The organism is Phyllobacterium sp. 1468 (assembly GCF_031455525.1).
Taxonomy (GTDB): Bacteria; Pseudomonadota; Alphaproteobacteria; order Rhizobiales; family Rhizobiaceae; genus Phyllobacterium.
This window is the reverse complement of record NZ_JAVDSX010000011.1, coordinates 115,344-162,621: the sequence shown is the minus strand read 5'-3', so window position 1 is coordinate 162,621 and position 47,278 is coordinate 115,344. Positions and strand designations below refer to the sequence as shown.

General features: G+C 54.6%; 47 protein-coding genes and 5 pseudogenes. 32 read left to right on the top strand and 20 right to left on the bottom strand.

The features are described from left to right. The 5 genes and pseudogenes from J2X72_RS22925 to J2X72_RS22905 all read left to right on the top strand — a co-directional run. Positions 1 to 187, top strand: a pseudogene (locus J2X72_RS22925) (hypothetical protein); the annotation flags it as partial. A 41-nt stretch (positions 188 to 228) separates the two neighbouring features. After that, positions 229 to 417, top strand: a complete 189-nt coding sequence (locus tag J2X72_RS22920; RefSeq protein WP_210004777.1) for a hypothetical protein — start codon at positions 229 to 231, stop codon at positions 415 to 417. Between the two features lie 588 nt (positions 418 to 1,005). Then, complete coding sequence (locus tag J2X72_RS22915; RefSeq protein ID WP_210004779.1) at positions 1,006 to 1,239, top strand: hypothetical protein; 234 nt, start codon at positions 1,006 to 1,008, stop codon at positions 1,237 to 1,239. Between the two features lie 233 nt (positions 1,240 to 1,472). Then, the gene (locus J2X72_RS22910; protein ID WP_210004780.1) at positions 1,473 to 1,631 is read left to right on the top strand and encodes a hypothetical protein; all 159 of its coding nucleotides are present in this window, start codon (positions 1,473 to 1,475) and stop codon (positions 1,629 to 1,631) included. Between the two features lie 123 nt (positions 1,632 to 1,754). Then, entirely contained in the window at positions 1,755 to 1,961 is a 207-nt protein-coding gene (locus J2X72_RS22905; protein WP_210004782.1) for a CsbD family protein, read from the top strand. Positions 1,962 to 2,297: 336 nt separating this feature from the next. Here the strand turns inward: J2X72_RS22905 and J2X72_RS22900 are convergent, their stop codons facing one another. The 3 genes from J2X72_RS22900 to J2X72_RS22890 are packed head-to-tail and all read right to left on the bottom strand — an operon-like array spanning position 2,298 to position 3,906. Continuing rightward, a complete protein-coding gene (locus J2X72_RS22900) occupies positions 2,298 to 3,251 on the bottom strand; it encodes an adenylate/guanylate cyclase domain-containing protein (RefSeq protein ID WP_310075711.1) in 954 nt (317 codons plus the stop codon). Continuing rightward, the gene (locus J2X72_RS22895) at positions 3,248 to 3,598 is read right to left on the bottom strand and encodes a hypothetical protein (protein WP_210004786.1); all 351 of its coding nucleotides are present in this window, start codon (positions 3,596 to 3,598) and stop codon (positions 3,248 to 3,250) included. Before J2X72_RS22895 ends, J2X72_RS22900 begins: the two co-directional genes overlap by 4 nt. Before the next feature lie 44 nt (positions 3,599 to 3,642). After that, on the bottom strand, positions 3,643 to 3,906 hold the full coding sequence (locus J2X72_RS22890; protein WP_210004788.1) for a GlsB/YeaQ/YmgE family stress response membrane protein: 264 nt from the start codon (positions 3,904 to 3,906) through the stop codon (positions 3,643 to 3,645). Positions 3,907 to 4,563: 657 nt separating this feature from the next. On the opposite strand from J2X72_RS22890, the gene J2X72_RS22885 reads away from it, so the two are divergent. The 3 genes and pseudogenes from J2X72_RS22885 to J2X72_RS22875 form a co-directional block, all read left to right on the top strand. Then, a complete protein-coding gene (locus J2X72_RS22885) occupies positions 4,564 to 5,166 on the top strand; it encodes a flavodoxin family protein (protein ID WP_310075709.1) in 603 nt (200 codons plus the stop codon). Positions 5,167 to 5,202: 36 nt separating this feature from the next. Next, complete coding sequence (locus tag J2X72_RS22880; RefSeq protein WP_310075707.1) at positions 5,203 to 6,246, top strand: ATP-dependent DNA ligase; 1,044 nt, start codon at positions 5,203 to 5,205, stop codon at positions 6,244 to 6,246. Positions 6,247 to 6,340: 94 nt separating this feature from the next. Further along, positions 6,341 to 6,591: pseudogene (locus J2X72_RS22875) on the top strand (periplasmic nitrate reductase subunit alpha); the annotation flags it as partial. Positions 6,592 to 6,718: 127 nt separating this feature from the next. On the opposite strand, the gene J2X72_RS22870 reads toward J2X72_RS22875, so the two are convergent. Beyond that, positions 6,719 to 7,441, bottom strand: a complete 723-nt coding sequence (locus J2X72_RS22870) for a DUF2270 domain-containing protein (protein WP_310075706.1) — start codon at positions 7,439 to 7,441, stop codon at positions 6,719 to 6,721. 696 nt (positions 7,442 to 8,137) lie between these two features. On the opposite strand from J2X72_RS22870, the gene J2X72_RS22860 reads away from it, so the two are divergent. The 3 genes from J2X72_RS22860 (at position 8,138) to J2X72_RS22850 (ending at position 13,644) form a co-directional block, all read left to right on the top strand. Then, complete coding sequence (locus J2X72_RS22860) at positions 8,138 to 9,298, top strand: efflux RND transporter periplasmic adaptor subunit (protein ID WP_310075704.1); 1,161 nt, start codon at positions 8,138 to 8,140, stop codon at positions 9,296 to 9,298. Further along, a complete protein-coding gene (locus tag J2X72_RS22855) occupies positions 9,295 to 12,432 on the top strand; it encodes an efflux RND transporter permease subunit (protein ID WP_210004796.1) in 3,138 nt (1,045 codons plus the stop codon). Before J2X72_RS22860 ends, J2X72_RS22855 begins: the two co-directional genes overlap by 4 nt. Positions 12,433 to 12,558: 126 nt before the next feature. Beyond that, a complete protein-coding gene (locus J2X72_RS22850) occupies positions 12,559 to 13,644 on the top strand; it encodes a diguanylate cyclase (RefSeq protein WP_310075700.1) in 1,086 nt (361 codons plus the stop codon). A 269-nt stretch (positions 13,645 to 13,913) separates the two neighbouring features. Here J2X72_RS22850 and J2X72_RS22845 read toward each other — a convergent pair whose 3' ends face one another. Then, positions 13,914 to 14,813, bottom strand: a complete 900-nt coding sequence (locus tag J2X72_RS22845) for a hypothetical protein (RefSeq protein ID WP_210004798.1) — start codon at positions 14,811 to 14,813, stop codon at positions 13,914 to 13,916. Positions 14,814 to 15,030: 217 nt separating this feature from the next. Between J2X72_RS22845 and J2X72_RS22840 the strand changes: the two genes are divergently transcribed. Together J2X72_RS22840 and J2X72_RS22835 are read left to right on the top strand one after the other, a co-directional pair. Then, entirely contained in the window at positions 15,031 to 15,582 is a 552-nt protein-coding gene (locus tag J2X72_RS22840; protein ID WP_210004799.1) for a DNA-3-methyladenine glycosylase, read from the top strand. 115 nt (positions 15,583 to 15,697) lie between these two features. After that, entirely contained in the window at positions 15,698 to 16,150 is a 453-nt protein-coding gene (locus J2X72_RS22835) for a hypothetical protein (RefSeq protein ID WP_310075697.1), read from the top strand. Between the two features lie 384 nt (positions 16,151 to 16,534). On the opposite strand, the gene J2X72_RS25135 is transcribed toward J2X72_RS22835, so the two are convergent. After that, positions 16,535 to 16,807 (bottom strand): general stress protein, encoded by a 273-nt coding sequence (locus J2X72_RS25135; protein WP_405044767.1) that lies wholly within the window; start codon positions 16,805 to 16,807, stop codon positions 16,535 to 16,537. A 306-nt stretch (positions 16,808 to 17,113) separates the two neighbouring features. Here J2X72_RS25135 and J2X72_RS22825 point away from each other — a divergent pair, with 306 nt between their 5' ends. From J2X72_RS22825 to J2X72_RS22800, 6 genes are all read left to right on the top strand, one after another. After that, positions 17,114 to 17,416: a hypothetical protein gene (locus tag J2X72_RS22825; RefSeq protein WP_310075696.1), complete on the top strand. Its 303-nt coding sequence runs from the start codon at positions 17,114 to 17,116 to the stop codon at positions 17,414 to 17,416. 561 nt (positions 17,417 to 17,977) lie between these two features. After that, positions 17,978 to 18,703 (top strand): Crp/Fnr family transcriptional regulator, encoded by a 726-nt coding sequence (locus J2X72_RS22820; RefSeq protein ID WP_210004804.1) that lies wholly within the window; start codon positions 17,978 to 17,980, stop codon positions 18,701 to 18,703. Between the two features lie 289 nt (positions 18,704 to 18,992). Next, positions 18,993 to 19,490, top strand: a complete 498-nt coding sequence (locus J2X72_RS22815; protein WP_210004805.1) for a ferritin-like domain-containing protein — start codon at positions 18,993 to 18,995, stop codon at positions 19,488 to 19,490. Between the two features lie 59 nt (positions 19,491 to 19,549). Next, positions 19,550 to 19,804 (top strand): DUF6894 family protein, encoded by a 255-nt coding sequence (locus J2X72_RS22810; protein WP_210004807.1) that lies wholly within the window; start codon positions 19,550 to 19,552, stop codon positions 19,802 to 19,804. Between the two features lie 531 nt (positions 19,805 to 20,335). Continuing rightward, the gene (locus J2X72_RS22805; protein WP_210004808.1) at positions 20,336 to 20,923 is read left to right on the top strand and encodes a sigma-70 family RNA polymerase sigma factor; all 588 of its coding nucleotides are present in this window, start codon (positions 20,336 to 20,338) and stop codon (positions 20,921 to 20,923) included. Between the two features lie 101 nt (positions 20,924 to 21,024). Beyond that, positions 21,025 to 21,987, top strand: a complete 963-nt coding sequence (locus J2X72_RS22800; RefSeq protein ID WP_210004809.1) for a YihY/virulence factor BrkB family protein — start codon at positions 21,025 to 21,027, stop codon at positions 21,985 to 21,987. A gap of 144 nt (positions 21,988 to 22,131) precedes the next feature. Here the strand turns inward: J2X72_RS22800 and J2X72_RS22795 are convergent, their stop codons facing one another. The 4 genes from J2X72_RS22795 to J2X72_RS22780 form a co-directional block, all read right to left on the bottom strand. Then, positions 22,132 to 22,995, bottom strand: coding sequence for an alpha/beta hydrolase (locus tag J2X72_RS22795; protein WP_310075690.1), 864 nt, complete (start codon positions 22,993 to 22,995; stop codon positions 22,132 to 22,134). 255 nt (positions 22,996 to 23,250) lie between these two features. Next, entirely contained in the window at positions 23,251 to 23,898 is a 648-nt protein-coding gene (locus J2X72_RS22790) for a DUF6766 family protein (RefSeq protein ID WP_210004813.1), read from the bottom strand. A gap of 13 nt (positions 23,899 to 23,911) precedes the next feature. Continuing rightward, positions 23,912 to 24,406, bottom strand: coding sequence for a GTP pyrophosphokinase (locus J2X72_RS22785; protein ID WP_310075687.1), 495 nt, complete (start codon positions 24,404 to 24,406; stop codon positions 23,912 to 23,914). An 86-nt stretch (positions 24,407 to 24,492) separates the two neighbouring features. Next, a complete protein-coding gene (locus J2X72_RS22780; protein ID WP_210004816.1) occupies positions 24,493 to 26,604 on the bottom strand; it encodes a catalase in 2,112 nt (703 codons plus the stop codon). Between the two features lie 481 nt (positions 26,605 to 27,085). Here J2X72_RS22780 and J2X72_RS22775 point away from each other — a divergent pair. Both J2X72_RS22775 and J2X72_RS22770 read left to right on the top strand, forming a co-directional pair. Next, positions 27,086 to 27,414: pseudogene (locus tag J2X72_RS22775) on the top strand (DUF3604 domain-containing protein); the annotation flags it as partial. A gap of 2 nt (positions 27,415 to 27,416) precedes the next feature. Beyond that, positions 27,417 to 27,641 carry a DUF3604 domain-containing protein gene (locus J2X72_RS22770; RefSeq protein ID WP_310075721.1) on the top strand — a complete coding sequence of 75 codons (225 nt, stop codon included), beginning with the start codon at positions 27,417 to 27,419 and terminating at the stop codon, positions 27,639 to 27,641. On the opposite strand, the pseudogene J2X72_RS22765 reads toward J2X72_RS22770, so the two are convergent. Beyond that, positions 27,565 to 27,809 (bottom strand): annotated as a pseudogene (locus J2X72_RS22765) (polyphosphate kinase 2); the annotation flags it as partial. The gene J2X72_RS22770 and the pseudogene J2X72_RS22765 overlap by 77 nt on opposite strands. Before the next feature lie 288 nt (positions 27,810 to 28,097). On the opposite strand from J2X72_RS22765, the gene J2X72_RS22760 reads away from it, so the two are divergent. Continuing rightward, positions 28,098 to 28,628 (top strand): hypothetical protein, encoded by a 531-nt coding sequence (locus tag J2X72_RS22760; protein ID WP_310075685.1) that lies wholly within the window; start codon positions 28,098 to 28,100, stop codon positions 28,626 to 28,628. Between the two features lie 693 nt (positions 28,629 to 29,321). On the opposite strand, the gene J2X72_RS22755 is transcribed toward J2X72_RS22760, so the two are convergent. Then, positions 29,322 to 29,519 carry a hypothetical protein gene (locus J2X72_RS22755; protein ID WP_210004818.1) on the bottom strand — a complete coding sequence of 66 codons (198 nt, stop codon included), beginning with the start codon at positions 29,517 to 29,519 and terminating at the stop codon, positions 29,322 to 29,324. Between the two features lie 156 nt (positions 29,520 to 29,675). Here J2X72_RS22755 and J2X72_RS22750 point away from each other — a divergent pair, with 156 nt between their 5' ends. Then, positions 29,676 to 29,927, top strand: coding sequence for a hypothetical protein (locus tag J2X72_RS22750; RefSeq protein WP_210004827.1), 252 nt, complete (start codon positions 29,676 to 29,678; stop codon positions 29,925 to 29,927). 426 nt (positions 29,928 to 30,353) lie between these two features. Here J2X72_RS22750 and J2X72_RS25130 read toward each other — a convergent pair whose 3' ends face one another. The 3 genes and pseudogenes from J2X72_RS25130 to J2X72_RS22740 form a co-directional block, all read right to left on the bottom strand. Next, a complete protein-coding gene (locus tag J2X72_RS25130) occupies positions 30,354 to 30,839 on the bottom strand; it encodes a histidine kinase dimerization/phospho-acceptor domain-containing protein (RefSeq protein ID WP_405044766.1) in 486 nt (161 codons plus the stop codon). Further along, positions 30,832 to 31,263: a PAS domain-containing protein gene (locus J2X72_RS25125; RefSeq protein WP_405044765.1), complete on the bottom strand. Its 432-nt coding sequence runs from the start codon at positions 31,261 to 31,263 to the stop codon at positions 30,832 to 30,834. The genes J2X72_RS25130 and J2X72_RS25125 overlap by 8 nt, the downstream gene beginning before the upstream one ends. Further along, positions 31,206 to 31,406, bottom strand: a pseudogene (locus J2X72_RS22740) (alpha/beta fold hydrolase); the annotation flags it as partial. The pseudogene J2X72_RS22740 and the gene J2X72_RS25125, both read right to left, overlap by 58 nt. On the opposite strand from J2X72_RS22740, the gene J2X72_RS22735 reads away from it, so the two are divergent. From J2X72_RS22735 to J2X72_RS22710, 6 genes are all read left to right on the top strand, one after another. Then, a complete protein-coding gene (locus tag J2X72_RS22735; protein WP_310075683.1) occupies positions 31,342 to 31,692 on the top strand; it encodes a HupE/UreJ family protein in 351 nt (116 codons plus the stop codon). The pseudogene J2X72_RS22740 and the gene J2X72_RS22735 overlap by 65 nt on opposite strands. Next, on the top strand, positions 31,599 to 31,871 hold the full coding sequence (locus tag J2X72_RS22730) for a hypothetical protein (protein WP_310075724.1): 273 nt from the start codon (positions 31,599 to 31,601) through the stop codon (positions 31,869 to 31,871). Before J2X72_RS22735 ends, J2X72_RS22730 begins: the two co-directional genes overlap by 94 nt. 233 nt (positions 31,872 to 32,104) lie before the next feature. Beyond that, the gene (gene repA, locus J2X72_RS22725; RefSeq protein WP_210004829.1) at positions 32,105 to 33,325 is read left to right on the top strand and encodes a plasmid partitioning protein RepA; all 1,221 of its coding nucleotides are present in this window, start codon (positions 32,105 to 32,107) and stop codon (positions 33,323 to 33,325) included. Beyond that, the gene (gene repB, locus J2X72_RS22720; RefSeq protein ID WP_210004830.1) at positions 33,322 to 34,329 is read left to right on the top strand and encodes a plasmid partitioning protein RepB; all 1,008 of its coding nucleotides are present in this window, start codon (positions 33,322 to 33,324) and stop codon (positions 34,327 to 34,329) included. Before repA ends, repB begins: the two co-directional genes overlap by 4 nt. Before the next feature lie 157 nt (positions 34,330 to 34,486). After that, positions 34,487 to 35,767 carry a plasmid replication protein RepC gene (repC, locus tag J2X72_RS22715; protein ID WP_210004832.1) on the top strand — a complete coding sequence of 427 codons (1,281 nt, stop codon included), beginning with the start codon at positions 34,487 to 34,489 and terminating at the stop codon, positions 35,765 to 35,767. Positions 35,768 to 35,881: 114 nt separating this feature from the next. Next, the gene (locus J2X72_RS22710; RefSeq protein ID WP_210004834.1) at positions 35,882 to 36,364 is read left to right on the top strand and encodes a class I SAM-dependent methyltransferase; all 483 of its coding nucleotides are present in this window, start codon (positions 35,882 to 35,884) and stop codon (positions 36,362 to 36,364) included. On the opposite strand, the gene J2X72_RS22705 is transcribed toward J2X72_RS22710, so the two are convergent. Together J2X72_RS22705 and J2X72_RS22700 are read right to left on the bottom strand one after the other, a co-directional pair. Continuing rightward, positions 36,344 to 37,237 (bottom strand): FkbM family methyltransferase, encoded by an 894-nt coding sequence (locus J2X72_RS22705; RefSeq protein ID WP_210004836.1) that lies wholly within the window; start codon positions 37,235 to 37,237, stop codon positions 36,344 to 36,346. The two genes, J2X72_RS22710 and J2X72_RS22705, sit on opposite strands and share 21 nt — an antisense overlap. A gap of 60 nt (positions 37,238 to 37,297) precedes the next feature. Then, the gene (locus J2X72_RS22700) at positions 37,298 to 39,031 is read right to left on the bottom strand and encodes an adenylate/guanylate cyclase domain-containing protein (protein ID WP_310075679.1); all 1,734 of its coding nucleotides are present in this window, start codon (positions 39,029 to 39,031) and stop codon (positions 37,298 to 37,300) included. 163 nt (positions 39,032 to 39,194) lie between these two features. On the opposite strand from J2X72_RS22700, the gene J2X72_RS22695 reads away from it, so the two are divergent. Both J2X72_RS22695 and J2X72_RS22690 read left to right on the top strand, forming a co-directional pair. Then, a complete protein-coding gene (locus tag J2X72_RS22695; RefSeq protein ID WP_310075677.1) occupies positions 39,195 to 40,289 on the top strand; it encodes a glycosyltransferase family 4 protein in 1,095 nt (364 codons plus the stop codon). Continuing rightward, complete coding sequence (locus J2X72_RS22690) at positions 40,282 to 41,034, top strand: polysaccharide deacetylase family protein (protein ID WP_210004842.1); 753 nt, start codon at positions 40,282 to 40,284, stop codon at positions 41,032 to 41,034. The genes J2X72_RS22695 and J2X72_RS22690 overlap by 8 nt, the downstream gene beginning before the upstream one ends. Here J2X72_RS22690 and J2X72_RS22685 read toward each other — a convergent pair. Then, complete coding sequence (locus J2X72_RS22685) at positions 41,031 to 41,861, bottom strand: MBL fold metallo-hydrolase (RefSeq protein ID WP_210004844.1); 831 nt, start codon at positions 41,859 to 41,861, stop codon at positions 41,031 to 41,033. The two genes, J2X72_RS22690 and J2X72_RS22685, sit on opposite strands and share 4 nt — an antisense overlap. Before the next feature lie 215 nt (positions 41,862 to 42,076). Between J2X72_RS22685 and J2X72_RS22680 the strand changes: the two genes are divergently transcribed. Further along, positions 42,077 to 43,846 carry a metallophosphoesterase gene (locus J2X72_RS22680; protein ID WP_310075675.1) on the top strand — a complete coding sequence of 590 codons (1,770 nt, stop codon included), beginning with the start codon at positions 42,077 to 42,079 and terminating at the stop codon, positions 43,844 to 43,846. A 28-nt stretch (positions 43,847 to 43,874) separates the two neighbouring features. Here the strand turns inward: J2X72_RS22680 and J2X72_RS22675 are convergent, their stop codons facing one another. After that, the gene (locus tag J2X72_RS22675; RefSeq protein ID WP_112532356.1) at positions 43,875 to 44,339 is read right to left on the bottom strand and encodes a cyclic nucleotide-binding domain-containing protein; all 465 of its coding nucleotides are present in this window, start codon (positions 44,337 to 44,339) and stop codon (positions 43,875 to 43,877) included. A gap of 89 nt (positions 44,340 to 44,428) precedes the next feature. Beyond that, the gene (locus tag J2X72_RS22670; RefSeq protein ID WP_310075672.1) at positions 44,429 to 47,143 is read right to left on the bottom strand and encodes an ABC transporter ATP-binding protein; all 2,715 of its coding nucleotides are present in this window, start codon (positions 47,141 to 47,143) and stop codon (positions 44,429 to 44,431) included. Between the last annotated feature and the right edge of the window lie 135 nt (positions 47,144 to 47,278).

Genomic DNA, 47,278 nt, shown 5'->3' with positions numbered 1-47,278 from the left:
GGATTCTGTCGCGGGAGAAGCCGCGGAAAGTGTCAAAGACAGTATTTCCGATAAGGCAGAAGACATTCTCGACAAGGGCGCTGAGGCTGCGTCAGACATCTATGATCAGACTGCAGCCGTAGTCGACGACGCCTACGAAGCAGCAAGCGGACGCATAAAGGATGCGACGTCAGCCGACCATACTTGAAATGAGGTACTGCCTTCGTTCACTAACTAGGAGGAGATGCGATGGGTGTCGAGCAAGCTGCAACAGAAAAAGGCAAGCAAGCCGCGCGCGGATTGAGAAAGAGCGCCGCAGCGGACGAGAAGAAGGTCGAGTCGCAAAAAGGTTCCGACCTTGCCAAGGGTGCAGATCGCTTTGAGGAAAGGTCGAAAAGCTCCGACGGCAAGAGCGCAGAAGAGAAGCAACGCCTGTGAAGGCAATTGCGCTCTTACCAACGGATCATCGACAGACGGTTGATCATGAACGCCGAATTCGGACGTTTCGTAGGAGGTGATCGATGGTCAAGGTTCGTTGCGCAATTTGGTGATTGCTGGCTCAAACGTCGCTTCGGCTCGTTGGTACGCCTGTAGGTCGGCCCAAGCTGCTGGCTTGGAGCGCTTGCAACACATGGGCAATACCACTGCAAGCCCAGCGAGTCGACGGGTTTAGCTAGTGGCTATATAGATTCGAAAGGTGAGCCCGACGCGGGGGCAATGGCGGTGACGCCGAGCCTCTGCCGAAGACGTCCCCGCTCTCAACAGGCCTACGAACTCCGATAGCAAAACATTGTTCCGGTCGATCCAACTCGGGCGGCGCTGACAGCAATCGAGATGGCGTGTTCCAAGAGATCATGTGGGTTTCTCCAGCGTTTGGTGATAGCTCTCGCTAATCCTCCAGAGAACAAGGCGTTCCCATATAAAATCGAATTTCGCCGTGTCTCCATGGCGCTGACCCTTCGTCTGGAACACGCTATTGGCTGGCGCGTTTCAGTCGAAATGGGTTGCCGCTTATAAGGATAGAAGATGAAGCAGATTTATTTTGTAGCAGTTTTTGAGCAAGGTGAAGCTGGAGAGTTGTTCCGACCTGAAGAACCACAACGGTTCGACACGGAAGAACAGGCGCGGAAGGTGGCCGCTGATTTGGCGTCAACGCACGCAGGGGTCATTGCCTGGAGCCAGGACGCAAAGCCAGGTGAAAAGGAATATGGTCCTCCTATCATTTTCTATACGGCCGGAGAGGTTATCGACATGAAATGACCGTTTCGAGCTCACAAACTGGAGCCAGCCGGTTCATTCCAAAATTGCTTAGCCTAGGATTTTCGTTTTTGCGGAGCATTTCGCCGTTCTTAAGTAGCGTTTCCACCACTGGTCTGCAACGCTCGACAACGACTTGTCGGTTGGGATTCGAATGGCCACAGGGTCTTCGTAGGGAACTTTGCGTTTCCAAGGGTGTTTGAAACTGCACGAGAGAACAGCAAAGAGATAAGCCAATGACGCCTGTCACACCGCCCAAACCAGACAAGAACGATATTCTACCGGAAAAGCCCAAGCCAAAAGACACGCCATTTCCGGCATCAGGGCAGCCGCCAACTCCTGGCCAACGAGCCGATCTTGAGGGTGATGAGCGCGAGCACCCCCGGAAGCCCTAGCCAGATCATGTTGGGCATCTCGCCCGCATATCTTCCCGAGCGCCGGAGGTTCCCAGCATCGTTGTCGGCGGAACTTTTTCTTCGAGTCATGCGTTGGATAACATTGCAAAAAGGAGATGCGCCATGGATTGGAACCGGGTGGAAGGCAATTGGAAGCAAGCCAAAGGCAAGGTGAAAGAGCAGTGGGGAAAGCTTACCGACGATGACCTTGACGTAATTGCTGGTAAACGAGATCAACTTGAAGGCAAAATCCAGGAACGCTACGGCAAAGCCAAAGATGAGGCCAAGAAGGACGTAGACGATTGGTACAACAGCCAAATCTGGCAGTAGTCAATGGGTAGAATTTGGTGCCCCATTATCTTCGAATAGTGGGGCATTTGTTCGGGCTAACCCCTACATCGATATCACAGAAGGGCTTATGTGAACGGGACAACCTTGGTCAGGTCCTGGAAGAAATCGCAGAGCGCGCAACGATGTCAGTCTGTCGGCCATCGCACGCTGGCGGCAGGCGATGTTTTTTGCCGCTCAGAGAGCGGGCAGGGCCGAGATCGTGCTTTGGAGAAATGAACTGATCCTATCTGCATAGCGGAGGACGGTTGCTGGGTCGTTTGACATTCGTCATTGTTGGCCGGACCGTCGCATGTGCACGCCGAACCAGAAAGAAGGCTATTTATCGTCCTGCAAATTTTGGGATTCAGACAACTCGCCCAACCGGATTTTTGCGAGAGCCTTAAACTCTCCCTCAGGGTACTTCTCCAGATAGGCCTCAAAACTGGCTGCGACGTCGCCATCTTTGATTGAAGTCCAGAATTCGAGCTCAACCTCCCTGTCAGCCGTCACATCTGGTTTGGCTGAAGCCGGCTTTGCCAAACGCGCTTTCGCAAGTGCAGCGAAGTTGCCATCGGGATATTGTTTTAGATACGCCCGATATTCGTCATGGTTACCGCTCGTTTCCACCGATTTCCAAAATTCAAGTTCGATTGGATCGGCATTGCGGCCTTCTGAGGTGGCGTCGATATCCGTTAATTGAATAGTGGATCTTCCATCAGCAGGCTCCGATACAGGCAGCGGCGAAGTAGCGTTCCGGTCGAACTTAACACGGAATACCCGGACGGGCCGAGCAATATTCTTGACTGTGTGTTCTCCCAGATCCTCGAATTCGTAGTCCACCCTGTCACGCAGATGATCACGCACTCCTCTGGTCACACAAATGCTACCGGGCTCCGCCATTGCCTCGAGACGAGCGGCAACATTGACACCATCACCAAATATCCCGTTATCCTTCACCATCACGTCGCCAACGTTGATGCCGATACGCAACATCATTCTCCGATCCGGGGACAAGGTGGCGTTGGCTTTGGTCAGCGCCTGCTGGATTAGTACGGCGGAATGAACGGCATCGACGACGCTGGCGAACTCGGCCAGAACGCTGTCGCCCGCCGTACCGGAGATTTCTCCACGGCCTTGAACAATTATAGAGTCGATGATTGAACGGTGAGACGATAGTGTTGCCAGGGCGGCCTCTTCATCCTGATGCATCAATCGCGAATACCCTTCGACATCGGCTGCCAGAATCGCAACGAGTTTTCTTTCAAGCGGCGGGGCCTCCATGGTGATCATCTTTTCCCGGGAGATCTGCCAAAAAATGCTTGGGTAAGATGGAAGGTCAAAATGCCAATTACGAACAGCGAAATGACGGGGCGCTTGTAAAATTGTCGTTCTCCCTCGGATCGTAACCGCGCCGGCGCTTGGGCCAAGATCGCAGTTGCCTCTTCAGTGATAAGACTGGCCGACGCCGCCAGACGGCGAATCTCGGCCCGGAGTGCCACCAGTTGCTCCGACAAAGGGATATCTTGCGATGTTGCTTCGCCCGGGGCTTTTTTGCGTTGTTCAAGAACCTGGTCAACCAAGTAAGTGTCGCTTTCGATTTCGGCTTCATCTGAATTGGGCGTGGGTTCGATTTGCATGGATCAATCCTGTAGTTGTCTTGAAAACTCTTGTCGTACCAGGCCTATACGGCCTTGGTTCCTCGAAACATCCGGCCCACTGCGATGAGAATGCATGCTCCGATAAATCCGGCGACCAAATAGCCCAGCCATCCTGTAAGGATAACGCCAAAAATCGATAGCAACGCGTTGGCTATGACGGCCCCCACGATCCCCAAAATGACGTTCATGATGATGCCTGTATTGCTTTTCATAAACATCTCGGCAAACCAGCCTGCAAGACCACCTATTATGATCGCGGCGATCCATCCAATTCCGGCATTTTCCATTTCAACTTCTCCAGATAACACGATAAAAAAATGCAACCCTGAGAAGGAGAATTTGTTCCGGAAGAAAATGACACTTCATGAATTCCGTCGGGCGGACTGGCGGTCCTTCGTTCTTCGGCTTGATATAAGCAGCGCCTTCATCCTTCAATCTCTGACAGAACGCGACGTGCCGTTAGGAGTATCATATCCTTCGCCGGCTTTCTGTTGCGAAACATCGGCGCTGCTGTCTTTGATGCCGCGATATTGCATGGGGCGTTTGGGCAAGTAGAGACCTGGAGGGCTATGGTCTATCGAGGGGGTGGGGTCCGACACCGCGGTAACCCATAACGAGACCGGACCCCGTGCGGAAGAGCGCCACGCTCTCCAACAAGCGGCCAACCTTGCAAAGTTGAGAATGTTCCCAAAAAAGCTCGTTTAATATTTATTGAGCTGAAATTGTCGCTGGCCGGGTTCTCCGCTGCAGTTCCAGCCAACATGCCGGTGACATCCAACGAACCCGGCGCTGGCTTCAATGGCGGTGCGATGCACCGCTCGTGTCGGGGGACGTGGAAGTTTTCACCTCAACCAAACCTGCAATTGAGGCCAGGTGGAACTTTCCTGGTGCGCAACAGTTCCTTGGCCATAGTCAGACTAGCACTCAACGCCCGTAGGAATGACATGCCTCTCAATGTTCTAGCAATAAATTGTACCCTGAAGGCCAACGGCGAATCGTCTACCCAACGGATGCTTGATCTGGTCATTCAAGCTTTCAAAGCACTGGATATCACCACGTCAAGCGTCAGGTTGGCTCAACTGAACATCAAGCCTGGCGTGAGATCCGATGAGGGTGACGGGGATGATTGGCCCGATTTGAGAAAACAGATCATGGATGCGGATATTTTGATCCTTGGCACCCCCATCTGGTTGGGACAGCCGTCAAGTGTTTGCAAACGGGCACTTGAGCGCATGGATGCTTTCTTGGAAGAAACTGATGATAAGGGAAGAATGCCGTCTTATGGGAAGGTTGCGGCGATTGCAGTCGTCGGTAACGAAGATGGAGCACACCATGTCTCAGCAGAGTTGTATCAGGCGTTGAACGATGTCGGCTTTTCCATTGCACCCAATGCGGTTGCTTATTGGGTGGGCGAGGCGATGGGTAGCACTGATTTTATTGACTTAAAAAAGGTTCCTAAACAAGTCGCTGACGCAGTTGCAATGCTGGCGCGAAACACTGCTCACCTTGCATACCTGTTAAAGGACCAACCTTATCCGGGTAAATAAACAAGTCTGACCCCCGAGACACACCGAGGTCCTTAGATGGCGAAAACCCCAAAGACGTCCAGAAGCCAGGAAGCGCGCCTCTTTGCGTTACCTCTCGATACGCCGCCAATGGAAGCGCGTTCCGCTGAAGAGTTGCCTGAAGGCGCCAACTGGCAATACGAGCCCAAATGGGACGGCTTTCGCTGCCTGGCCTTCAAGGAGGGCAGTCAGATCGAACTCAGAGCAAAGTCCGGTAAGCCCCTGGGACGTTATTTTCCTGAGATGATCACCCGTTTGCGCAACTGGCAATCTGAGAGATTTGTAGTCGATGGTGAGCTTGTCGTTGAAGTTGACGGTCAGCCCGCGTTTGATGCTTTGCAGATGCGACTTCATCCCGCGGAAAGTCGGATACGAAAGCTGGCCAGCGAAACCCCTGCCAAGTTCATAGTGTTTGACTTGCTTGCCTCTGAAGATGGCAGTCCTGTCCTCGACCAACCTCTGTCCCAGCGCCGGACGATACTGGAACAGCTTTTTCATCGACTTCAGCAGGACGCGTCTATGGAAAACATTGTCCTTTCCCCGACAACAAGACAGGTGGAGCAAGCGGTGAAATGGCTGTCCGAAGCCGGCCATGGAGGCTCCGACGGCGTCGTGGCGAAACAGCTTGAGGGAATGTACGAGGCGGGTGAGCGAACCATGGTCAAGGTGAAGCGGCTACGCACCGCCGACTGCGTTGTCGGAGGCTTTCGCTATGAAAGCCAATCCCGCGAGGTCGGGTCTCTGCTTCTTGGCCTTTACGACAAAATTGGAAAACTCAATCATGTCGGCTTCACCTCCACAATTCGGGACAGCGAGCGCGCGGCTTTGACCAAGCGGCTCGAGTCACTGCGTGAGCCCCCTGGCTTTACCGGGAAATCACCCGGAGGCACCAGCCGATGGAGTACCAAAAGGAGTGGTGAGTGGGAGCCGTTGCGCCCGGAGCTAGTCGTCGAGGTACGATTCGACCATATTACAGGCAACCGCTTTCGCCATGGCACCAAACTGATGCGCTGGCGACCCGACAAGCGGCCAGATCAATGTACCTTTGAACAGCTTGTTTAGTTCCTTGAACCAGATTCATTGAATTATGGTGCTGAAGCCTCCTCGGGGCGGACCTTATTCGACAGTGGAACCTGCAGCGTGGCTGACAAACTAATTATTGGATGAGCTCCTTAGCTTGCTGAAGGACAAGGGCCCAACAGCTGTCGGAATGTTTGGATCCGTACAATGGACGATCTTCGAAGGCTATGCTGCTCATGCGGGCCGGCTTCCGCTCGAATAAATTCGACCCGAATGCACGGCACCTCATGGCCTCCGTGGCCTATGCATTCGAACATGGCAGAGATGCATCCGATCCTCTGGACGGGCATCGCCGACCGCCTTCTAGGCCACGGCCACGTCAAGGTTTGCGATGGTTTCGACGTTTATCGATATTGTCGCTGTCACTCCGGAGCACACAATCGACGCCAGATGGCTGCCGATAGAGTTCACCGGGGACTGCAAAATGCATCAAGTGCGCTGCTTTCGCCCTCCATCAGACATGAACCTCGCCGTGCTCTTTCTTGTCAGCGTCGCCAGCAAGCACGGCGGCGTACGCGAGCCAGCAGTAGAAGGCAATTACCCCGAGCAATACGGCCCAGCCCGGTAATGGCCCGAATGCGGCGTTCGCCACAATCTCATGGAGTGATCGCGCAACATCGAGTGCCACCCCGTCATCCTGCAATTTAGGCGTCGAGATTTTCAGTATCCAAGCCAGAAGGAGAACGACGAACATCCACAAATAATTACGGCGCAATCGCCGCGACATCGCCGCCCGGATGGAGATTAGGAATTGCGGTTTGCGTAAATCTTGCCCGAGTAGGCGCGCCCAGTCGCTGTCCAACTCTGGCAGGGGTGCAAAGACCTGAGCAAAATAGTGTTTCTCCAGTCGGCGCACTCGTCCGCGGTAGACATCGAAGAACCGATAGCGTCGCGCCTCGATGATCAGCAGAAGTTGCACCAGCACCATTGCGAACAGAAGGACGCCGTGATGCGACGTCGGCGAGGACAACGACAGCGATAGCATGGCTGCAACGCCGGTAATGGCCCAGTTGGTTGTGCGGTCGATCCGGTCTCGCCATCCTGCCATGCGGCCCATCTCGGCGCGGTGATAATGCGCCAATACCGTGATGTACTCGGCTGATGTGGCTGGAAACGGCGGGACTGACCATCTAGTCGCCGTGTCGCTGACCGGTAGTTGTTCCAGAGGTTCGTTCATATCCACCTCCCAGCAAAATCCTCCCCGTATTTATTTAATTGAAGCCTCAATAATGGCTTCGCGTTCTAGTTTCGTTCTGGAGGTTGAAGAGAGTCAAGAGAACTTAGAGTAAAAAAATGCTCGTTCGATATTTTGAAGGCGTCACTATTGAGGCGGTTATGTCGGGCAAACACCGGGTAATCAAACTCGGGTCACGGTACCGGCTGCGATTCCCTAACACCCATCGGCCACCGGTGCAGTACGCTGGCTATGGAGCCGGGCTACAGATTCGGCGACTATTCTCGGTCAGGCTTGCCACTTTCGCTGATTATCGAGGTGACTGCAGTACCGGCATTGCTAGTCTTTTGGCAGCTTCATTGAAAGACAGAATGAGGCGCTCTACCCCGTCCCAACATCATGTCTTTGCCCTGAGGAAGACCTTGATTAAATGCGTTGCAACAATTGTTGACGCCTCCGCTCCTGGTTGGCCGCGGACCGAGACACTTCAGTATGTAACCGTTACGTACTGTGCCATGTGCTCTCTTTGTGCTGACCTGATCCCATTGAACTAACTCCAAGGACGGCGCCCATCGTTGCTCTGACCACCAAACAATGGCCGCGTCGTCGATGTGCGCAGGATTGGAAGAGGGGGAGATAGTTCGGGGTCGTTCGGTCAAGCCAAGTGGCAAATCGCAGCACATGAAAGGAAAGACAATCTTGACATGGCGTTGGACAGGACCACTGGCCATTCTTGTTGTCCTGAGCCTTGGAGACGGTGCGCTGGCTCAGGATGCTCCCATTGTTGGCATTGAGCTTGTCCAAGTCAAAGACACCTCGCGCTCGACTGAATTCATTGGTCGCGTCGAAGCCGTCAACGCCGTTGATATTTTGACGCGTATCGACGGCTTCCTCGAAAACAGGTTCTTCAACGAAGGCTCAGCTGTCCAGAAGGACCAGGACCTCTTCCTTATCGAAAGAAGCAGCTATGAGATTACTCTAGCGGAGGCGCAGGCTGCCCTTGTCAGTGCCAAGGCCACTTTCGTCGACGCGGACCGGCAGCTGCAGCGCAACCGCTCCCTTATAAACAGGCAGACCATCGCCCAATCAATTCTTGAGCAGAGCGAGACCGCGCTGGAAACGGCAAGGTCGACGGTCATGTCGGCCGAAGCAAGGGTGCGTCAGGCAGAGCTCAATCTGAGCTATACACGTATAAAATCCCCGATCGACGGCCGGATCGGCACGGCGGCTTTCTCGGTGGGAAGCTTCGTTGGAACTTCATCTGGTGCTTTGGCCCGCGTGGTCCAGATGGATCCGATTCGTGTGGTGTTTTCCGTCAGCGACCGGACGATACTCGACCTTCGCGCAGCGGCCGGGGGCTTAAGCAAAGATGCGCTAGCAAAGCAGTTCAGGACTGGTCTGCGGCTGTCGAACGGCAGTCAGTACGATGAGGCCGGCGAGATCGAATACTTCGAGAATCAAATCGATGCACAGACCGGCACGATCGCCGTCCGCGTTCTGTTTCACAATTCGCAGTCGCTTCTCGTGCCGGGGCAGTTCGTCACCGTGCTCGTGCAGGAACTCAAGCAAAATTTGCGGCCCGTGGTGCCGGTCGGTGCGGTTCAGCAAGACCGTGAAGGCAAATTTGTGTTTGTCGTCGACGCCGAGAGCAAGGTAGAAACGCGCAGGATAACCGTCTCAACCCAAAAGGGGAGAAACTGGATCGTCGACGACGGACTCAAAGGCGGCGAAAAGCTCGTTGTGGAGGGTATACAGAATGCTTCTCCCGGCACCGTCGTCAGAGTCACTGAGGTCAGCGACCCGCTTGAGGATCCTTCGAGCAGCGGCTTCACCCCATCATTACCAGGGGCGAAGCAATGAAAGACATCTCGGCACCGTTCATCGGGCGGCCGAGATTGGCGATAGTGATCGCGGTCGTTATGACCATTGCCGGGGCGCTGGCCCTCACGCAAATTGCCGTCGCACAGTTCCCGCAGATAACGCCCCCTGAGGTGCAAGTCACGGCAAGTTATCCCGGCGCGAGCGCGAGCGTGCTCACCGACAGCGTTGGCGCGCCGATCGAGGACCAAGTCAACGGCGTGGAGGACATGCTTTACATGTCCTCGTCAAGCAGCAATAATGGGACCTATTCGCTGACCGTCACGTTCGCAGTAGGCACCGATCCGGCGATAGCCCAGGTGAACGTGCAGAACCGCGTCGCCATGGCGACTTCGCGCCTTCCCGCTGCTGTCACGCAGACGGGCGTGTCGGTGAGAAGCCGCTCCTCAAGCATGCTGATGGGGATCGCTCTCTATTCACCAAAGGGCACCAGAGACGAGATCTTCATCAGCAACTACGCGACGATCAATGTCAGAGACGCCATTGCCCGCGTGGCCGGTGTCGGCGAGGCCAGTGTTTTCGGGCCGCTCTATAGTATGCGGATCTGGATGAACCCCGACCGCATGCAGGCCCTCGGTGTTACAGCCGCCGACCTGACGTCCATGATTCAATCACAGAACGTTCAGGCGGCAGCAGGCCAACTCGGATCTGCCCCCTCTGTCCACGGTCAACAGCTTGAGCTTACAGTAACGGCGCGGGGCCGTCTTACAAACGAGACAGAGTTCGGAAACATTGTCATTCGCACGAACAAGGACGGAGCCATCGTCCGTCTCCGCGATGTCGCCCGCGTGGAACTCGGCGCGCAATCCTATGACACCGCCTCCACATTCAATGGACAGACCAGCGCCACTGTCGTCGTCTATCAATCCTCCGATGCCAACGCGCTTGCCGTCGCCAACGCGGTTCGTTCCCAACTGCAAACGCTGTCGGCACAGTTTCCTGACGATATGGCCTATACGGTCGTTTTCGACACGACAACGTTTTTGACGGAGACGATCAAGGAGATCGGGCTCACGCTGGCGATCACTTTCGCGCTTGTGGTCGCTGTCACCTATGTCTTCCTGCAGGACTGGCGCGCGACAATTATTCCAACTCTGACGATTCCTGTGTCGCTGATAGGAGCGTTCGCCGTTCTCTACCTGCTTGGCTACTCTGCCAATACAATTACGCTTTTTGCCATGGTGCTCGCGATCAGCCTCGTCGTGGACGATGCCATTATCGTCGCCGAAAATGTGCAGCGCATTATGAAAGAGGGACAGCTCGGGGTACGCGACGCCACGGTACGCACCATGAGGCAGGTCACGGGTCCTATCGTAGCGACCACACTCGTGCTCGCGGCGCTTTTCGTCCCGATTGTCTTCCTGCCTGGCATTACCGGGCAGCTCTACCAGCAGTTTGCGGTCACGATCCTCATCACCATCACTTTCTCGACCATTAATGCCTTGACCCTGAGCCCGGCCCTCTGCGTGCTCACGCTCCGGCCCCAGGAGCTCATACGCGCCGGACCGTTCGGATATTTCAATCGGGGGCTTACCGCCACCCGCGATTTCTACCTCCAACTGCTTTCCGCCATTGGCAGAAGGCTGCCGGTCGCGGCGGCTATCTTCCTGATCGTCTTCGGCGGGATTTACGGGCTCTATCGCCTCCTTCCAACGGGCTTCGTGCCCAGCGAGGACCAGGGATACCTGTTCGTCAACGTCCAGCTACCGAACGCCGCGTCACTCGAAAGGACGCAGCAGACTATGGCGAGCGTCGTTTCGGTGTTGCAGCGGACACCCGGCGTCGCCAACTCCATCGGAATTTCCGGAATGAGCATGATTGGCGGCAGCGGATCAAACGCTGGCATGGTCATCGCTGCGCTGAAGCCATGGAGCGAACGCGGTTCCGGCGAGGACGTCGAAGCCATTATGAGCCGACTGCGCTTAGAGTTTGCCAGGATTTCGACCGCGTCCATCGTGCCCTTCAATCCACCCGCCATCCCCGGCCTCGGAACAACGGGTGGTTTCGACATGCGGCTACAGGCACGCGGCGGCCAAAGCCCGGAAGAGCTGGCTGAAGCGATGCGGGGCCTTATAGTCAAGGCAAACCAGACACCTGGGCTGGCGGGTGTCTTCAGTACGTTCTCTGCGGATGTTCCCCAGATATTTCTGGATGTCGACCGCAAGCGCGCGGAGCTCTACGGGGTTTCCCCGGCGACGATCTTCACCGCACTGCAGGCGCATCTCGGGTCTTCTTACGTTGATGACTTCAACATATTCTCGCGCGTCTACCAGGTACGCCTCCAGGACGAACCCGAGTTCCGAACCCGGATAGAGGATATTCAAAGGCTGCGAGTCCGTAGCCAAAGCGGGGCACTCCTACCCTTGCAAGCGCTCTTGACCGCAGCGACTGCCTATGGCCCCAATGCCATCAGCCGCTACAACCTGTTTCCCGCGGCGGCCGTCAACGGGCAGGCCGCCCCCGGGGCGAGCACGGGGCAGGCCCTGACAGCCATGGCAACATTGGCGGATCAGGTTTTGCCGTCCGGCTTCGGCTTCGAGTGGACCGGACTTGCGCTTCAGGAGAAACAGGCAGGAGGCCAGATCACGGTTATTGTGCTCATGGGAATCCTTTTCACCTATTTGTTCCTCGTTGCCCAATATGAAAGCTGGAGCATCCCGCTTGCCGTCATGCTCTCGGTGACGGTTGCTGTGCTTGGTGCGCTTTTTGCGCTTCTGGTAGCTGAAATTGACCTCAATATCTATGCTCAGATCGGCCTGCTGCTGCTGATCGGCCTCGCCGCCAAAAACGCCATTCTCATTGTCGAGTTCGCGAAGGAACGGCGCGAAGAGGGGATGGGAACGATGGAAGCGGCAGTGGCTGGAACCTCCGAACGGTTTCGACCGGTGCTGATGACGGCTGCGGCATCAATATTGGGCGTAATACCGCTGGTAATCGCAACGGGCGCGGGAGCCGGCAGCCGACGCTCGATTGGAGCGACAGTATTCGGCGGGCTGATTTTGGGCACGATCGTCGGCCTTCTGCTGATTCCGGTTCTTTACGTTCTTGTCCAGACGGTAAGGGAAACTGTGAAGCGGCGGCTTTTCGGAATTGGGGATAACCCCGCGCGAAGCTAGGGGACGAGGCGCCAAATGCCCTTGAACATTCAGGATGCAGATTGAAGCTGTGCGCGGGTGGCCGATCGATTCATACAATGCTAAGCGGATAGCGCTAAATATTGGCAACCAAACGCAGAGGTACGAATGGATCTGGGCAACTTGTCCACTGGCATCGTTGGCATGTTCGGGATCACGGCGCTTGTCGTCCTCGGTTATTCCTTCGTCATCCGGACCTTTTCAAGGCGCATCGCATTGGGAGCTGCCGTTGGCTGCCTTTTCGGTCTTGGTGGCCTTGCTTCGATGAGTGATCCGATCTCATTTGCCCCCGGAGTATTTTATGATGCCCGTACGGCGCTCCTCGTGCTCTCCTATACCTATGGCGGACCGATCGGGACTATCATTGCTACCGCAATCGTCGTTGCTTATCGGCTTTGGATTGGCGGCACGGGAGCCATGGCTGGGACGGCATCAATCGTGCTGAGCAGTCTCATTGGGGTGGCCTGTGCCATGATTCCGCTGCGACGCCTCAAAATCGGACCGCTGCGATCGGCGTTTATTGGGATTGCGGCGTCCGGTTCCTTTGTAACAATTATCATGTTGCCCTCTGAAATTGTCTCTGGGATCGTTGGTATTCCGCTTCTGGCATTGATGGCTGCCAATATGGTGAGCATCATAATCACCAGCAGTTTTCTGGAGAGGGAGAAAACGCGACAGAGTTTGATGCGGGCGCTAGAGCACGAGGCCAGCATCGATCCCCTGACAAAGCTGCAGAATCGCAGGGCATTTGAACAGGCCTCATTGCGGGCAATGAATGACAATAAGCTGAAAGCACGCAAATGTGGGTTGATCCTGATCGATATTGATCACTTCAAGATGATCAATGATCGCTGGGGCCATGATATGGGCGATTTGGTTCTTGCGGACGTGGCGGCCTTGATCCGGAGCAATGTGCGCAAATCCGATCTCGTCGTCCGCTATGGCGGCGAAGAAATCGCGTTGCTGATGCCAAACACGCCGCTCTCGATCGCTACTGATTTTGCCGAACGGATCCGTAATCTAATTGCCGAGGCGGAGCATGATTTGGGCGGCCAAAGCGTAAGGGTCACGGTCAGTGCGGGTGTTGCGGTTTTAGGCGTCAAGATGAGTGATATGAACGACGTGGTGAAGGCGGCAGACAAAGCGTTATATCGCGCAAAAAGCGGCGGCAGGAACAGAGTTGAAGTTGCCTGATATCGGGCTGGAACGCCTGTTACAGCCCTTCTTCCACGGGAGGTTCACGCCAGTCAACAGGGGCTTTGGCTCTTGATTCGTCTGACATCGCCAAGATTCATGGAGCATCGACCGTTCACGTCTTACGTTTCGCATGCGGACCAGGGTCTGTAGATGATAATGGCTTCAGGCGAGAGCACACTCCCGCCTTTGCCATATCCGTATCTCATCCAACGTCACGAGGCATTTCGTGGGTGAAAGCAGCTCGCGTGTAGTTTGGCGACGCCGGCCTATCTGACGCCAACAGATAATAATGTTTCGTCATCATCGCGCTGTTTACCACCAAGAGCAGCTGCCACGCTTGCGATAAACGCTCCGAGCAGCAATGAGAAGGCTGCCATAAACGCCGCGGCGGCTGCGGCCTTTCTTGCACCGTCTACTGCCTCCGCTGCCGATTTTTTGGCGGCATCTGCCCGTGCGAGAACGGCATCTACACGTGCCTTCGCATCTGCCTCGCTCAGACCGCTGCGCGCCGCGACCAACTGGTCAAGGTACGTCCGATCTTCGGGAGGAAGCGTTCCAGTAGCTGCCGCGTTCAACAAAATGCGTGATACCTCTGCATTTGCATCCCCTGCACGTTCCGGCGTTGCCGATGCAGGCGAGGATGGCCGTAGCAAACTATCAACGAAGTAGGAGACGGATGTATCGTTTGAGGCAGCGCTGGCCGCCGCGGTGGCAGCATTTGTGGCTCCGGCAGCAACATTGGATGCCGCCTGCACACCGGCGTGGATTGTTGACGAAACAGCAGACCCGAGCACAGCGGCAACCAACAAAGTTGCGAGCGCCCATGCGATGAAGCCATGAGCGGTGTCGCGAAAGTAGATTTCGTTGGTATGGATTCCCGCCCATTTTGTTCTGAGGCGACCCGTTAAATAACCGCCGACACCGGCCGATATCCATTGAACGAGGATCAGCCAGATCGCGGTGGAAACGGCAAAGGACGTAGCCGAAGGGTTTTCAGATGACCACGGCGTGATCATCGTCAATCCAAAACCTGAGCCCAACAGGGTCAAAAGCAATGTTACGGCTGCAGCAGTCACAGCTCCTGCAAAAATCGGACCCCAGCTGACGGCACTCGCATTCGCTTCGACGGACGCATCAACATCCGCCTGCAGATCGGTGAGGGACATTTTGCTCTCCTATCGCATGAACAGAAAGAGGAGCAGGATGATTGGAATCGGAACTCCGAGTAACCAAAGAAGAATGCCGCGACCCATAAAAACCTCCTATAGTTTGCTTTCGTCGGAACAATATTGCGGAAGGACGCTTGGATAGTGTCCCGCCGCAATTAATAAAGGCTACGCGAGACAGATTGGTTCCCTCCAAAAACGAAAACAGAGAGATGGAATGATTGATTCAGGGTTTTTCCGCCGAGATGCGGAAGCGGTCGGACGGGATTTGATTGGCATGTCGATGTTTGTCGAGAACATTGGGGGACGCATTGCGGAGACTGAAGCCTATTCCCAAGATGATCCAGCATCGCATAGCTTCAGGGGTCCGACGCCCGGAAACAAGACCATGTTTGGACCGGCTGGTCACGCGTATGTCTACCGTTCTTACGGTATTCATTGGTGTCTGAACCTGGTTTGCATTCCCGGATCCGCCGTTCTGATCAGGGCGATCGAACCAACTCACGGTATCGAAACGATGCGGTCCCGGCGAGCCACGGACGATATCGGCCAACTGTGTTCAGGGCCCGGTAAAGTCGCACAAGCACTAGGCATCCAAAAATCGCACGACGGAATATCGCTGCTAGAGGCGCCATTTTCGTTCACCCGGAGGCATGAACATGTCCAGGTTTGCAGTGGAATACGCATCGGCATCAGCCGGGCCGCCGAAACACCCTGGCGTTTTGGGCTCCACGGTTCTCGCTTTGTAAGTAAAAAGTTTGAGCTGTGAGGATATAGGGGTTTTCGTCCCAGGAGCGCAACGTCCAGCCTGTGAGAGGCCAGCGCGGAACATTCCCGACACCATGGCGTTTGAGGTTGCAGGTAAACGCAGCAAGAGGCATTTGATGTCGAAGGACAAGATAGCGGATGGTGACGAGGCGTTCGCCAGAAGCAGTGCCACAACCTTTGGCCGTTCCGTGGAAAGCCATGCGCAAATTGCGGACGCTGAGAGCCGTGCATCGCCCCTGCCGGGAAGGGGTGAGACGCTCCACCTTTACCGGCTAGTACCGACGGCGTCCGCTGATGATCCGCGTTGGCAAAACTCGCCTAATCAAGGGGAGGTGCTTGTGGTTGCCCGCACCTCGGGCGACGCCAGAGTTGTTGCCGCAGGGCGCGAACTCGACTTTATGGAAATCGATTCAGCGCCAGCTGACGATGTGACGACGTTCAACGCCAGTGCGTTCAGAGATGACAAACTCTATACTGTAGTTGAAGTTGAAACGGATCGAACCGATCTGGTACGAGGCGTTTTACGCGGGTCAATCAGCGTGGACAATATTAAACCAGTCGAGATTTAAAGGCATCGTTATTCGGCGCCGTATGAGACGTTCACGTGCGAGAGCGAGCAACCTCAGGAAGACTGCAAATGCCAATGGGAATTCGCTATGCCAATAATGCCACCCCAGGACGACCGTGATGATCTGGATTGCCAGGAGAGCTTGGAAGTTGAATTCTTAACTCATGCCGGACCAGCATTGAAGCGGCTACTGGACGATGCTGTTTCGATCGGTTGGCCTGCTCATGAGGCGCGTAGAGCGATCCTGCAACTAATCGATGTTCATTTGTCTACGGAACGGAAAGTTTAATTGCGGCCGGGAGCCGCTGTAATCACAAGAGGCCTGCGTAGCTGATTCCACTCTGCGCGGCCGGGATGTCCCGGCCGCTATCACAGAGTTAAGCGTTCAGCTTTGTCCACCCTTGCGGCCCGCTTCGCGAGCACGTTCGGGATCGTCCGCGAAGTTTCCACCCTGATGTCGGTCGCCCCGACCTTCTTCAGCGGTTCGTTGCTCACTTTCGCGGTTGCCACCGGACTGTTGACTGGATTCCCGATCACCGCCAGTTTGCTGGCCTCCTTCTCGACCAGCTTCCGCTGCGCGTTGCGGATCATTCTTGAAGTTGCCACCGGATTGCTTTCCGCCTTGGCTTGCGATCTCGCGCTGCTTGTCGTCATCCATAGATGCAAAGCCGCGGCTTGAGGTATCACCCTGTTGGTTACGTTCATTGTTATTCGGCATACTTTCCTCCTGTTGCCTCTCGATTCCCCCGCTATTCCCCAACCAAAAGCCAAAGCAAAATGTTCCTGATTTGTGTCGGACTGTGCGTTATCGGACATGGGTTTGGTCCAGCGTTGGCAAAGGCGTTGGCTAAAATCGCTTCCAATGTGGCGAAATGCGGAACGTTTTTCACGATCCATGGTTCGAAGGTTGTAAAAGAGGCACGGAACGTTCTCGACAGTGACTCGGCACAGGGAAGCAACAATCATGAATATGAAAAGTCTCAGCGATGAGCGGACAGAAACGATCACCCTTATTGAACAGAGCCCCGGAAATTCGAAGTGTAGGATCGGAAAAGAGGACCTGTTGGCTTGGCTCGACAGCGAGCTTATCAATGCCAAAGACACGATAGGCAGCATTGAGCGAGGCGAACGGTACCAGTTGATTCGTTTAAAGGCAGACGGCATGGTCGACGAAACCCAATCGACCTACATCAAAGCCATGCGCGACACGATGTTTTTGGAATTACTGTTGAAGTTTTTGAACACCGGGCAGCAGCCTGAAAACTAGGATCAAGAAAGCTTCGTCCGAGATCAGGCCTAGCATTCGGCCGATCGGATCGTCGGTTTGTTTGCACGGTGGCAGCCCGATAATGGTTGGGTTTGAACGGTAAAGCGCCGGGGTTCAGCCTAGCCCCCATGATTCTTTCAAGCCAACCTTCGCAGCCATGCTATCGCTTTGAAAACGAAGCAGTTGAGTTGGTTCCGCCGCAAGCTTGGGAGCAAGCAACTCATCAAAATTAAGCGTCGCGGAACCTAGCAGATGAACTGTCGTTGTCCGTGAGATCAAGGGTTTACGGATGGAACGAGAGGGAAAGCAATGCAAATGAGCGATCCGGATGCATGACCAACGACGCTCTCCATATACGGGATGCCAGGTACGGGTGGCCGCATATGCCAGTTATCCTGGCGACCGGATGCCCAGAATTTCCTGACGGCGCGCTCGTAAGGATTTATCCTTACTATCGAAGCCGTTTATGCAGAGCGAGCTCTCGCAAAAAATCCGACGTGATGCTTCAAGGTTCATCACTTACAGGCACGACCTGTAAGTCTTTTCTTGGGAGGGAAGACTATGGCAAGCGATCAACTACCTCCGACACGCAATCATTTGTTATCGAGGTTGTCCGAGGAGGACAAAGCTTTACTGTTGCCTAAAATGCGGATGGTTCCGTTGAAGCTGGGGCAGGAGATCGAGACCCCCGCACAAAAGCTTGAACGCGTCTATTTTCTTGAAAGCGGGATTGCTTCGATGATGGCGAGCTTGCCACGTGGTCGCGATCTGGAAGTCGGGCTATTCGGTAGAGATGGGATGTCCGGCTCTGCGCTGCTCCAATATGACGACCGCAGCGCATACCGCACTGTCGTTCAAATGAATGGAAGCGCCTTTCAAATCGGCGCATCCGATTTATTGGATGCAGTTCGCGCCAGAGAATCCATAAGAATATTGCTTACACGATTTGCGCGTGCACTTTCGATTCAGGTGGGGTCCACGGCGATTGCCAACGGACACTCAAAACTGGAGGATCGACTGGCCAGATGGGTATTGCTCGCACATGACAGGGTGGACGGCGATAGCATGAGCTTTACACATGAACACCTTGCACGAATGTTAGGCGTGAGGAGATCGGGCGTTACGGTCGCTCTGCACATACTGGAGGGAAAGGGGCTCATCCGTTCCAGGAGATCCGAGCTCATCGTTTTGGACCGCGACGGCTTAATGGTACTTGCGGACGGGGCATATGGTCTGGCCGAGGAAGAATCCGTTCGTCTGACTGGCTGGTCATTGCGGCAGAGTTAAGCGTTGCAAGGGCGAGCGGCGCACTGAGTCAAAGCAGGGCGTCACGCAACCGATGAAGTTGGAGCGCTGACCGTTGGCAGTTGTCGGACGGAAAGGGCCTGATTTCAAAATGTCGCTTGTTCTAGAAATTCGCACGGTCGGTAATTGCCGCCTTCATCCTGTGCAATTTCTCCGCCGTTACAAAAGTCCCCACTGATTTGTTATCGCCAAGCGGAACAATCGTCGTCTGACGTGGTTCCTTGCTCACCCGCCCATATTGGGCGGCCGATAACAACTGGAGGACAAAAGCATGGTAACAAAAACATTGGAAAATCTGTTTCATGAGACCCTGAAGGATGTCTACTACGCCGAACGGAAAATACTGAAAGCGCTACCAAAGATGGCCAGGGGTGCAGAGTCACCGGAGTTGAAAGCGGCTTTCGAGAAGCACCGTGATGAAACGGAAGTCCACGTTGAGCGCCTGCAGCAGGTCTTCGAGATATTCGGAAAGCGTGCGCAAGGCAAAACCTGTGACGCTATTGAAGGCATCATAGCTGAAGGTGAAGAAGTTATGGAAGATTTTAAGGGCCAGCCAGCTCTTGACGCAGGATTGGTTTCTTCAGCTCAGGCAGTCGAGCACTACGAAATGGCCCGGTACGGTACATTGGCTCGTTGGGCGGACGAACTGGGTATGAAGGACGCGACGGCACTCCTGGTGCAAACCCTTGAGGAAGAAATCGCCACCGATGCCGCGCTGACCAAGCTTGCCGAAAGCGGCGTTAACAGCAAAGCCCAAAAAGCAGCTTGACGTTCAGAAGTGCTCACTCTGCGGAATGAGCACATTCCTCATCAGAGCGGGGGACACCGATGCCATTGTTTCGTTTTGTTTTTCATGAGGACGTCGTTCTTGAGGACGTGAAAGGGATCGAGCTTCCGGATTATGAGCACGCACTGGCGGAGGCAAAACAAGCAGCACAGGAAACTATTGTTGATGGCGTTCTTGACGGACTGGATCCAACCAGCTGGGTCGTTCGCGTCTACAATGAGCCAGGTGAACTTATCGGAACGATTTTTTTTGCGGATCTACTAAAGGCGGATCCACAGGCGCGAGGTGAGAACTGATGGAGAAGCAGACGATTGCGCGTCCTAAACGAGACTTGGTGCGGTATCGCACCAACGGTCAGCTGGCGGGAACAGTTTTCCTCAGGGCGGGTTGATTGGTACTGGAACTTTTCCAGTCAACATGGAGGAAAGAAAATGCCAAATAGTCAGGACCACAAATCAAGCAGCACGAAGGGTGGATCCAAAAGCTCGAGCGACAAGCGGGATAAGAGCGGGTCATCGAGTAACTCATCCGACAAGCAGTCGAAAGGCAGCGAGGGCAGCAAGAGCCGCTGACCTCGTCCTTCAAGCAAAGTGGCCCTAGTTCGGCCACTTTGCGGAAGGCGGAGCCGTCACAAGTGATAAACTATGCCGCTTCGAGCACTCGCTCTCATTGCACCATGCGAGCCGACACAACTCTTCTCTGACCAGAGACGTTTCTTTGGTCTAAATGTCAAAAAAATCTGAAATGTTCGATAGCGTACAGATCACGCGGCGGAGGAACGAGTTACGGCTTCGACGCATTGTCCTCTCATCCAGAAAGGGCAAAATATGGTTGCAATCGATCCCGTTTACCAAGATTTACAGTTGGAGATCACCTGCAGAGCGGAACTCGTTGCTCTTGTCCCAGCGTTACGGGCATTCGCGAGGTCATTCTATCGGAAACCTGATGACGCAGATGATCTGGTCCAAGAAACACTCAAACGAGCACTTGGGTCTTTGCACCAGTTTACTCCGGGGACGAGCATGAAGTCATGGTTGTTCACGATCATGAGAAATACGTTCAATACAGCTGTAAAACACCGACGGAGGGAGGTCACGGGCGGGGAAAAAGATATTGCTGAAAACGGACCCTCCCGGCCGGCATCCCAAGAATGGACTATTCGGGGTCACGAACTTGAAATAGCTTTGCATCAACTCGATCCGGATTTCCGGCAAGCAATCATGCTGGTTTGTGTCATGGGCGCTAGTTACGACGAAGCTGCGGAAATTTGTGATTGCCCTATTGGAACCATCAAAAGCAGAATAAACCGGGCGAAGACCCATCTCTTGGAAATGTTGGGCGAGAAGTCCCGTGAGGCAATTCTAGAAGCGCCCCACCACTCGGGGTGGCAATACGCCTCACGTCAACGGCATTAGCGGCCAGCGGTTCGAGGACGTGTCAGCCGCAACAAATGAGTTCAAGGTCCAGTACGATGGTATCAAACTCGAGGGCCAAAAAGGCGACGCGCAACCCGGCAATGACCGAGATGGAAGCTGGGCGAGGCCGCACCGCGGAGGGTCCCTCCGAAATTCCGCCACTAGGATGGAAGGATGTTCTATTTAGAGTCTACCGTTCGTTGGAGCAAGATCGGGTCATGCTAATCGCGGCAGGCTCGGCATTTTATTTGCTTCTTGCCTTGTTTCCTGCACTCACGGCTTTCGCATCATTGTACGGCTTTTTGGCAGACCGCAGTACGATTGCAGGCAACATATCCGTTCTCACTGGTATTCTACCCACAGACGCAATTGATTTGATCCGAGGGCAGCTCGAAGCTCTTGCCGCACAGGATGTCAAATTGCTTAGTCTCGGGTTCTTCCTCGGGCTTTCGGTGGCCTTATGGAGCGCGAACAATGGCGTCAAGGCCATATTCGAAGCTTTGAACGTCGCGTATGGACAGAAAGAAACCCGCAGCTTCTTGCGATTGAATCTGATTGCGTTCGTATTTACCTTCGGCAGCTTATTGTGTGGAATTATCTTAAGTATCGCCTTTAGCGCAATTTCGCGGATGTCGGCAGGGATCGTGCAGGATGGCTGGAGTGAAGTTTTATTCAGTATCATACGGTGGCCTTTGATCGCCGTCATTGTCGTCATCGCGATTTCCGTCATTTATCGGTTTGGTCCGGACCGGGAGCATGCAAAATGGCGCTGGCTTTCGTGGGGAGCCGTTCTTTCTGCGTTGATCTGGATTGTTGCCTCGGCGGCTTTCACTTTTTATCTTGCCAACTTCGCCGACTACAACGCTACCTACGGCGCGTTGGGCGCAGTAGCTGGTCTGATGATGTGGACGTGGATTTCGCTGATCATCCTCATACTCGGCGCAGAACTGAACGCCGAGTTGGAACATCAAACTTCAATCGACAGCACCACGGGAAAGCCGCTTCCCATGGGTCAGCGAGGAGCTGTGGTTGCTGATACACTCGGTGAATCTTCACCTGACTAATGAGCACTCCATTCACGGTGGCATCAACATGTTTGATGTGGAGACGAGGATTCGAAAAAAGCCCCTGCGAGATTTGCGATACCTGCCTTTGTCAGGCTGAGGCGAGCGCACTTTGCGATCCAGCTCGGTTTCCCTGGATTTTAGTCACTGATATCGTTGATGGAACGCAGCCAATTCGCTTGCCAGCAGTTGGGGAATTTCTTCCGCCATGTGATGCCCGCACGGAAGGCCATGCCCGCATAAGTCGGTCGTCCATCGACGCCATACAGCCAGGACGTCGCCGTAGAGATATTCCAAATCGTCATGCTGCGACCATAGAACCTGCGTCGGGCATGTGATCTTGCGCCCAGCATCGCGATCCTCTTCGTCGTGCATACGGTCGATCTTCATGCCGGCCCGATAGTCCTCGACCATGCCATGCACGGTTTGCGGATCCTGAATTGCTGCACAAAAATCTTGGAAGTTGCCATTACCCATCTTTTCCGGGGAGCCACCATACCAAGCAAGCGGATCGGCCAGGATCGCGCGCTCCGGTTTGTCTTGCTGGACAAAGAAAAACCAGTGCCACCACGCCGTGGCAAATTTCTCGTCACATCGCTCCAGAGCCTCCAAGATAGGAACGCCATCAAGGATGCTGAGGGACTTGACTATTTCAGGATAGTCCATGGCAGCCCGAAAAGCCGTGTAGCTGCCTCGATCATGTCCCACTATGGAGAACCGTTCATGTCCAAGCGTAAGCATTAATTCAACGCAATCTTTGGCCTTTGCCCGCTTGGAGGACCCGGCGTGATCGAGTGTGTCCACGGGCTTTGAGGATTGACCAAAACCGCGCAGATCAGGACAAACCACAAAGAAAGACTGTGCTAGGCGCGGCGCAACTTCGTGCCAAGTTGTATGTGTACGAGGATGACCATGCAAAAGCATTAGGGGAGGTCCGGTTCCGCCATGTCGGACACGCAGCGTCGCGTCTCGCAGCGAGATTAGTTCGAGATCGAAGCCTTCGAACATCGGTTGACTCCACAGTGTCTCAGGTCAATGCCCAAGCTTCAGTTGACGTTATGAGCTTTCCGCCAAATATTCCCTTGGTGTTGGGAGTGTCCCGGCCGAAGCTTTCAGTTGCCTTTTCGCTATTAGTCGCATAGCCGGAAAACAATGACACCGCCGATTTATGCGCTGTGAGTTGACCGCTCATATACGTTGGCAGGAGATGATTCCGATATGCGGGTATTGCGGCGGCAACAGCATCGGTGCGTTTCGTGGAAATTATGCTCCGGTGTCGTCATGGCTCGCGCTCAGCGGCTTTGATTCAGGTGATCCCTTATAGCGAAGGAAGATTGACAAAACGACGAGCATTGCCGTGGAGAAGAATTCGGATTGCCAGTTTTGAAAGGACTCAAACCAGAAGCCCGCGTCGCTAATATAAGCAAGCAGTGACTGAGTGCTTTTGCCATGGGCGGCGGCTTCGGCATTCGATGCTAAATGGCTGGCAACCATATGTCCGAGGAAGGAAAGGACGAACAAGAGCAACAAGACTAGCCCAAGCGCGTAGTGGTAGAGCCAACGTAACAGGGGAACATGAGGCGCCCTAGCCGGGTAGCGGGGCGCGTTTTTCTCGTGTTTGTCTGCTGGCGGTCCCTCTGGGTCGCGGGATTCTGCGGATCCTTTCTGGAAGAGATATGCGGTGAGAACGACGTAAGTCGCCATTTGTAACCACTCGCTCTCCCAATTTTCAAACAGCGCCGACAAGAAGCTTTCGTTAGTCAAGTATTGGACGATTGATATCGCAGGGAGGCCATGTTGCGCCAGCTGTTCGTTTTCGTGGTAGTGGCCAGCCACGGTCATTCCGATCATGCTAATCAAAAACGCGATCAAAAGGGCGATGGTAAGGCCATTATTCCGCAGTATACGCATATCGCTTCTCCGGTCAGCAATCCTTCGATTTCAGGAAAGACGCCAATGCCTCTTCATATTTGGCCAGTTTCACCCGTGCCTTGAGATCCTCCAGGTGCAACCTAACCTTTTCGATATTGTCTTTCAGATCAGCAATTTTAACGCGTCGTCCGAGGCTGTTTTCTCGCGTGCGCCGGACAAAGTCGGAGTACTCTTCGCCTTTGCGACGGCTGACTGAATCGATTGCTTCCAGGATATGGCCGGGAAGTCCTTCCGAACGCAAGTTATCGAGCGTCAACGTAGTTTTCTCGACCACATCATGAAGGACGCCCACGATCCTCTCATCCTCCGTATCCAAGGCGAGCATTACCCTCAAAGGATGGAAGATATACGGTTCTTTATCGTCAGCGAGGGAACCAGCATGGGCGCTGGCGGCAATTGAGATAGCACGCTCCAAAGAGATCATGTGGGTTTCTCCCAGCGTTTGGTGATAACGCTCTCTAATCCTCCAGACAACAAGGCGTTCCACCTCAAATGTGGTTTCTTTCGCTGCGTCTAAATGGCGTAGCTGACCAGGACAAGACTGCCGCCGGCTTGTTCTCTGGACTGAGGCGCTTACTTCATTTTAACATTTGGTTCGCGCGACCACAGGCGTAGTTTTCCGAGGTTTTTGATGAACGCTGGAATGTCATTTGGACCGGAGAGAAGGATTACGCCTTCGTCAAACTCACCCACGATGCCGGCTTTTTCGAACAGGGGTAAAGCAGCGTTGTTGTATCCGATAAACTTGCAATGGGCGAAAGCATCGGCCACGAAGTCGCGGGCCGTGGAGTCTTTTGCAAGATCAACACCGCCAGTGTCTGAGGGCAGAATCACGACCGCGTCATAGAGCACCGATGGTCCGCCGCCGATCATCTGATTGCCTAAAACAATGCTGCCGTCAGCAGCTTCCGCGCCACCAACAGCCGGAGTGATAACTTCAAACGTGGCTTTCTCAAAAGCCAGCGCCTTCTGCAGAGCTTTCACAAGCGCGGGCTCGAAGCCGTCTGTCAGCAAAATGCCAAGTTTCCGCCCTTCAAATCGACCGGGCCCCTTATTCAGGATGCTGAGAGCGGGAGATGCGGCGAGATCCTGACGTGTCGGCATGGCCGCATCTGCCGGAGAGGGCATATCTTTCAGTCCAAGTCCGCTTGCTACATTCGCCGCCAATCCTTCATCGATATTGAGAAGATGCGAGACAACGCGCGCACGAATGACGGGCGTCTGTACCTTGCTTAGTTCGAAGGTGAGCGCCGCGGCGATATGGTTTTGCTCGGGCTTTGTCTGGCTGATGAAGAACTGCCGGGCCTGACTATAGTGATCGGCGAACGATTCTGCGCGGATCCGCATCTTTTGTCCCGATTCCATATCGGCGAAGGAGCGGAATCCGCGCTCGGGGGATTCTCTTGGCCCGTCTCCCCACGAGTTGGGCTGATAATTTGCTCGCCCGACTGGATTGCGCATGGCCATATGACCGTCTTGCTGGAAGTGCGCAAACGGACATTTCGGGGCATTAATGGGAAGGTGGGTAAAGTTGGGTCCGCCCAGCCGTTTCAGCTGTGTGTCGAGATAAGAAAAATTGCGACCCTGAAGCAGGGGATCATTGGAAAAGTCGATGCCTGGCGGGACGTTTTGCGTCATGAAGGCGACTTGTTCCGTCTCTGCAAAGAAGTTGTCGGGCATACGGTTCAGAACCAGGCGGCCTACCGAAATTGGAGGCAGGACTTCTTCCGGAATAATTTTCGTCGGGTCGAGAATATCGAAATCGAAACTGTCTGCAAAAGCCTGATCGAAGAGCTGAACCTGCAGTTCCCATTCAGGAAACGCGCCCGACTTGATCGAATCCCAAAGATCGCGGCGATGGAAATCTGGATCAGCTCCGTTTATTTTTACGGCCTCGTTCCATGCCACCGATTGCAGTCCGAGCTTCGGCTTCCAGTGAAATTTGACGAAGGTGGATTCATCCTTTGCATTAACAAAGCGAAATGTATGGACGCCGAAACCTTCCATGAAACGAAAGGAACGTGGAATAGCGCGATCAGACATGACCCACATGATCATGTGCATGCTTTCAGGCGTTAGACTGATGAAATCCCAGAAATTGTCATGGGCAGACTGAGCTTGAGGAAAGCCGCGATCAGGTTCCTGTTTGACTGCATGAACCATATCCGGAAAGCGAATTGCATCCTGAATGAAGAAGACAGGGATGTTGTTGCCCACCAAGTCCCAATTGCCTTCCTGTGTATAGATCTTGACCGCAAATCCTCTGACATCGCGCGCCAGGTCAAACGAACCTTTGTTGCCCGCCACGGTCGAAAACCTGACGAAGGCAGGCGTTTTTTCTCCCGCCCGTTGGAACACGTCCGCGCGGGTGTATTTTGCAAGCGACTTGTATGTTTCGAAATAGCCATGTGCGCCGTAGCCCCGTGCATGAACGACACGTTCAGGGATGCGCTCGTGGTCGAAATGAAAAATCTTTTCCCGAAAATGAAAGTCCTCGAGGATGGTTGGACCTCGTGCTCCGATTTTCAAGGAATTCTGGTCATCACCCACGGGCCCGCCCTGTGCCGTCGTCATGACAGGCACAGCCCCACTCGCCATCTGATGCAATTCCCCACCTGCACCACGGTTCAATGTCTGATCGTTGATCGTCGCCGTTTGAGTTGGTAATTTGGCTTTCTTGGGCATCGGTTTTCCTTTTCATACAATCGAAATGTGGGCCGGGACGGTTGAGGTGTCAGACGCCGGCCTTTGAAATTCCCATGACTTGGTCTTTAACCAACGTCAGTCGTGGTGGTTCCATCCGACGGGGAATGATTAGGAAAACGACTGTTGCGCAGAATTCACATGGAATGCGAACTTCGCGCCGTCTCGGGCATTGAATCACCGAAAAGAACGGCATGGCGCTGATTTCGTGTGGACTAGGATCGCTATCGTGACATGAGGCGGCTAAAAACCGTACCGCACTATCTTTGAGCGCGGAGCCAGATTGGGATCGTCGAGGTACCTTGCTCCGCCCCAGCCCTGCCGTTGACGCACATTGGTCCTTGTTACTGTTACGTACTTATCGGCGCATGTTCTCCAAGCATAATGGGTGATTTTTTCGATATCTAATTTCCACCAGCGTTGCTGACACAGAAGTCATCGGATTTTCGAGGGGGAACGAACGATGCGCAGGTCAAACACAACAGCCATTGTTTAGGTTCACCGATTGTGGCCCTTGTCGCGTCGGCCGCCGCGGCGCAGGATCGGCATGCCTATTCGGCGAAACCCACGTTCATACGGGCTGGTCATTCGATGCCTACATTTTCGGAAAACACCAGACCACTCCAGCCGATGCTTACAGATATGCCAAGCGCGACGATCAAGCATCCTCTCGGCTACGACATCAAGATAGATACCCCTCTGGATTGGATGGGTGTTACCGACCATTCCGAATATGTCGGGACAGTCGCCCTTGCCAACACGCCGGGGTCTGAGATCAGCAAGCTTCCGATCGGGTGCGTCCGCAGGTTCCGGGTAGCTACGTCCGTCAGGCCCTTAAAGACGGCATTTCGATGCAGGACACCCGCGGCTACAACCCCTATAAGATGGGATTTGTTGGCGGATCGGATTCCCACAACACTGGCGTGCCTTGCGGTCAGGACAGGGGTCGTCGATACGACGGCGGATCCGGAGCTCCTGCTCGTCCTCGCCGACGGTCAGGAAATACTTCAGCAATATAGCCCCGCTTTCAACGATCGCTGCCTCAAAGAGCGGGTTAAGCTCAAGAAAGCCTCGCGCTTTCTTTACGGAGCAAAATCCCATGACCGCTCAACGCCTGCCCTGTTGTACCAACTTCTGTCGAAGATGACGATTTCGCCCGCCGCCGGAAAATGTTGAATGTAGCGCTGCCGGCTCGCTCAGACACGTCAAAATCCATGCTCGATCTGATACGACCAAGTTGTTGTGGAATATTGGCATAGTTGGGTACCGATGCCTTGTCTTGAACAACGTCAACCACGTCGTTCTTTCCCCGAATACGACAACCTTTGCATATTCACTGGTGACGTATCCTACAGTATGAAAGTAGTAAAGTGACGAGGCGGATTTATTATCTCATTAATATTCGGTGCGAGCGTTGCCGAACAATTTGTGCAAGTGTTGCGTGAAATGAATGTTCTCGAAGGGACCACCTTAACTTGAAAGTTCCACTACGGCTGGGAAACTCGGGTGCGTATGCGGTTCTTTTCACTGCCCAGACGGTCGCGGCCGCGTTCTTGTTTTGGGTGGTGTATCCGATTTTCATCAGCGTGTTGACGCACGTCGGCGAATATCAGGAGTTACGCATTTCGACTCAGATCGCAATTCTGGGCGGCATCACACTTCTTCATTTCTGCTACTGGACACGGTTGAAGTGGATAGCGGTCACCCCGCCCTTCCATAGTATCTTGGCCGCGCATATCTGCTCTTTCGTGGGCCGCCTAAGCTTCCTTTTCAGCGGAGCGCTGTTTTCGTCTATATTCTTTAGACACGTTCCCCAGCTCGACATGTTCCCGCCATTTGGTCAGGCGCTTTTTAAGACTCTGTACGTCGCTGGTATACTGTTTAGTTTTTTCTGCTACTCCCTAGAGCTTGAACGGCTCGGCAAAGCCGTTGGAGATTTGCCTCAAAAGGCGCGGCAACCAAGGCTGCCCACTCAACCCGTCGATAGACAGCGAAGGAGCAATTGAGCGAACCGCCAAAAGAGGGGCGTTCGTGGTGATCGGCTCGGCCGCTACGGGCCCAACCAGAGTCTAGTCGAGGCGATGGCCGTCGATGACATCATGGTGGTTCTAGAGGGGCGACTGGCTGTCACGACTGACGACAGCACAGTTACCGACGGTCCGGGCAAAATCTACTCGCTCAAGGGGACTCCGTTACCATTCACTCCCACGAGCAGGGCTGCGCCCGAGCGGCTTGAATACCGCAAAGACAAAAAAGTACGGGCTTCTGGCGGATGTTTCATCGATGTGCCTGGTGGCATTGTGGCCGCAATACGGCAATAACCTGGGACTATCGGCATACAAGAAAATGGTCGGAGCGCCAGTACACGAGCTTGGCGAGGTGCCGGTAGCATCCCGTCCGGCCGCTGCGACTTCTGCCTCCGCGGCGAGTTTTGTCTCGCATAGTCGGCGGCGGCAGCAGCGGCCTCTATCCGTCGCGCTCAATCCGAGATGGCCATCAAATTCTACAAGGCGCGGCAGGGTTTCGGTCAAGGGGTTATGCCGTGCGGGGCGCGACGTTGATCAAGGCGCACTCATTTAACAAGTTGAACAAGCTCAGCATCTTCAAAGGTGTTACTCCCATCCGACGTTGCTCAAAATAATGTCTGAAATGAAATGATGGTCAAAAAAATCGTATCATCAAACGTTGAGCAAGTTCGATCAGAGGCATTGCCAACGCCCGCCGCGACGAATGGCTTGCAGTTTCTCCGCCGCGTCCAAGCGCTCAAGAAGGTCCGCGAACCGATCGTTTTGCGATGGTGGGTGATAAGCATCCTCGATGTGACCCTGAAAGCCTTCGTGCCGCGCAACCTCCCGCATCCCCTCGGCAGTGTAGCGCTGATCTCTGGATTTGTTCACATGATTGTCCTCCGGTAGACACAACCTCCCGTTGCGACAAACGTTCCCATTGATGTCCACCAAATGACGATTGACTTTCGCCAAACTTTTGACAGAAAATAATCGACGTCACCTTGAAGATACAACGCGCTTTCGCCTACACCGGGGGATCGGGCATTGTTCACCAAAATCAAAAATCTCGCCTATTCGCCCGAAGACTGGGACACGATGCAGACCGCGCATCTGATGGCGTCGGCTATGCTTGGACGCGATCCAACAAGCCATGAGAACGCCGAGCGACTTGCCCGCACCGTGATGAAACTATTTGACCATGGAATGCGCGACGCGAAAGAGATCGCGATGGAGGCCGTCGACCAAGAAACACAAGTTTCTGACATTGCAGCTACGCGAGCTAGCTGGCCCAATTAGCAAAAATGCAAGTCTTGAATTGGCTGTTCAACGACCTGAATGAACACAGACCCAATGCAGGCTTGTAGAGCGTGACATTAGTATGGTGCTTGTGGTCATGATTTGCATTTTGGAACCCGGCCTGCCTTGGTTTTTATTCCGCATCAATACCATCCGGGCTCAAGGGCATTTGGAAGGTAAATCGTGTTTCGTCGGTAACGATGCGACCACCAACGTACCTCCGTGCGCCTTGGCGATCTCCCATGCGATGTGCAGCCCAAGCCCAAGTCCTTGCTGACTGTCGCGAACTTCGCCGGGGAAAAAGGCTGGAACAGTCGGCTCATTGCCTCCGGGGAAATGACGTCGCCGCCATTGCCAAGGCTGATTTCCAGCTTGCCACTACCAGTTCTCGCGAAAAATGGATTGGTCGATCCACTGCGCCGCGTGTCAACGCATTGCCCAAAAGATTTGACGCCAGTTGACCAATGCGGCCTCGGTCACAATAAACCTCATGGGTAATGTCAAAACCTGTTTCGACGACTCTGCCGGGCGATCCCACGCGAAGTTCGTCCGCAACCTGCTGCAGGACGGGCTCGAGCGGCTCGCGCGCATCGAGTTGTAAGGCAATTCCGCCATCCAGCCGTCCTCGCGCGAAGTCGAGCACATTGTCGATGAGCCCGACATGCGCGCAACGCTGCCTTGCATCAGCGCGACGATCTTTTGCGCCCTGACGCTCAACTCTTCTTGCGTGAGCATACGGGTGCCGCCGTCTATGGAGGCGAGGGGATTGCGAAGGTCGTGCCCAAGCACGGCAATGAACTGTTCCCGCAATTCTGCAATCGCCTGCTCCTGGGTAAGGCCTGCCTCCGCAAGCATTTTCGCGGCGAGCGCATTTCCTCTTTTCCGCTTCGGTGCCGTGCGCTGATCAACCAATTCTCGTTCGTAGCGGCGGCGATGGGCAGCCTGGAATATGGTGATGCGTGTGAACAGCAAATTGCCGCGTCGTCACGTCGTTCCATGCATTGGCAAGCACCGGTAATTTCTTGCCGTCCTTGGTGACAAAATCGAGCGCGACCTCGTTAAAAAAGCCCTGCATCCGCAATAATGGCGAAAAGTGCGTTTCGTAGAACATTCGCCCAGCAATGGTCAAAAGCTCATGCAGCTTCTTTCCAATCAGCTCCGGTTGCGAGAATCCGGTCCAACTCGACAACGTGGCGTTTGATTTGACGATCCGCCCGTCGGGCCGGAGGGACAGATACCCGCACGGAGCATTTTCGTAGAGGTTCTCAAGGTCCTCGGCCGGACAAAGGCCTTGATTGCCGAAACCACTTGGTCCGGCGCACTCAAATTGGGACAATGACCCGTCGCGTTCAATATAACCATCTCGCTATTCGGAATGTTCCGCCTAACGTATTCCCCGACCTGTTCGGATGCAATGATATCCTCCCGGTATTGGAGAATCGGGGTTCGCGCGGTAACCCTGCCAAGGTCGTCGCGATTGGGACGCCTGGAGGTCGCCAAGACGTTTGTTGTCCATGGGATCGAACACATTCTGTTCGGCTACGACCGTCTGCTGTTTGTTTTGGCTTTGATGCTCATCGCGCGAAACTGGCGAGCACTCCTTCTGACGGTCACGGCGTTTACTGCGGCCCATTCGATTACACTCACGCTGGCGACGCTTGGTTTGTCAATGTGCCGGGGCCGCCTGTCGAAGCGGCGATCGCTTTCAGCATTCTGCTGCTTGCCTGCGAAATTATCCGCATCCACAACGGCCATACGAGTTTGACAGCGCAACGTCCAAGGTTGGTCGCCTTTGGCTTTGCCGGCGCGCTAGCCAATCTCGCTTTGCCTGCAGGCGACATTCCACTGGCTCTGCTGTTCTTCAATATCGCAGCAGTCATAGGTTTGGTTGGATGCGCGGGCTTGTTGAAGTTTCCGCCAAGGGTTGGACATACGCCTTTCTGACGGCTACGTATGCGTTCGGCACGATGGCATCCTTCTGGTTCGTCGAGCGCGTGGCAGCGTTTTGACTGGGCATGAGCGCTGCGGCCGAAGTCAATTCACGGCACGCTCGGTCCTTTTTGTCGCCAAGTTAAAGCTGCAGACCAAATTGGCTCGTTAACCTTTAATCGCTTGACGACTCACGCAGACTCAGTTGAATTTACGCTTTAATCTCAGAAATTGGATTTAGAGCGTGTATGTTGTCTCCAGCTGAAAAAGATCAGAGTCACCGGACCGGTAAGAACGTGCGCTCGCTGACGCGTCTGGTTGAGGCGGATGCCGACCTGCTCAGCGCCCAATTGCAAGAGCTGCGCTCGCGCGCTTTTCCGCCGACGGCCGAAAAGGAACTGCGCAAATTCACATCCGGCGAGGCCGCCAAGCTCATCGGCATCACAGACGCTTATATAAGGCATTTGTCGCTAGCGGGTGAGGGTCCGGAGGCGGAAAAGACGTCCGGCGGACGAAGGCTATATTCGCTTGAGCAAGTTCATGAAATCCGCCGCTACCTGGCCAAGTCGAAGAAAAGCTATCTGCCACTTCGCCAAGGTAATGAACACATGCAGATCATTGCCGTCACCAATTTCAAAGGCGGTTCCGGCAAGACCACGACAGCCGCTCATGTCGCTCAGTACTTTGCCATGCGCGGCTATCGCACGCTGGCGATCGATCTCGATCCGCAAGCCTCCTTGTCGGCACTGTTCGGAATCCAGCCTGAATTCGATCTGGAAGACAATGACACGATCTATGGTGCGATCCGCTATGACGATCCACGGCCCCTCGCTGACATCATCCGCAAGACCTACTTTCATGGACTCGATATCATTCCGGGTAATCTCGAACTGCAGGAGTTCGAGCACGACACGCCGCGAATCCTTGCCGAAAAACGCCGCGGTGCTGAGCGGCTGTTTTTCTCGCGCATTGCGGCCGCGCTGGCGACTGTCGATGACCGGTACGATGTTGTCGTGCTCGACTGCCCCCCATCACTGGGTTTCCTGACGCTATCGGCGTTATGTGCGGCCCGCAGCGTTCTGGTCACTATCCATCCGCAAATGCTCGACGTAGCATCCATGTCGCAGTTTTTGCACATGACAGCTGGATTGCTCGATGTGGTGGAACAGGCCGGTGGGGACGCGGACTATGATTTCTTCCGCTATGTCATTACCCGCTATGAGCCGAGCGATGGTCCTCAAGGACAGATCGTCGGCTTGATGAAGAGCCTGTTCGGCGAGCGCGTGCTGACCAACGCCTTGCTGAAGTCTACGGCCATTTCCGATGCTGGGCTGACCAAGCAGACCCTGTACGAAGTCGGCCGCGAATATTTCACCCGCGCCACCTATGACCGAGCCATCGAAGCTCTTGATGCGGTCAACCTGGAAATTGAGGACCTGGTGCGCGAAGCATGGGGCCGGTCGCCATGAATAAACGCAGAGATGCCTTAAAAGCCATGATGACGCCGATCAACGAAGCGGCGCAGAACGAGCACCGATTGGCGAAGCCGGCGCAGAAGTCCGGTTCGCTGAAAGCCATGGGTCTGTCGCTGCAAAGTCTTTCGGACGATGCCGAGGATGCACAGGCTTTGCGTGCCCAACTCCAGTCCGGGGAATACGTTGTCGATATCGAGCCAGATCGGATTGATGCCTCGTTCATTCGTGATCGCCTTGATGATCTCGACACGCTGGATTTCGAAGAACTGAAGGCAAGTATCAAGGAGCACGGTCAGCAGGTTCCGATCCTGGTCCGGCCCAGCCCGCAAGACGATAATCGATATCAGGTCGCTTACGGCCATCGCCGCCTTGCTGCATTGCAGGCTCTCGGCCGCCCGGTGAAAGCGGTCGTGCGCGATCTTTCCGATGAGGATCTGATCGTTGCCCAGGGCAAGGAAAATCTTGAGCGCAAAGACCTCTCCTTCATCGAGCGGGCTTTGTTCGCCGCCCGGCTCGAGGCACATGGCATTGAACGGCATGCGCTGATGGCGGCACTGTCGGTTCACAAAGGTAATTTGTCGACTATGATCGCAGTGGCGAACTCGCTGCCACTGGATTTGATCCAGGCGGTCGGTGCTGCGCCAAAGGTCGGCCGGCCACGCTGGGAGCAGCTGTCGCAGCTGCTTCAGGAGACACCCGTATACTGGAAGGAGCGGGTGGATATGCAGCGCTTCATGCGGCTCGATAGCGATGCGCGATTTGCCCTGCTCCTGAAAAGCCTGACGCCGAGGAGGAAGTCCGGTCCCTATATCTACCCGCTGAAATCCAGCGAAGGTGTGTCCTTTGCGAGGATCGAGCAGAACGATGGCAAGACGAAAGTGATAGTTGACGAGGCTACAACGCCAGAGTTCGGCCACTATCTGATCACGCATTTGCCGGAGATCTACGCTGCGTATCTTCGCAGCGAGAAGAGTGAACCGCGTATAACACAACTCTAACTGGAGAGAGATCAGAAAAGAAAAGGCCCCCGAAACAAGTCCCGGAAGCCCTCTCAAAGTCTAAGCAGCCTGAGAATCGCATTTCCGAGAATCACTGTCAAGCACTAAGCGTCGTTTCGGCGAGCAGATTTCTTTTGCCTGATTGAGGGTGAAAGCTATGAACAGGGAAATGACAACGACGCCCTTTGGGCGGCGGCCGATGTCGCATGCCATGCTGGAAGCACAGGCTGCGGCGCGCGATTGTCCGGTTACGCAAGTCGCAGACAAGTGGAAATTGTTCCGTACGATTACCGAGGCGCGTCCGTCTCTCGGTGTGTCTGATCGTTCGTTGGCGGTGCTGCATGCACTGCTGAGCTTCCACAAGCTGGCGGAACTCGACACCGAAAGCAATCTCGTTGTCTTTCCGTCCAACCGCGAACTTTCGATACGTGCCCACGGTATGGCGCCGGTAACATTGCGCCGGCATCTGGCGGCCTTGGTTGAGGCCGGCCTCATCATCCGCCGCGACAGCCCCAACGGTAAACGCTACGTGCGCCGTGACCAGGAAGGCGACGTCAAAACGGCTTTCGGGTTTGATCTGACGCCGTTGGTGGCACGGGCGGGGGAGCTTGAACAACTCGCTGCCGCTATCCGCGCGGAAGACCTGGTAAAACGCCTGTTGCGGGAACGTATCAGTCTGCACCGTCGCGACATTGCCAAGATGATTGTTTTTGCCGAGGAGCAGGAACTGGATGGGCCTTGGAGCGCCATCAGTGAGCGCTTTATCCCGCTGGCCCGACCACTGTTGCGTGGCTTTGACCGTGACGGACTCGGTGCGCTGGCCGCAGCGCTTGATGATTTACGGCTGGATGTCGAGAAGTCATTGGAAAATCAGCTTAATTGTAGAAAATCAAACGCCAGTGACGTTCAAAATGAACGGCACATACAGAATCAAAATCCCGACTCTCCATTTGAATTTGAACCCGGCTTTAGAAAAGACCAGGGGGCAAATACCGAAGCTAGCTGGAACGATGACAGCGAACCGGCAAGCAGCGCAGACTGCGATGGCAAGATGGCGAACCATCCAATACATGCCCGCAACAAAATACCGCCAAAAGCCTTTCCACTCGGCTTGATCCTGAAGGCTTGTCCGGACATTGTCGATTATGCCTTGCGAGGTATCGAGAGCTGGCCGGACCTTGTGCAGACGGCCAATTTGGTTCGGGTGACACTCGGGATAAGCCCTGACGCGTGGAACCAGGCGGTCGAAACCTTTGGTGCCAATGAAGCGGCAATTGTCGTGGCTGCGATCCTGCAGAAGGGCGAAGCCATCACGAGTCCTGGCGGCTATCTCCGATCGCTTACCGACAAGGCCCGCATCGGTTCCTTCTCCTCGGGTCCCTTGCTAATGGGCTTGTTGAAAGCAAACCAGAAGCAGCATCAGGCGAGGGCAGGGTGAAAACACTATGGTTGACAAAAGCTTGATGGACCCCTCGGCATGCCATGCATCGACCTCGCGTCGATCCGGTGCTAAGCCCGCATGGTCTGCAAAGAATCACGGGTATAGAATTTTATGAGTCGTCTCGATAGCTTCATCCGCCGCATGACGGCCCAGCGCGATGTTCTCAATCATATTGGTGAAAGGGTGAGGGAGTTGGATGGGCCGGTTCTCGAGCTCGGCCTTGGCAACGGTCGCACCTTCGATCACTTGCGTGCCCACTTTCCGGGGCGCAGGATCATCGCTTTCGACAGGGCTGTCGGTTCTCATAAGACGTCGACGCCGGAACCGGAAAACCTGATCGTCGGCGAGATACGTGAGACGGCGAAGCAGTTCGCAGGTATCAACGCCGCACTTGTTCATGTGGATATTGGGACCGGCTATGAGGAGAAGGATGCAATAACTTTAACATGGCTGCCGCAATTGGCGGTAGCGCTGCTTGCCTCGAATGGCATCGTAGCCAGCGGGCTTGAACTCGACCATCCGCAGCTTGAAAGCCTGCCGCTGCCACACAACGTCAAAAAAGGGCGCTACTTTCTATATCGTCGCGTTGAATAGGAGGATGTCGAACTGTTTTTCGTTGATGGGAATCTGCCTGACCTTCGCCGGTGTACTGTCATCCCCACGGAAAATCAGGCAATCCTCGTAGAATCCTGTAAGAAATTGAACGAAGGCGGCAGATTGGACCGGTCCGTAAAATGTGGGCGAAAATTCCATGTAAAGTGGAATCTTGCGGGCAAGCAGAGCTTGCATCGAATGGCAGGCAAGGGGCTCGTATCCCTCGATATCCATCCAAATCAGACCGACATCCTCGGGATTTGTTCCGGCTTCCGCAAGGATTGAACCGACTGGCTTGACAGGAACGACGATCTTGCGATCGGATGTATCCTGCCGGGTGGCGCTGCTCTTGCCATGATTGCTCTGATGTTGAAAGAAATCGATCTCGCCTTGGTTCTCTCCAGCGGCGCAATTAAACAGAATCACACGATGTTCTAGCCCGTTCTGCGTGACATTGGTGCGAAGTAAATCGAAATTGCGCGGATCCGGTTCGACACTGACGATGCGGGCGAAATGCCCGCTCAGGGCAAAATAGATGGTTTGGGTGCCGATATTTCCGCCAAGCTCAAGCAGCGTGGTGCCTTCGCGCAGCAGACGGCGCTCCTTTAAGATACCAAGCAGCCGGTCCACATGCTCGCGCTCGAAGTGGCCCTTCCGGAAAATCTTCTTGCCGATATAATCGCCGGGCGAAAAACTCATGACGTGATCGCCACAATCGAGTGTCATCGTTTGAACGCGGGGGCCAAGTGAGTTGATCAACAAATTCCGACCGTAGCGCGTGTCGAAAAGCCTGGACGCCAGATTATTTCTGGCTTTTCGGAGATGACGGCGGATTGATTTGGTGTCCAGCATTGGTTGAGCCCTACCCAACATCACTCCTAGCTCAATCTTGAGACATGTAAAGCCCGGACACGTTTTGGTGAGCTGCCAGGATCAGACAAATCTTGCAGTCAATTCCTGGGGAATGATGTAAACGCGCAGTGGTTCGGCCCGGCCGCGAATAGAGATTTCCTGGCTTTCGAGATCGGCGGCGTCGGAACCCGCCAACTGGATCGTTGGTTCCGACACGACCAGCGTGGAGTCCAGCTCCTTGGCGATGGCTTCCAGTCGGCTGGCCACGTTGACCGTATCTCCGATGGCGGTGAGGTTCTTCACATTGCCATAACCCATCGCACCCACAATGGCTGGACCGCTATGGATGCCGATCGCAACGCGAAGCGGCATGGAAAGTTCGGTGGACAATTCATCATTGAGCCGTTCTATTTCGCTGACGATCTTGGCAGCTGCTTTGAGCGCGTTACGGCAGGCGTCCTCCAGAGAACCTCTCAAGCCGAAGAGTGCCATCGCGCCATCGCCGATGAATTTGTCGAGACGTCCCCCAGCGCGCTCAACAGCCTGACCGACAATGGCAAAATAGCGATTGAGCAGGAAAACTATATCATAAGGAAGTTGTGCCTCGGTGAGCATGGTGAAGCTGCGGATGTCGCAGAAGAGAATGACGATTTCCTGTTCGCGTCCAGGATTGGTTTGTTGGCTGCCTACGGGAAGCGTGCCTTCCGTGGTCGGCACAAGCAGCGGAACGACGCTAATGTCGTTTAGCGGCCGCAACTGGCAGGCAAGGCGCACGCCGGGATCAGCGTTGATACGGTTCAATGTTGTCAGTTCGGTGGATTCGGGTTTCGGTAGTGATGCCAAACCCTCGACGACCTGGACACGGCAGGTCGAGCAGCGGCCCTTACCGCCGCAGACCGCATAATGCGGAATCCCACCGAGCCTACTCGCTTCAAGCACACTGAAGCCGCGCGGAACGTTGACGATTTGCCCCTCCGGATAACGGATTTCGATCTGGTCAGTCCGTTCGCGCCAGCTGCGGCGTGCGCGCATGGCAAAAACAGTCAGCAACGTGCTCGCAAATCCGCCATAGAGTGCGTATTTCGTCATCTGCACCCGTTCCTTGCGAACTTCGGTCGTTGCAAAGGAATATTCGGCGTCATCGCCCTTCAAACCACCGTAGCCGGTGCTAGTCCCCGGGACGTACCCGCTGCTGGATTGCGGTGGCTCGCTAGCGAGTATGCGTCCCGTACTGGCAAATCCGAGCAGAGCCAGGACCGGCAAGAGAATGGCAAAGGTCAAAAGGAAGGGGGCGACTTTGTAGTACCACGGGCGATAGCGCAGCCAGAAATGGACTCCTATACAACCATGCGTCCAGACCACGACAAGGGCAATCGATTGGCGCAACCCGCTCATCGGTGAGTTGATCCATAGCGAGCGGATGACAAACGCATAGACGTCCTGCGTGCCCATGATTTGGGAGCTGATGCGTGTTGCAATCACGTGTTCAATGATCAATAGAGGGATAAGAATGCCGAGAATGATTTGTAGCGCCTCCCGAAATGGCATGACGAGCGTGCGGCGCCGATACAGTGAACGCATGACAAGTGCGATGTGAACGAGAACCGAACCATAAAGAAGGACGGTGCCGACCGGATTGCGCCAGATGGCGGTGAACCACAGCCGACCTTTTTCCGCAGCATCCAGAGAGATCAGGTTCAGAGCGTGATTGGCAAGATGCAACGTCACGAAGACCAGTAAGACCAGTCCCGAAATCAATCGTGCCCTGCGCAGGGATCGCTCGGACAAAAGGGGCACTGTATCGATTGATGTCATGAATACCCGGGCTATTTTCAGTCGAATCAATTTAAGCGACGAATGGTGATTTGGCGAGAAGATCAATGCCGCCGCAAAAATGGCGAGATGAAGCCGCGCTTGCAATTATTGGCGGAACATTTGAGAACTTGTTCATATACTTAGTTTGAAGCACAAAGAGATAATGCATATCGCCTTCTACGCCCCGCTGAAATCACCCAATCATCCGGTGCCATCCGGCGATCGGCAGATGGCAAGATTGCTTGTGGCAGCGCTTGAGCTGGCGGGCTACGATGTCGACGTGATATCGGAGCTGCGCAGCTTTACGGCAACGCCCGAAGCAGCCGGACGTGAACGCGTTGCGGAACTGGCGAAACAGGAGATCGAGCGATTGTCGCGGCAATGGCGGCGCGAGGGAAAGCCTGATCTATGGTTCTGCTATCATCCTTACTATAAAGCGCCTGACCTGATCGGCCCGCCGTTAAGCGCTGCGCTAAACATTCCCTACGTAACCGCCGAAGCGTCCTATTCGAAGCGGCGAGATGCTGGCGGCTGGGCCGAGCTGCAGTCCGCGGTGGTGGATGCGGTTCGGCATGCGGTGGTCAATATCTGTTTTACCGGGCGCGACGAGGTCGGACTTGCCGCACACATACCGGAGGCGCGCCTGGCGCGCCTGCAGCCCTTTATCGATACATCGGCGTTTCGTGATGAGCCCGCAACGAATGACCCGCATCGGCTGGTGACGATCGCGATGATGCGGGCGGGCGACAAGCTCGAAAGTTACCGAATGCTCGCCGAGGCATTGGCCTTGCTCGCTGAGAAGCCTTGGAAATTGATTGTTATAGGCGATGGACCGGAGCGCGTGGCAGTGAAGGCGATGTTTGCGGCGTTTGACGCCGAACGCATCGAATGGCTTGGCGAGAAACGGGCAGAGGAGGTTGTGGATCTGCTTTATCGTGGTGGCACCTTTGTCTGGCCGGGGACAGGCGAAGCCTACGGCATTGCCTATCTCGAAGCGCAGGCGGCGGGATTACCGGTCGTGGCACAGAAAACTGCGGGTGTGCCGGAGGTGGTTAACGACGGTGTGACGGGTACATTGACGACGGCTGGAGATGCAAGGACTTTTGCCGATGCCATTGTGCAGATGATTGACAATGAGGATCGCCGTCTTTCCATGGGGCGGGCGGGACGGCGTTTTGTCATGGAAGGGCGATCGCTTGAGGTTGCGTCAAAGCGGGTGGACCAGCTATTGCGGGAATGTATGGTGCATAATGATTGAGGCCGCATGGCAGCCATTGCGAGATGAACTTGCGCGCTGGACAAATGCCAATCGCATCGCCCGATTTTGGCTGCGCGACGATGATGCGGTCGAGCCGACCGCTGCGTTGGAACGACTTCTGGTATTGCGGGAAGAGTATCAAGTCCCGCTGACGCTTGCAGTAATCCCCGCATATGTGCAAGAGCAGCTTGCCCGACGATTGGCGCACGAAGCCGGTGTGAATGTCGCGGTGCATGGTTGGTCGCACAAAAATCATGCATCGGCAGATGAGAAAAAGCAGGAGCTAGGACCGCACCGATCGCTGGATGTGATGTCGGCGGAACTAGGTGGAGGGTATAGACAGCTTGAAAGGCTTTTTGCCGACCGCTTCGTACCGGTGTTGGTGCCGCCGTGGAACCGCATCGATCCGCTGCTACTGAATAAATTACCGGATCTCGGTTTTAAGGCACTATCGGTTTTCGGGCCGCCAAACGAGAAGTTCACGGCTGTCGTTCCGATCATCAACGCACATGTCGATTTGATGGACTGGCACGGAACGCGAGGCAGCAGGGATCATGGGCAATTGGTTGAAGCGATCGTCAAGGAGTTGCAGCTACGCTTCAGGAGCAACGATGAACAACCTATCGGCATCCTGACGCACCATCTTGTGCATGATGATTCGGCTTGGGACTTTTTGCGGCGATTGTTTGTAGTGGTGGCGGCAACGCCCGCTGGTCGCTGGGTTTCGCTGCGGGAATTGCTCTAAAGATCGATCACCTGAAAATCCCGCGCGACAAAGGCACCGGTAAAGCGTTCTTTTGCCAAGCGCTCGAATACGTCGAGTTCGTCGTCTGTGCGATCCGGTGCGTGATGAAACAACGCCAGCCTTCCGATCTTCGCTGCCTCCGCCAAGAGGACGCCATGTTGCCAGGTAGAGTGACCATAGCCGAACCGCCGCGGCATCTCGTCTTCTGTATAAGTGCAGTCATAGACGACGAGATCGGCGTCTTTAATGAGCTTCAGAACGACGGGGTCGAGCTTGCCGGCTTCGTGCTCAGTATCGTAGATCAACGCCAGTACGCGGCCGGCAAATTCAACTCGGTAGCCGATACAGCCGCCCGGATGATTGAGACTACCGGTGCGGATCGTGACCCCGTCGAACGGTGTCAGCACTTCGCCGGAATGGAAATCGCGAAAAGCTAGACTGGCCTTGCAGATTTCAGGCTCGACAGGAAACCATGGCGGGCGCATGAACTGCTTGACCATTTCACGCGTAGTCATGATCCCGGCTAGATGTCCGGACCAGAGCCGAACATTCATCATCGGATTGTAGAGCGGCATGAAGTAGGGAAGGCCAATGATGTGGTCGTAGTGACAATGGGTATAGAATATGTCGAGGTGGTCAACGCCTTCCAGTGACAAGGCATCACCAGCCTGCCTGATGCCTGAACCGGCGTCAAAGATCATACGATGACTACCGCATTGAACTTCGATACATGCGGTATTGCCGCCATACCGTTCGAAATCGGGACCCGACACGGAAACGCTTCCCCGCGTTCCCCAGAATTTCACCCGAAATACTTCGTCGTTCATTATGCTCTTTACACCCAATTCCCCTTTTTCAGGGCATCGTATCCAAACTGCAACCGTTATGCGAGGCTTGGATTTCGATTAATTTATCAGCGGCGCAATAAAAATCCGCTTCACATCCTATGTAAGCGATAGCGATTCGGATTTTAAGCTTTATGACAATTACTGATACAAACGTATAAATCTGCTGACTTTCTTTACCACGGAACGGATGATTCATGTCTTCTTTGAGGTTTCCGCCGATTGCTGTCATCGCCGATGCGCATTTCCACGATCTCTATGGGGACTATGATTTCGACGGCATTGTTGTCGGCGGGCGCAAGATGACAGCGCGACGGCTGACTGACACGGTGCGCTCCACCAGGGTGTTCAACGAAAGCTATTATGCTCTGCGAGGGGCCCTCGACGAGGTCGTGTCCCGCGGCATAAAATATGTCGTTCTGCTCGGTGACTATTCCGATGACGGCCAGATTGCGACGCTTGAAGCGTTGCGGCAACTGCTCGACAGCTACGCCCGCGAACACGGACTTTTTTTTATTGCTACCCCGGGCAACCACGATATCTTCGGCCCAGAGGGCAAGCACCACGCCAAACGCCTGCTTAATCTGGATGGTACCTATACGATCGTTGCCAGCGATGATGACTTCGTCGATGACGATGCAGACGGCATGGTGGTTACCAACAAGATGTATTGCTCCGGATATCCGGCCGGGCTGATGGCGCTGCCGGATATAGGATTCTTTCGCAGGCCATCGGATTTGCATTGGGAGACACCGTTCGGGATCCATGACGATCCAGCGAAGCGGCTTTATTCAGTGTGTTCCGACGACGGATTGAACGAATATCGGCTTATGGATGCGTCCTATCTGATCGAGCCGGTTGCCGGACTCTGGCTTTTGATGATCGATGCCAATGTGTTCGAACCGCGCAACGGTGTCTTTGCCAAAGGGGACGCGGGGGCGTTCATAGACAGCACCAATGCCGGCTGGAATGCGTTGCTCAAGCACAAGCGCTTCGTTCTGCGTTGGGCGCAAGATGTCGCCGAAAGAGCCCGGCGAGACAGCAAGCGGCTGCTGACATTCTCACACTATCCATTACTGGATATGCTCAATGGCACAGCAGAGGACGAGCGGTCGCTAATAGGTGAAACAATATCCACGAAACGGACACCGACAGATGAGGTGATGAGTGCGGCCATTAATGCAGGCATTGGAGTTCATTTCAGCGGACATCTTCACATCAATGATACGGCGCTGGTGCAGCATGGCAAATATTTCCTCGTCAATATCGGGGTGCCGTCGCTTGCTGCCTTTCCTCCGGCCTTCAAGGTGGTAGCGCTGGACGACACGGAGCTAAGGATTGAAACGGTCAGCATCGAGCACCTGCCGATCGACCCTGTCATCAATCGACAGTATCGTACAGAGATCAATGTTACTGGCAAGAAGACCGGGCGTATGCTGGATGCCACTGATTATGGAGATTTCCTGTCGGAACATGTGGACCAGCTAGTTGTGCATCGTTATTTGCGCCGCGAATGGCCCAACAACATGGCACGAACCATGTTGCGGCTTAATCTTGGGGATTTGTATGTGCTCAGCCAATGTGAGCAGCCATTTCCGATCGAGGACACCGAAGCACTTATTCATGCAAAACGCGCCGGTAAAACCTCCGACGATTATGACGAAGATGCAATTGAACAACTTGATTCCATCCCGGTACTCAGTCTGCTTGGCGATTGGTACCGGCTGCGTATGGGCAGTGAACTGGCATTGGATCGCATATCGCCGGATCGGCTTGCGGCCTATCGTTTGCTGATCGAGATTTACGCAAACTCTTCCGCACTGGAGATTGGCGGCGCTCAGGAAAAATTCGCGCGCATGTTCCGCATGATGGGGCGATATCTGTCGGACCTGCCCTCGCGTGACTTCCGGATTAATCTAACCGACGGATCAATCACGCGGGGCGGAGACCAGTCAGCCAATCATTGAAGGCAGGTCGTAGAGGCGCACAGTGCCGTTATTTTGCCGCCTGCTTCTGCTTGCTGCGCGCTTCGCTGAGTTCGGTTGTTGTGTGGCTCAAACGGTCAGCAAGAACACGCATGATCTCGATAGTCATCTCCGGATAATCACTGAGGAGCTTGAGAAAGTGATCCTTGCTGATGCGCAATGCCTCGAGTGCCGAATTTGCCCGGACCGTCGCAGTTCGCGAAACGTCACAGAGGATCGCAATTTCACCGACGATGGAATCGTGCTCTATCTCCGCGACTTTGATCTCACCGCTTGGGGAATCCGAGAGAATATCAGCACCGCCAGTGAGGATGACATAGGCTGCATCGGCTGGATCACCTTGGCGAAATAGGGTCTGGCCGGATTTGTAACTGACGCGCTCGGACGTGAAGGCCAGAAGCTTCAGCTTGGCCGGCGCAACGCCCGAAAATAGCGGAACCCGCCGCAACATTTCAACTTCATCTTTCAGCAGCATGAACGTGCACAACCCCCTGATAGAGACTTTTTGATAATTTCAGCCATACGGGGCGTAAAGCCGAATTCTCAGACGATCTCATGTTCCCCTTATGACACCAGCTCCTTGAATATACCGTTTTTCTCAAGGAGAGTCGCGTGTGTTCCATCTTCGACCAGTGTTCCCTTGTCGAATACAATCACGCGATCGAATAGATTGGCAAGTGCAGTGTTGGACAGAACCCAGATGATTGCAGGAGCGTGGCCCTCTTCGTGCAAGTCCTCCATGATGTTGTGTGTGATGTGGTCTTGCACGCGTTGATCAAGTGCGGGCAGTGGACGATTGAATATCACGTAGTCAGCACGCTTGAGCAGCGCCCTGGCAACGTTCAGCTTCTGTCGCTGCACATTGGTCAATCGTTTGCCACCTGATCCGACATCGAAATCCATCCCAATCGAAAGGACGCTTTCGAACAGTCCAAGACGATCGAACAGGTCGCGCAAAATGGTACGGATGCGATCCGAACCATCGGCTTGGGTGAAGCCAATCCTGCCGAAGAGGACGTTATCGAGAAGCGTCGCCGAAGCGATAAAACGTTCGGGATCATAGCGTTCGATGACAGCTTTGAGATCATCCGGCATATTCTGGTGGAAACGCGCGCGCGCATCGACGATCTTGGCCATGAGCTCGCTGTTCAGAAGACCAAAGCGGTGCCTCGGCTCGATGTAGGAGAAGCTTAGGCGGATTATGCTTGTTCGTTCGTCTGCCGACGCCGCGTCGATACCGCGGCCCTGCAATTTTTGCAGTAACACCTGATAGGCCGGGATGTCATCGGCGGTCATGAAGGTTAGCTGCTGGAAGAACGGATGATCCAGCGGCAGATCCTCGAACAGCTCAACGGCATTGGCCGCGATCTCCAGACCCATATTGTAAAGATCGATGTAAAGGTCGTTCTCACGCAACACCGAACGGAAATAGGGATGCGCCGCCAGTTTGCGGTTCGTCATCATCGGCCGTCTCATGCTGCCGAACAGGAGATTTTCACCAACGGTCGCTTGTGGGTTGTATTCATCCAGCTTGAACGGAACGACGAGATCGTCGAGATCTTCCTTCTCCAATCGTTTGCGCAGCGCCTGCCGCAGCTCGACAATGCGATCGGTCAAATCGGCGTGGGTCTCGATGTCGACGGTAGAACGCAGGGCCATGTCGAGAATGTCCTGAGAAATCAAAACTGCGTCGAGTACCGGACGCACAACTTTGAAGAGATCATCAGGCCCTGTCACGCCCGCGGAGACGTAATCCACCCAGTCGCTGTTAACGTCGAGTTCTGGATTGCCCGCGCGGCGCGCTTCGTTGATGTTCCATTTGTTCTTCGCGGCTTTTGCTCCGTCATACTCGACCTTGGTCAGGGGCGCATGCTTGAGGCCATAAAGCAGATTATCGCGCAAGGTTCCGTGGAAGAAGTACGTATCGGATGCTGCATAGGCGATGCGGCGGCCGGTTACCGATTCTGGCAGTTCGAGGATGTCTTTGCCATCGATGGTGATTCGCCCCTGCTCCGGCCAGATAAGCCGTGAGAAGGCTTCTGCAAGGGCCTCAGCGCCGCTTCCGCTGTTTCCAACGATGGCGACGGTCTCCCCCGGTTTGATCTCCAGCGTGACATGTCTGAGCAAGGGCGCTCCGCTGTCGTCGGAAAGTGTCAGGTTAACCGCGTGCAACGAATGCTCAAGACGGTTGACGGGATCGGGCGCCAGAGCCTGGATTTTCGGATCAACGAGCATGTCGACGTTGAACTGTTCTACGACCTGGTTGTACTTAACCTGGACATCCTGGCGAGCCTGGTCCCAATCGATCAGCTCTTTCAATGGCCCTGGGAGGTCCTTGTAGGCATTGATCACGGCAACGAGCTGGCCGATATCGAGTCTTCCCTGCAATGCCAGAAAGCCACCGATCGAATAGAATAGAAACGGAGTGACCTGTGCGAGGAAATTGTTGATGAATTTGACCAGGAACTTCCACTGATAGAGATCGTACCGGATCGAGAAAATAAGCCCCAAACGCGACGCGATATCGGCCCGTTCGAAGTTCGATGTGTCATTGCCGTGAATGGTGCCAATGCCATCGACGATCTCACCCACACGACCAGACAGTTCACGTGCCGTAAGCTGACGTTGGCGTCCGAGTTCAAGCAACCGTTTTCGCATGCGGGGAATCACGACGCCCTGGACCGCCACAATGCCTGCCGCGATCATACCAAGCCAGAAGTTCTGCATGATAATGAAGACGAGGGCCGTGATAGCTTGCCCGCCTAATAATGCCGGCTGAACGAAAGCGTCCCCGGTGAAGCCACCCATAGGTTCTACTTCGTCCTTGATCATCGTCGCAATTTCCGCGGATTTCACCCGCTTGAATTGCGCCGGCGGAAAACGCAGCACGCGGTCAATCAACTCGAAGCGAATTCGTCGCAACATGCGCTCGCCGAGACGACCCTTGTAGGTGTTGATATAAAGCTTGAACAAACCGTTGATGATGACGAGCAGCAGGAAAACCAGGCTCAACGCCATCAATGTCTGGAAACGCGTGAGTTCAAGGCCGTCGAAAAACACCACCTTGCCGAAAGCAGGGACCTCATATTCGAGATGCATGAAGGTGCGCGTCGCACCCGGGGTCTCGAAACCGTTACCTTGGATAGGACCGTTGACGATCTGTTTTGGCAGGTCGAAGGACATGAAATACGGAATCATCGAGACAGCGACGACGAACAGAATCCATATCTGCTGCAGCCGCGTGTTCGACCAGATATAGCGGGTTAAACTTGTTTCCATGGGCAACCGTGGGCTGTGAATTCAGCTGGAATTTCAAGTACTGAAACGTTTGAAGAGTACATGGACGAACTCCATGATTGAATCGTCGCAGCCTACAGCATCAGGTTCGTGAAGGCTATATGACATGGGGACAGA

Excerpts from the sequence above, each read along its gene's own strand:
- J2X72_RS22885 (WP_310075709.1), top strand. The coding sequence starts at position 4,564 with ATGCCTCTCAATGTTCTAGCAATAAATTGTACCCTGAAGGCCAACGGC.
- J2X72_RS22690 (WP_210004842.1), top strand. The coding sequence starts at position 40,282 with ATGATTGAGGCCGCATGGCAGCCATTGCGAGATGAACTTGCGCGCTGG.
- J2X72_RS22890 (WP_210004788.1), bottom strand. The coding sequence starts at position 3,906 with ATGGAAAATGCCGGAATTGGATGGATCGCCGCGATCATAATAGGTGGT.
- J2X72_RS22815 (WP_210004805.1), top strand. The coding sequence starts at position 18,993 with ATGGTAACAAAAACATTGGAAAATCTGTTTCATGAGACCCTGAAGGAT.
- J2X72_RS22810 (WP_210004807.1), top strand. The coding sequence starts at position 19,550 with ATGCCATTGTTTCGTTTTGTTTTTCATGAGGACGTCGTTCTTGAGGAC.
- J2X72_RS22905 (WP_210004782.1), top strand. The coding sequence starts at position 1,755 with ATGGATTGGAACCGGGTGGAAGGCAATTGGAAGCAAGCCAAAGGCAAG.
- J2X72_RS22855 (WP_210004796.1), top strand. The coding sequence starts at position 9,295 with ATGAAAGACATCTCGGCACCGTTCATCGGGCGGCCGAGATTGGCGATA.
- J2X72_RS22710 (WP_210004834.1), top strand. The coding sequence starts at position 35,882 with ATGAGTCGTCTCGATAGCTTCATCCGCCGCATGACGGCCCAGCGCGAT.
- repB (WP_210004830.1), top strand. The coding sequence starts at position 33,322 with ATGAATAAACGCAGAGATGCCTTAAAAGCCATGATGACGCCGATCAAC.
- J2X72_RS22820 (WP_210004804.1), top strand. The coding sequence starts at position 17,978 with ATGGCAAGCGATCAACTACCTCCGACACGCAATCATTTGTTATCGAGG.
- J2X72_RS22735 (WP_310075683.1), top strand. The coding sequence starts at position 31,342 with ATGATATCCTCCCGGTATTGGAGAATCGGGGTTCGCGCGGTAACCCTG.
- J2X72_RS22840 (WP_210004799.1), top strand. The coding sequence starts at position 15,031 with ATGATTGATTCAGGGTTTTTCCGCCGAGATGCGGAAGCGGTCGGACGG.
- J2X72_RS22805 (WP_210004808.1), top strand. The coding sequence starts at position 20,336 with ATGGTTGCAATCGATCCCGTTTACCAAGATTTACAGTTGGAGATCACC.
- J2X72_RS22845 (WP_210004798.1), bottom strand. The coding sequence starts at position 14,813 with ATGTCCCTCACCGATCTGCAGGCGGATGTTGATGCGTCCGTCGAAGCG.
- J2X72_RS22680 (WP_310075675.1), top strand. The coding sequence starts at position 42,077 with ATGTCTTCTTTGAGGTTTCCGCCGATTGCTGTCATCGCCGATGCGCAT.
- repA (WP_210004829.1), top strand. The coding sequence starts at position 32,105 with ATGTTGTCTCCAGCTGAAAAAGATCAGAGTCACCGGACCGGTAAGAAC.
- repC (WP_210004832.1), top strand. The coding sequence starts at position 34,487 with ATGAACAGGGAAATGACAACGACGCCCTTTGGGCGGCGGCCGATGTCG.
- J2X72_RS22695 (WP_310075677.1), top strand. The coding sequence starts at position 39,195 with ATGCATATCGCCTTCTACGCCCCGCTGAAATCACCCAATCATCCGGTG.
- J2X72_RS22825 (WP_310075696.1), top strand. The coding sequence starts at position 17,114 with ATGAATATGAAAAGTCTCAGCGATGAGCGGACAGAAACGATCACCCTT.
- J2X72_RS22870 (WP_310075706.1), bottom strand. The coding sequence starts at position 7,441 with ATGAACGAACCTCTGGAACAACTACCGGTCAGCGACACGGCGACTAGA.
- J2X72_RS25135 (WP_405044767.1), bottom strand. The coding sequence starts at position 16,807 with ATGGATGACGACAAGCAGCGCGAGATCGCAAGCCAAGGCGGAAAGCAA.
- J2X72_RS22900 (WP_310075711.1), bottom strand. The coding sequence starts at position 3,251 with ATGATCACCATGGAGGCCCCGCCGCTTGAAAGAAAACTCGTTGCGATT.
- J2X72_RS22670 (WP_310075672.1), bottom strand. The coding sequence starts at position 47,143 with ATGGAAACAAGTTTAACCCGCTATATCTGGTCGAACACGCGGCTGCAG.
- J2X72_RS22850 (WP_310075700.1), top strand. The coding sequence starts at position 12,559 with ATGGATCTGGGCAACTTGTCCACTGGCATCGTTGGCATGTTCGGGATC.
- J2X72_RS22685 (WP_210004844.1), bottom strand. The coding sequence starts at position 41,861 with ATGAACGACGAAGTATTTCGGGTGAAATTCTGGGGAACGCGGGGAAGC.
- J2X72_RS22835 (WP_310075697.1), top strand. The coding sequence starts at position 15,698 with ATGTCGAAGGACAAGATAGCGGATGGTGACGAGGCGTTCGCCAGAAGC.
- J2X72_RS22780 (WP_210004816.1), bottom strand. The coding sequence starts at position 26,604 with ATGCCCAAGAAAGCCAAATTACCAACTCAAACGGCGACGATCAACGAT.
- J2X72_RS22880 (WP_310075707.1), top strand. The coding sequence starts at position 5,203 with ATGGCGAAAACCCCAAAGACGTCCAGAAGCCAGGAAGCGCGCCTCTTT.
- J2X72_RS22705 (WP_210004836.1), bottom strand. The coding sequence starts at position 37,237 with ATGTTGGGTAGGGCTCAACCAATGCTGGACACCAAATCAATCCGCCGT.
- J2X72_RS22800 (WP_210004809.1), top strand. The coding sequence starts at position 21,025 with ATGACCGAGATGGAAGCTGGGCGAGGCCGCACCGCGGAGGGTCCCTCC.
- J2X72_RS22895 (WP_210004786.1), bottom strand. The coding sequence starts at position 3,598 with ATGCAAATCGAACCCACGCCCAATTCAGATGAAGCCGAAATCGAAAGC.
- J2X72_RS22790 (WP_210004813.1), bottom strand. The coding sequence starts at position 23,898 with ATGCGTATACTGCGGAATAATGGCCTTACCATCGCCCTTTTGATCGCG.
- J2X72_RS22915 (WP_210004779.1), top strand. The coding sequence starts at position 1,006 with ATGAAGCAGATTTATTTTGTAGCAGTTTTTGAGCAAGGTGAAGCTGGA.
- J2X72_RS22700 (WP_310075679.1), bottom strand. The coding sequence starts at position 39,031 with ATGACATCAATCGATACAGTGCCCCTTTTGTCCGAGCGATCCCTGCGC.
- J2X72_RS22920 (WP_210004777.1), top strand. The coding sequence starts at position 229 with ATGGGTGTCGAGCAAGCTGCAACAGAAAAAGGCAAGCAAGCCGCGCGC.
- J2X72_RS22795 (WP_310075690.1), bottom strand. The coding sequence starts at position 22,995 with ATGTTCGAAGGCTTCGATCTCGAACTAATCTCGCTGCGAGACGCGACG.
- J2X72_RS22910 (WP_210004780.1), top strand. The coding sequence starts at position 1,473 with ATGACGCCTGTCACACCGCCCAAACCAGACAAGAACGATATTCTACCG.
- J2X72_RS22675 (WP_112532356.1), bottom strand. The coding sequence starts at position 44,339 with ATGCTGCTGAAAGATGAAGTTGAAATGTTGCGGCGGGTTCCGCTATTT.